General features: G+C 62.8%; 55 protein-coding genes (2 of these 55 cut by a window edge). 41 read left to right on the forward strand and 14 right to left on the reverse strand.

What is annotated here, in order from left to right:
• Both BLR77_RS10700 and glsB read right to left on the reverse strand, forming a co-directional pair.
• On the reverse strand, nucleotides 1-59 hold the 5' end (the start) of the coding sequence (locus BLR77_RS10700) for a RidA family protein (protein ID WP_074677564.1). Its footprint begins 337 nt before the window's first position; the window shows 59 of its 396 coding nt (coding positions 1-59); its start codon is at nucleotides 57-59; its stop codon lies beyond the left edge, outside the window.
• 63 nt (nucleotides 60-122) lie between these two features.
• Complete coding sequence (gene glsB / locus BLR77_RS10705; protein ID WP_074677566.1) at nucleotides 123-1,031, reverse strand: glutaminase B; 909 nt, start codon at nucleotides 1,029-1,031, stop codon at nucleotides 123-125.
• 142 nt (nucleotides 1,032-1,173) lie between these two features.
• Between glsB and BLR77_RS10710 the strand changes: the two genes are divergently transcribed.
• Nucleotides 1,174-2,103 (forward strand): AEC family transporter, encoded by a 930-nt coding sequence (locus tag BLR77_RS10710; RefSeq protein WP_074677568.1) that lies wholly within the window; start codon nucleotides 1,174-1,176, stop codon nucleotides 2,101-2,103.
• Here the strand turns inward: BLR77_RS10710 and BLR77_RS10715 are convergent.
• Nucleotides 2,093-2,734: a hypothetical protein gene (locus BLR77_RS10715; RefSeq protein WP_074677570.1), complete on the reverse strand. Its 642-nt coding sequence runs from the start codon at nucleotides 2,732-2,734 to the stop codon at nucleotides 2,093-2,095. The genes BLR77_RS10710 and BLR77_RS10715 overlap by 11 nt on opposite strands.
• A 405-nt stretch (nucleotides 2,735-3,139) precedes the next feature.
• On the opposite strand from BLR77_RS10715, the gene coxB reads away from it, so the two are divergent.
• From coxB to BLR77_RS10735, 4 genes are read left to right on the forward strand one after another with little or no spacing between them, the layout of a single operon-like run.
• Complete coding sequence (gene coxB / locus BLR77_RS10720; protein ID WP_074677572.1) at nucleotides 3,140-4,264, forward strand: cytochrome c oxidase subunit II; 1,125 nt, start codon at nucleotides 3,140-3,142, stop codon at nucleotides 4,262-4,264.
• Nucleotides 4,265-4,268: 4 nt separating this feature from the next.
• Nucleotides 4,269-5,852, forward strand: a complete 1,584-nt coding sequence (ctaD, locus tag BLR77_RS10725) for a cytochrome c oxidase subunit I (protein ID WP_072423682.1) — start codon at nucleotides 4,269-4,271, stop codon at nucleotides 5,850-5,852.
• A gap of 10 nt (nucleotides 5,853-5,862) precedes the next feature.
• Nucleotides 5,863-6,411: a cytochrome c oxidase assembly protein gene (locus BLR77_RS10730; protein WP_074677574.1), complete on the forward strand. Its 549-nt coding sequence runs from the start codon at nucleotides 5,863-5,865 to the stop codon at nucleotides 6,409-6,411.
• Nucleotides 6,412-6,422: 11 nt separating this feature from the next.
• Nucleotides 6,423-7,319 carry a cytochrome c oxidase subunit 3 gene (locus BLR77_RS10735; RefSeq protein WP_074677576.1) on the forward strand — a complete coding sequence of 299 codons (897 nt, stop codon included), beginning with the start codon at nucleotides 6,423-6,425 and terminating at the stop codon, nucleotides 7,317-7,319.
• A 6-nt stretch (nucleotides 7,320-7,325) separates the two neighbouring features.
• Here the strand turns inward: BLR77_RS10735 and BLR77_RS10740 are convergent, their stop codons facing one another.
• Nucleotides 7,326-7,529 (reverse strand): twin transmembrane helix small protein, encoded by a 204-nt coding sequence (locus tag BLR77_RS10740; protein ID WP_072423680.1) that lies wholly within the window; start codon nucleotides 7,527-7,529, stop codon nucleotides 7,326-7,328.
• A gap of 71 nt (nucleotides 7,530-7,600) precedes the next feature.
• Between BLR77_RS10740 and BLR77_RS10745 the strand changes: the two genes are divergently transcribed.
• From BLR77_RS10745 to BLR77_RS10765, 5 genes are all read left to right on the forward strand, one after another.
• Complete coding sequence (locus BLR77_RS10745) at nucleotides 7,601-8,332, forward strand: SURF1 family protein (protein WP_074677578.1); 732 nt, start codon at nucleotides 7,601-7,603, stop codon at nucleotides 8,330-8,332.
• Complete coding sequence (locus tag BLR77_RS10750) at nucleotides 8,307-8,885, forward strand: hypothetical protein (protein WP_074677580.1); 579 nt, start codon at nucleotides 8,307-8,309, stop codon at nucleotides 8,883-8,885. Before BLR77_RS10745 ends, BLR77_RS10750 begins: the two co-directional genes overlap by 26 nt.
• Nucleotides 8,886-8,940: 55 nt before the next feature.
• Nucleotides 8,941-9,996 carry a COX15/CtaA family protein gene (locus tag BLR77_RS10755; RefSeq protein WP_074677582.1) on the forward strand — a complete coding sequence of 352 codons (1,056 nt, stop codon included), beginning with the start codon at nucleotides 8,941-8,943 and terminating at the stop codon, nucleotides 9,994-9,996.
• A 23-nt stretch (nucleotides 9,997-10,019) separates the two neighbouring features.
• Nucleotides 10,020-10,919 (forward strand): heme o synthase, encoded by a 900-nt coding sequence (gene cyoE / locus BLR77_RS10760; protein ID WP_074677584.1) that lies wholly within the window; start codon nucleotides 10,020-10,022, stop codon nucleotides 10,917-10,919.
• A 191-nt stretch (nucleotides 10,920-11,110) separates the two neighbouring features.
• Nucleotides 11,111-11,743 (forward strand): SCO family protein, encoded by a 633-nt coding sequence (locus BLR77_RS10765; RefSeq protein WP_074677586.1) that lies wholly within the window; start codon nucleotides 11,111-11,113, stop codon nucleotides 11,741-11,743.
• A gap of 241 nt (nucleotides 11,744-11,984) precedes the next feature.
• On the opposite strand, the gene BLR77_RS10770 is transcribed toward BLR77_RS10765, so the two are convergent.
• Both BLR77_RS10770 and BLR77_RS10775 read right to left on the reverse strand, forming a co-directional pair.
• Nucleotides 11,985-12,935 carry a homoserine kinase gene (locus tag BLR77_RS10770; RefSeq protein ID WP_074677588.1) on the reverse strand — a complete coding sequence of 317 codons (951 nt, stop codon included), beginning with the start codon at nucleotides 12,933-12,935 and terminating at the stop codon, nucleotides 11,985-11,987.
• Between the two features lie 17 nt (nucleotides 12,936-12,952).
• Nucleotides 12,953-13,237 carry a DUF2782 domain-containing protein gene (locus tag BLR77_RS10775; RefSeq protein WP_074677590.1) on the reverse strand — a complete coding sequence of 95 codons (285 nt, stop codon included), beginning with the start codon at nucleotides 13,235-13,237 and terminating at the stop codon, nucleotides 12,953-12,955.
• A 75-nt stretch (nucleotides 13,238-13,312) separates the two neighbouring features.
• Between BLR77_RS10775 and polA the strand changes: the two genes are divergently transcribed.
• A complete protein-coding gene (gene polA, locus BLR77_RS10780; protein WP_074677592.1) occupies nucleotides 13,313-16,108 on the forward strand; it encodes a DNA polymerase I in 2,796 nt (931 codons plus the stop codon).
• Between the two features lie 429 nt (nucleotides 16,109-16,537).
• Here polA and yihA read toward each other — a convergent pair whose 3' ends face one another.
• The gene (gene yihA, locus BLR77_RS10785; RefSeq protein WP_074677594.1) at nucleotides 16,538-17,188 is read right to left on the reverse strand and encodes a ribosome biogenesis GTP-binding protein YihA/YsxC; all 651 of its coding nucleotides are present in this window, start codon (nucleotides 17,186-17,188) and stop codon (nucleotides 16,538-16,540) included.
• Between the two features lie 382 nt (nucleotides 17,189-17,570).
• Between yihA and BLR77_RS10790 the strand changes: the two genes are divergently transcribed.
• The 5 genes from BLR77_RS10790 (at nucleotide 17,571) to BLR77_RS10810 (ending at nucleotide 22,111) form a co-directional block, all read left to right on the forward strand.
• Entirely contained in the window at nucleotides 17,571-17,861 is a 291-nt protein-coding gene (locus BLR77_RS10790) for a c-type cytochrome (protein ID WP_074677596.1), read from the forward strand.
• Nucleotides 17,862-17,911: 50 nt separating this feature from the next.
• Nucleotides 17,912-18,517, forward strand: coding sequence for a c-type cytochrome (locus tag BLR77_RS10795; RefSeq protein WP_074677598.1), 606 nt, complete (start codon nucleotides 17,912-17,914; stop codon nucleotides 18,515-18,517).
• Nucleotides 18,518-18,680: 163 nt separating this feature from the next.
• Nucleotides 18,681-19,307 carry a thiol:disulfide interchange protein DsbA/DsbL gene (locus tag BLR77_RS10800; RefSeq protein ID WP_074677600.1) on the forward strand — a complete coding sequence of 209 codons (627 nt, stop codon included), beginning with the start codon at nucleotides 18,681-18,683 and terminating at the stop codon, nucleotides 19,305-19,307.
• Nucleotides 19,308-19,328: 21 nt separating this feature from the next.
• On the forward strand, nucleotides 19,329-20,201 hold the full coding sequence (locus tag BLR77_RS10805; RefSeq protein ID WP_074677602.1) for an endonuclease/exonuclease/phosphatase family protein: 873 nt from the start codon (nucleotides 19,329-19,331) through the stop codon (nucleotides 20,199-20,201).
• A gap of 5 nt (nucleotides 20,202-20,206) precedes the next feature.
• Nucleotides 20,207-22,111, forward strand: a complete 1,905-nt coding sequence (locus tag BLR77_RS10810; RefSeq protein WP_074677604.1) for a GGDEF domain-containing protein — start codon at nucleotides 20,207-20,209, stop codon at nucleotides 22,109-22,111.
• A 62-nt stretch (nucleotides 22,112-22,173) separates the two neighbouring features.
• On the opposite strand, the gene BLR77_RS10815 is transcribed toward BLR77_RS10810, so the two are convergent.
• Nucleotides 22,174-23,697 (reverse strand): nucleobase:cation symporter-2 family protein, encoded by a 1,524-nt coding sequence (locus BLR77_RS10815; protein WP_074677606.1) that lies wholly within the window; start codon nucleotides 23,695-23,697, stop codon nucleotides 22,174-22,176.
• A 230-nt stretch (nucleotides 23,698-23,927) separates the two neighbouring features.
• Between BLR77_RS10815 and BLR77_RS10820 the strand changes: the two genes are divergently transcribed.
• Both BLR77_RS10820 and BLR77_RS10825 read left to right on the forward strand, forming a co-directional pair.
• Nucleotides 23,928-24,518 carry a MarC family protein gene (locus BLR77_RS10820; protein WP_017676425.1) on the forward strand — a complete coding sequence of 197 codons (591 nt, stop codon included), beginning with the start codon at nucleotides 23,928-23,930 and terminating at the stop codon, nucleotides 24,516-24,518.
• Nucleotides 24,515-25,297, forward strand: a complete 783-nt coding sequence (locus tag BLR77_RS10825) for an N-acetylmuramoyl-L-alanine amidase (RefSeq protein ID WP_074677608.1) — start codon at nucleotides 24,515-24,517, stop codon at nucleotides 25,295-25,297. Before BLR77_RS10820 ends, BLR77_RS10825 begins: the two co-directional genes overlap by 4 nt.
• A 3-nt stretch (nucleotides 25,298-25,300) precedes the next feature.
• Here the strand turns inward: BLR77_RS10825 and BLR77_RS10830 are convergent, their stop codons facing one another.
• The 3 genes from BLR77_RS10830 to BLR77_RS10840 all read right to left on the reverse strand — a co-directional run bounded on the left by BLR77_RS10830 (nucleotide 25,301) and on the right by BLR77_RS10840 (nucleotide 26,959).
• Nucleotides 25,301-25,705, reverse strand: coding sequence for a DUF1330 domain-containing protein (locus BLR77_RS10830; RefSeq protein ID WP_074677610.1), 405 nt, complete (start codon nucleotides 25,703-25,705; stop codon nucleotides 25,301-25,303).
• A 145-nt stretch (nucleotides 25,706-25,850) separates the two neighbouring features.
• Nucleotides 25,851-26,516 (reverse strand): DUF3313 domain-containing protein, encoded by a 666-nt coding sequence (locus BLR77_RS10835; protein ID WP_074677612.1) that lies wholly within the window; start codon nucleotides 26,514-26,516, stop codon nucleotides 25,851-25,853.
• Between the two features lie 50 nt (nucleotides 26,517-26,566).
• A complete protein-coding gene (locus BLR77_RS10840) occupies nucleotides 26,567-26,959 on the reverse strand; it encodes a response regulator (protein ID WP_074677614.1) in 393 nt (130 codons plus the stop codon).
• 131 nt (nucleotides 26,960-27,090) lie between these two features.
• Here BLR77_RS10840 and BLR77_RS10845 point away from each other — a divergent pair, with 131 nt between their 5' ends.
• The 6 genes from BLR77_RS10845 (at nucleotide 27,091) to BLR77_RS10870 (ending at nucleotide 33,875) form a co-directional block, all read left to right on the forward strand.
• Nucleotides 27,091-30,585 (forward strand): response regulator, encoded by a 3,495-nt coding sequence (locus BLR77_RS10845; protein WP_074677616.1) that lies wholly within the window; start codon nucleotides 27,091-27,093, stop codon nucleotides 30,583-30,585.
• Nucleotides 30,585-31,394, forward strand: coding sequence for a CheR family methyltransferase (locus BLR77_RS10850; RefSeq protein WP_074677618.1), 810 nt, complete (start codon nucleotides 30,585-30,587; stop codon nucleotides 31,392-31,394). The genes BLR77_RS10845 and BLR77_RS10850 overlap by 1 nt, the downstream gene beginning before the upstream one ends.
• Entirely contained in the window at nucleotides 31,391-32,002 is a 612-nt protein-coding gene (locus BLR77_RS10855) for a chemotaxis protein CheB (RefSeq protein ID WP_074677620.1), read from the forward strand. The genes BLR77_RS10850 and BLR77_RS10855 overlap by 4 nt, the downstream gene beginning before the upstream one ends.
• Nucleotides 31,996-33,183: a hybrid sensor histidine kinase/response regulator gene (locus BLR77_RS10860; RefSeq protein ID WP_074677622.1), complete on the forward strand. Its 1,188-nt coding sequence runs from the start codon at nucleotides 31,996-31,998 to the stop codon at nucleotides 33,181-33,183. The genes BLR77_RS10855 and BLR77_RS10860 overlap by 7 nt, the downstream gene beginning before the upstream one ends.
• Nucleotides 33,184-33,359: 176 nt before the next feature.
• The gene (locus BLR77_RS10865; protein WP_074677623.1) at nucleotides 33,360-33,671 is read left to right on the forward strand and encodes a hypothetical protein; all 312 of its coding nucleotides are present in this window, start codon (nucleotides 33,360-33,362) and stop codon (nucleotides 33,669-33,671) included.
• Between the two features lie 18 nt (nucleotides 33,672-33,689).
• Nucleotides 33,690-33,875, forward strand: a complete 186-nt coding sequence (locus BLR77_RS10870; protein WP_074677625.1) for a PA3371 family protein — start codon at nucleotides 33,690-33,692, stop codon at nucleotides 33,873-33,875.
• Nucleotides 33,876-33,985: 110 nt separating this feature from the next.
• Here BLR77_RS10870 and BLR77_RS10875 read toward each other — a convergent pair whose 3' ends face one another.
• Entirely contained in the window at nucleotides 33,986-35,782 is a 1,797-nt protein-coding gene (locus tag BLR77_RS10875; RefSeq protein ID WP_074677627.1) for an ATP-binding protein, read from the reverse strand.
• Between the two features lie 13 nt (nucleotides 35,783-35,795).
• Nucleotides 35,796-37,148 (reverse strand): sigma-54-dependent response regulator transcription factor AlgB, encoded by a 1,353-nt coding sequence (gene algB / locus BLR77_RS10880; protein ID WP_074677629.1) that lies wholly within the window; start codon nucleotides 37,146-37,148, stop codon nucleotides 35,796-35,798.
• A gap of 209 nt (nucleotides 37,149-37,357) precedes the next feature.
• Between algB and BLR77_RS10885 the strand changes: the two genes are divergently transcribed.
• The 17 genes from BLR77_RS10885 (at nucleotide 37,358) to BLR77_RS10965 (ending at nucleotide 55,452) form a co-directional block, all read left to right on the forward strand.
• Complete coding sequence (locus BLR77_RS10885; RefSeq protein WP_074677631.1) at nucleotides 37,358-38,188, forward strand: BON domain-containing protein; 831 nt, start codon at nucleotides 37,358-37,360, stop codon at nucleotides 38,186-38,188.
• Nucleotides 38,189-38,255: 67 nt separating this feature from the next.
• A complete protein-coding gene (locus tag BLR77_RS10890; protein ID WP_074677633.1) occupies nucleotides 38,256-38,690 on the forward strand; it encodes a ferritin-like domain-containing protein in 435 nt (144 codons plus the stop codon).
• Between the two features lie 928 nt (nucleotides 38,691-39,618).
• The gene (locus BLR77_RS10895; protein WP_074677635.1) at nucleotides 39,619-40,587 is read left to right on the forward strand and encodes a PstS family phosphate ABC transporter substrate-binding protein; all 969 of its coding nucleotides are present in this window, start codon (nucleotides 39,619-39,621) and stop codon (nucleotides 40,585-40,587) included.
• Between the two features lie 165 nt (nucleotides 40,588-40,752).
• On the forward strand, nucleotides 40,753-43,038 hold the full coding sequence (locus tag BLR77_RS10900) for an ABC transporter permease subunit (protein WP_074677637.1): 2,286 nt from the start codon (nucleotides 40,753-40,755) through the stop codon (nucleotides 43,036-43,038).
• 252 nt (nucleotides 43,039-43,290) lie between these two features.
• Entirely contained in the window at nucleotides 43,291-44,961 is a 1,671-nt protein-coding gene (gene pstA / locus BLR77_RS10905; RefSeq protein ID WP_074677639.1) for a phosphate ABC transporter permease PstA, read from the forward strand.
• A gap of 66 nt (nucleotides 44,962-45,027) precedes the next feature.
• A complete protein-coding gene (gene pstB / locus BLR77_RS10910) occupies nucleotides 45,028-45,861 on the forward strand; it encodes a phosphate ABC transporter ATP-binding protein PstB (protein WP_074677640.1) in 834 nt (277 codons plus the stop codon).
• 83 nt (nucleotides 45,862-45,944) lie between these two features.
• On the forward strand, nucleotides 45,945-46,673 hold the full coding sequence (gene phoU, locus BLR77_RS10915; protein WP_074677642.1) for a phosphate signaling complex protein PhoU: 729 nt from the start codon (nucleotides 45,945-45,947) through the stop codon (nucleotides 46,671-46,673).
• Between the two features lie 136 nt (nucleotides 46,674-46,809).
• The gene (locus BLR77_RS10920; RefSeq protein ID WP_074677644.1) at nucleotides 46,810-47,718 is read left to right on the forward strand and encodes a response regulator; all 909 of its coding nucleotides are present in this window, start codon (nucleotides 46,810-46,812) and stop codon (nucleotides 47,716-47,718) included.
• Between the two features lie 321 nt (nucleotides 47,719-48,039).
• Complete coding sequence (locus tag BLR77_RS10925) at nucleotides 48,040-48,936, forward strand: peptidoglycan DD-metalloendopeptidase family protein (RefSeq protein WP_074677646.1); 897 nt, start codon at nucleotides 48,040-48,042, stop codon at nucleotides 48,934-48,936.
• A gap of 396 nt (nucleotides 48,937-49,332) precedes the next feature.
• Nucleotides 49,333-50,628, forward strand: a complete 1,296-nt coding sequence (gene fliD / locus BLR77_RS10930; protein ID WP_074677648.1) for a flagellar filament capping protein FliD — start codon at nucleotides 49,333-49,335, stop codon at nucleotides 50,626-50,628.
• The gene (fliS, locus tag BLR77_RS10935; RefSeq protein WP_074677650.1) at nucleotides 50,628-51,026 is read left to right on the forward strand and encodes a flagellar export chaperone FliS; all 399 of its coding nucleotides are present in this window, start codon (nucleotides 50,628-50,630) and stop codon (nucleotides 51,024-51,026) included. Before fliD ends, fliS begins: the two co-directional genes overlap by 1 nt.
• Nucleotides 51,010-51,327, forward strand: coding sequence for a hypothetical protein (locus tag BLR77_RS10940; protein ID WP_074677652.1), 318 nt, complete (start codon nucleotides 51,010-51,012; stop codon nucleotides 51,325-51,327). The genes fliS and BLR77_RS10940 overlap by 17 nt, the downstream gene beginning before the upstream one ends.
• A gap of 3 nt (nucleotides 51,328-51,330) precedes the next feature.
• A complete protein-coding gene (locus BLR77_RS10945) occupies nucleotides 51,331-52,395 on the forward strand; it encodes a flagellar hook-length control protein FliK (RefSeq protein WP_074677654.1) in 1,065 nt (354 codons plus the stop codon).
• Nucleotides 52,396-52,423: 28 nt separating this feature from the next.
• Nucleotides 52,424-52,894: a flagellar basal body-associated FliL family protein gene (locus tag BLR77_RS10950; protein WP_074677656.1), complete on the forward strand. Its 471-nt coding sequence runs from the start codon at nucleotides 52,424-52,426 to the stop codon at nucleotides 52,892-52,894.
• 11 nt (nucleotides 52,895-52,905) lie between these two features.
• Entirely contained in the window at nucleotides 52,906-53,640 is a 735-nt protein-coding gene (locus tag BLR77_RS10955; protein WP_074677658.1) for a FliA/WhiG family RNA polymerase sigma factor, read from the forward strand.
• Between the two features lies 1 nt (nucleotide 53,641).
• The gene (gene motA, locus BLR77_RS10960) at nucleotides 53,642-54,514 is read left to right on the forward strand and encodes a flagellar motor stator protein MotA (RefSeq protein WP_074677660.1); all 873 of its coding nucleotides are present in this window, start codon (nucleotides 53,642-53,644) and stop codon (nucleotides 54,512-54,514) included.
• Nucleotides 54,511-55,452 (forward strand): flagellar motor protein MotB, encoded by a 942-nt coding sequence (locus BLR77_RS10965; protein ID WP_074677662.1) that lies wholly within the window; start codon nucleotides 54,511-54,513, stop codon nucleotides 55,450-55,452. Before motA ends, BLR77_RS10965 begins: the two co-directional genes overlap by 4 nt.
• Before the next feature lie 18 nt (nucleotides 55,453-55,470).
• On the opposite strand, the gene BLR77_RS10970 is transcribed toward BLR77_RS10965, so the two are convergent.
• Nucleotides 55,471-55,892, reverse strand: the 3' portion of a protein-coding gene (locus BLR77_RS10970) for a hypothetical protein (RefSeq protein ID WP_074677664.1). It continues 46 nt past the right edge of the window; 422 of the gene's 468 nt are visible here — the last part of the coding sequence; its start codon lies off the right edge, out of view; it ends in the stop codon at nucleotides 55,471-55,473.

The following is a 55,892-nucleotide window of genomic DNA, read 5'->3' on the forward strand; positions in this document are numbered from 1 at the left end:
GAGAAGGGCGCGACCGGTGCGGGTGCGGCGGCGAACATGTGGTATTCAGGCAACGACATAAGCACTCCAGAGCAGATCAATGGGCACCCGCGCAGCGTTGCGCCGGCTCCCGTGAACATACCTCAGAATACCGACCAGCCGATGCGCTCGCTGAGCAGCTCCAGCGCCTTGATCCCGGCCAGGGAGTTACCCGCTGCATTGAGCTCCGGTGACCATACGCACACACTGAACTGCCCCGGAACGACCGCGACGATACCGCCACCAACGCCGCTCTTGCCCGGCAGGCCGACGCGATAGGCGAAGTTGCCGGCTTCGTCGTACAGCCCGCTGGTGGCCATGATGGCGTTGATCTGCTTGGTCTGCCGGGGCGACAGCACCTGCTCGCCGCTGTGCTGGCAGAAGCCCTGATTGGCCAGGAAACCGAAGGCACGCGCCAGGTCGACGCAGCTCATGCGCAGCGCGCAGCAGCTGAAGTAGCTGCGCAGCACGGCCTCGACTTCATTGTGGAAATTGCCGAACGACTGCATCAGGTACGCCGCCGCCGCGTTACGCGCGCGGTGCTGGTATTCCGATTCGGCGACATGGTTGTCCACCGTCACTTCGGGGTTGCCCGACAGGCGCCGGACGAAGTCGCGCATCGACAGCGCCGGTGCGGCGTAGCGCGACTGGTTGATATCGCAGATCACCAGCGCGCCGGCATTGATGAACGGATTGCGCGGCTTGCCACGCTCGAACTCGAGCTGCACCAGCGAGTTGAACGGCTGCCCGGACGGCTCGTGGCCGAGGCGCTGCCAGATGCTCTCGCCGCTGTGGCCGATGGCCTGGACCAGGCTGAACACCTTGGAAATGCTCTGGATGGAAAATGGCGTGCGCGCATCGCCAGCGACATGCACCTGGCCGTCGTTGCCATACACGGCGATGCCCAGTTGGTCGGGCACCACGCTGGCCAGCGCTGGGATGTAATCGGCCACCTTGCCCTGGCCGATCAGCGGGCGGACTTCATCGAGAATTTCATTCAACAGCGCTTGCATGTTCGGGCTCGCGAGTAGGCCGGGGAGCGTCCCGGCAGGTCAGAGCTAGACGCCTGCGGGCGTCGTGGAATCACAGGCAATGGCTTGCCCTGAGCGGCCAGCGCCCCTAGGCTCGGTCCTCCCCTGTCGCTGGCGTAGTTCGATGTCCACCGTTCTCAATGTGCTGCTGCCGATCTTCGGCCTGATCCTGGTTGGATTCATCTGTCGGCGAACCAATCGCCTGGGGCCGACTGCAGCATCGGAGATGAACCGCTTCGTGGTCTGGCTCGGCCTGCCGGCCTTGCTGTTCAGCCTCACGGCCAAGGCCGATTGGGCGCAGATCTGGCAGCCGGGTTTTTTGCTCGCGTTCACCGGCGGCATGCTCGCGGTTTTCCTGATCACGCTGGCGTATCGCTGGAAAACCACTGGCAGCCTGGTCGATGCCAGTATCGATGGGCTCAGCGCCGGTTACGCCAATACCGGCTACATCGGCATTCCGCTGTGCGTGCTGGTGCTGGGTGAGGACGGTATGGCGCCGGCGCTGATCGCCTCGCTGATGGTGGTCTGCGTGCTGTTCGGCCTGGCGGTGGTGTGCATCGAGGTGGGCCTGCAGAGCAAGAAGGGCGTGGGCGGCGCCATTGCTCAGGTGGTCACCGCGCTGCTGAAGAACCCGCTGGTGCTCGCGCCGCTGCTTGGGGCGGCGTGGGCGCTGGGCGGTGTGCAGATGCCCGCAGCGCTTGACGAGTTTCTGCGCCTGCTCGGCGCGGCCACCGTGCCTTGTGCGCTGGTCTCGCTGGGCTTGTTTCTGGCGCAGCGCCAGAGTGGGCCGAGCGAGGGTGCCTGGCCGCTGGTGGCGTTGAAGCTGGTGCTGCAGCCACTGGTGACCTGGTTCATCGCCTTCGTGTTGCTCGACCTGCCGCCGTTCTGGGCGCACGCCGCGTTGCTGCTCAGCGCGCTACCAACCGGCACCGGGCCGTTCATGCTCGCCGAGTACTACCAGCGCCAGGCGGCGCTGGTTTCGCGGGCGATCCTGTTCTCCACCCTCGGCTCGCTACTGACCTTGACCCTGATTCTGCTGCTGATCACGCCTTGAGCTGCAACTCCACGCCCAGTTGCTGCGACAGGCAGGGCCAGCGCCGCCAGGCCGATGCGGTGTCCGGCGCCGCCAGGCGTTCGCGGTAGGCCTGCACCGAGGGCTGGTCGAAGCTGGCGTCATCGAGCATGCCGGCCAGGGCGTGATGCACCGCCTCGTCGAGCTGGTTGGCGAAGGGTTCGCCGATCAACTGGTGGGCGATCAGGTTGGCGCGTGTGGTGTCCAGAGGGATCAGCGGCTGGCCAAGGTGGGCGATGTAGCGATCATTGACCTCTTCCACCAGGCGATGGGCCAGATAGGCCTCATCGAGCAGGCCTTCGAGCCCTTCGTGGCCCTCCATCAGCGCCGGTGGCTGCAGGAAGAAATGCTCGGCGATCTTCAGCACCGGTTTCACTGCGGCCTCGATTCCCGCTTCGCGCGCCACCTCGGCAGCGGCGTCGAGCACATCCGGCACCTCCTCGATATAGGCGATGACGAAGGCGGTCAGCGCACCAGGCGCATCTTCCTCTGGCAGGCGGATGGAAGGGTGCAGGCGATCCAGCTGAGCCTGCAGCAAGCGCGAGAGGGCCTGGCTGGCGCTTTCCTGCTGGCGAGCCTGAGCGATCAATTGACGAAGGGAGGCGGTGTTCATGACAGCTCCTACATTTCAGGACATGGGCGTGAACCTTAGCCGGCCGTTTGGTCTGGCTAAGACGCGATTGTCATAACTTTTTCATATTTATGCTAATTCGCTATAACAAACTGTATCAGAAAGGCTACACCCCGCGTCAGTCGGGGCGTTTAGGACAAGGCTTGCGCGCCTTCGGCCATTTTTGCGCGCACGTTGCGAGGTGAAACTCCCCGTCTATACTCGAGTTCGAAAGGCAGTACCTGATGGAACCGGACGGGCTCAGGCACGGAGAGGTTTCGGCAGCAGTCGCCAGCAGTCTGGGCGTGGTTCGTGGGCAGTGAGTCCGCAGCCGTACCCTATGGCAGTCGATCCCTTAGCCGCAGGCTCCGCCGGCGGGATAACAAGAACAATCAAGGGGAACCCGCAATGATGCGACATCCACGAGTCTGGATGGGCCTCCTGCTGTGGCTGGCATTAGGCTCGGCGCAAGCGCAGTGGACGGTCAACATGGCGCCCGGTGTAACGGACGTCAGCCGCTCCGTTTTCGATCTGCACATGACCATCTTCTGGATATGCGTTGTGATCGGTGTGATCGTGTTCGGCGCCATGTTCTGGTCGATGATCATGCACCGCCGCTCTACCGGCCAGAAACCCGCGCATTTTCACGAAAGCACCACCGTCGAAATTCTCTGGACCGTGGTGCCCTTGGCCATTCTGGTGGTGATGGCGATCCCGGCGACCAAGACGCTGATTGAGATCTACGACACCTCCGAGTCCGAGCTGGATATCCAGGTCACCGGCTACCAGTGGAAGTGGCACTACAAGTATCTGGGGCAGGACGTCGAGTTCTTCAGCAACCTGACGACGCCGCGTTCGCAGATCAACAACCGCGAAGCCAAGGGCGAACACTACCTGCTGGAAGTGGATGAGCCGCTGGTGGTGCCGGTGGGCACCAAGGTGCGCTTCCTGATCACCGCTGCCGATGTCATCCATTCCTGGTGGGTGCCGGCACTGGCGGTGAAGAAGGACGCCATCCCCGGTTTCATCAACGAATCCTGGACGCGCATCGAGGAGCCCGGCATCTATCGCGGTCAGTGCACCGAGCTGTGCGGCAAGGACCACGGTTTCATGCCGGTGGTGGTCGAGGCCAAGTCCAAGGAAGACTTCGATGTCTGGCTGGCCGAACGCAAGGAGGCTGCTGCCGCCGAGCGCGAGCTGACCAGCAAGGAATGGACCATGGAAGAGCTGATGACTCGCGGCGAGAAGGCCTATGTCACCGCCTGCGCGGCCTGCCACCAGCCTGGTGGCGAGGGCCTGCCGCCGATGTTCCCGGCCCTCAAGGGTTCGGCAATCGCCAAGGGGGACGCCGAGGCTCATATCGACATCGTCTACAACGGCAAGCCGGGCACCTCCATGGCGGCCTTCGGCAAGCAGCTGTCGCCGGTCGATCTGGCCGCCATCATCACCTACGAGCGCAATGCCTGGGGCAACAATGTCGGTGACATGGTCACGCCCAAGGACATCCTCGATTTCTCCAAGGCGCAGGAGTAAGGACATGAGTGCAGTGATCGACCACGGTCATACTGACCACCACCATGGCCCGGCCAAGGGCCTGATGCGCTGGGTACTGACCACCAACCACAAGGACATCGGCACGATGTACCTGTGGTTCAGCTTCTGCATGTTCCTGCTGGGCGGCTCGATGGCCATGGTCATCCGTGCCGAGCTGTTCCAGCCGGGCCTGCAGATCGTGCAGCCGGAATTCTTCAACCAGATGACCACCATGCACGGCCTGATCATGGTCTTCGGCGCGGTGATGCCGGCGTTCGTCGGCCTGGCCAACTGGATGATTCCGCTGATGATCGGCGCGCCGGACATGGCCCTGCCACGGATGAACAACTTCAGCTTCTGGCTGCTGCCGGCGGCCTTCGGTCTGCTGGTCTCGACGCTGTTCATGGAAGGTGGCGGGCCGAACTTCGGCTGGACCTTCTACGCCCCGCTGTCGACCACCTACGGGCCGGAGAGCACGACCTTCTTCATTTTCGCCGTGCATTTGATGGGCATCAGCTCGATCATGGGGGCGATCAACGTGGTCGCCACCATCCTCAATCTGCGCGCCCCCGGCATGACCCTGATGAAGATGCCGCTGTTCGTCTGGACCTGGCTGATCACCGCCTTCCTGCTGATTGCGGTGATGCCGGTACTGGCGGGCTGCGTGACCATGATGCTGATGGACATCCACTTCGGCACCAGCTTCTTCAACGCCGCTGGCGGTGGCGACCCGGTCTTGTTCCAGCATGTGTTCTGGTTCTTTGGCCACCCCGAGGTGTACATCATGATCCTGCCCGCCTTCGGCGCGGTCAGCTCGATCATCCCAGCCTTCGCGCGCAAGCCGCTGTTCGGCTACACCTCGATGGTCTACGCCACGGCGGCGATTGCCTTCCTCTCGTTCATCGTCTGGGCGCACCACATGTTCACCGTGGGCATTCCGCTGACCGGCGAGCTGTTCTTCATGTACGCCACCATGCTGATCGCCGTGCCCACCGGGGTGAAGGTATTCAACTGGGCCAGCACCATGTGGCAGGGCTCGATGACCTTCGAGGCGCCGATGCTGTTCTCGGTGGCCTTCGTCATCCTGTTCACCATCGGTGGTTTTTCCGGGCTGATGCTGGCCATCGCCCCGGCGGACTTCCAGTACCACGACACCTACTTCGTGGTGGCGCACTTCCACTACGTGCTGGTGCCCGGTGCGATCTTCGGCATCTTCGCCTCGGCTTACTACTGGCTGCCCAAGTGGACCGGCCACATGTATGACGAAACCCTGGCCAAGCTGCATTTCTGGATGAGCTTCATCGGCATGAACCTGGCGTTCTTCCCGATGCACTTCGTCGGCCTGGCCGGCATGCCGCGGCGTATCCCCGACTACAACATGATGTTCGCCAACTTCAACATGGTCTCCAGCATCGGCGCGTTCATGTTCGGGGCCACCCAGTTGCTGTTCCTGTTCATCGTCATCAAGTGCATCCGCGGCGGCAAGCCGGCCCCGGCCAAACCCTGGGACGGGGCCGAAGGCCTGGAGTGGACGGTGCCGTCACCGGCGCCCTACCACACCTTCAGTACGCCACCGGAAGTGAAATAGGAGGTTTGCCGTGAGCGAGGTCATCGCGACTCGTCGCCTGGTTACCCGTCTGCTGCTCGTGGTGGTGGTGATGTTCTGCTTCGGCATCTTCGTCCTGCCGCCGTTCTACGACGCCATGTGCCGGGTTTTCGGCATCAACGGCAAGACCGCCGGTGCCTACCAGGGCGAGCAACTGGTGGATGAGCAGCGCCAGGTGCGCGTGCAGTTCCTCGCCACCAACGCCGCCGGCATGGTCTGGGAGTTCGGCCCGCAGGCCGACGAGATACTGGTTCACCCGGGGGAGGCGCGCGACATGCTGTTCGTCGCCTACAACCCCAGTGACCAGCCGATGAGCGCGCAGGCGATTCCCAGCGTATCGCCTTCGAAGGCGGCGGCCTTCTTTCACAAGACCGAGTGTTTCTGCTTTACCCAGCAGGTGTTGCAACCGGGCGAGCGCATCGAAATGCCGGTGCGCTTCATTGTCGACAGAGACTTGCCCAAGGACGTGAAGCACCTGACGTTGGGCTACACCCTGTTCGATATCACCGCGCGCAAACCGCCAGTGGCACAGGCTCCATAAGGAGAACAACAATGTCGAGTCACGAAAGTCACGAGAACTATTACGTACCGGCGCAGAGCAAGTGGCCTATCGTCGCCACCATCGGCCTGCTGGTCAGCTTCTACGGTGTCGGCACCTGGTTCAACGATCTGTCGGCAGGCCGCGACGGTTCCAACGGGCCGCTGATCTTCTTCGTTGGCGGGCTGATTCTGGCCTGGATGCTGTTCGGCTGGTTCGGCAACGTCATCAAGGAAAGTCGCAGCGGCCTGTACAGCGCGCAGATGGACCGCTCCTTTCGCTGGGGCATGAGCTGGTTCATCTTCTCCGAGGTGATGTTCTTCGCCGCCTTCTTCGGCGCCCTGTTCTATATCCGCATGTGGGCCGGACCCTGGCTCGGCGGCGAGGGTGACAAGGGCGTGTCCAACATGCTCTGGGAAGGCTTCGAATACAGCTGGCCATTGCTGCAGAACCCTGACTCCAAGTTGTTCCCGCCGCCCAGCGCAGTGATCGACCCCTGGCATCTGCCGTTGGTCAACACCATCTTGCTGGTGACCTCCAGCTTCACCATCACCTTCGCGCACCATGCGTTGAAGAAGAACCACCGTGGCCCGCTCAAGGCCTGGCTGGCGGCGACCATCGTGCTCGCCCTGGCGTTCCTGTTCTTTCAGGTCGAGGAATATATCGAGGCCTATACCGAGCTGGGGCTGACCCTGGGGTCGGGCATCTATGGCGCGACCTTCTTCATGCTCACCGGCTTCCACGGCGCGCATGTGACCTTGGGCACCATCATCCTGATCGTGATGCTGGTGCGCATCATGCGTGGGCATTTCGACGCCGATCAGCACTTCGGCTTCGAGGCGGCCGCCTGGTACTGGCACTTCGTCGATGTGGTCTGGCTGGGCTTGTTCGTCTTCGTCTACGTACTGTAGCGGGGGCTACCACGTAACGTGGGACACCAGTTGCCCTGAGTAGAAGCCCCAGGCGACCAGGGCAACGGTAATGGCGGTCAGGCCGACACGGACAGTCAGCGCGCCGACCACGCGGGAACCATGGCCCTCGTCCTTGACCAGGAAGAACAGGCCGCTGAACAGGCTGGCGATGGTTGCCAGCAGCATGAGGATGATCGCGGCTTTGAGCATGCGAGACTCCGGGGGATTCGAGTGATGCATTGCAGTATAGCCAGCAACCCCAATCGTAACGGCAGGGTGCTATGAGCACCTTCCGTCCCGGTTGGCTGCCCAGCCTGCTGGTTGCCCTGCTGCTGCCGGGGCTGCTCTGGCTGGGCTTCTGGCAGCTGCAGCGCGGCGATGAAAAGCGTCAGCTGTTGGCCAGCTTCGAGGCGCGGCGCCAGGCGGAGCCGATCAGCCTCGAGCAGCTTGAGCCCATGCCGGACCCCGCCTATCGCCGCGTCCAGCTGCGTGGACACTTCGATAGCGAGCACAGCCTGCTGCTGGATAGCCGCATCCGTGATGGTCACGCCGGTGTCGAGTTGCTGCAGCCTTTTTACGATCAGGCCAGCGGTCTCTGGGTGTTGCTCAACCGTGGATGGCTGCCCTGGCCGGACCGGCGTACACCACCGAGCTTCGATAGCCCCGACGGCGTACTGCAGCTCACGGCCTGGATCTACGTGTCGCCTTCTGGCGGGCTGAATCTGCGATCCGGCGCAGCGACCGATGGCTGGCCGCGGCTGATCACTCAGGTCGAGGCCGAACGCCTGTGGCAGCAACTTGGCCGCGGCGGACTGCCCTTCGAGGCGCGTCTTGAGCCGGGCCCGGCCAGCTATCGCGTCGACTGGCCAATCGTGGCCATGAGCCCCAGCAAGCATCTGGGCTATGCGGTGCAGTGGTTCTCCTTGGCTGCCGCGCTGCTTGGCCTGTTCATCTATCTCGGAATTCACAATGCACGGGAGCGTCGTCATGAACCCAGCCATCGCCATGCCTGAGGCACCGCGCAAGGCGCGTGGTCGCCTGCAGTTGTTGTTGATCCTTGCCATTGCCATCGGCCCGATGTTCCTCGCCAGTGCCATGTACCAGTGGCGCTTCTGGGTGCCGGAGACGCGCAGCTACCACGGCGTGCTGATCGGGGATGGGCGCACTCTGAGCGATCTCGGTGTGCAGGGTGAGGTTGAGCCACTCTGGCAGATTCTGGTGACGGCGCCCGGGGCATGCGAAACCGACTGCCAGCAACTGGTTTACCTGGCGCGACAGATCCAGATTGGCCTCAACCGCGAGACTGCCCGCGCCAGTCACGGCCTGGCGCTGGCCGAACCATTACCGGCCGACTACGACGCCACGCTCAAGCGCGAGTACCCGCAGCTTGGACGCTATCAACTGGATCTGCAGGCCTACGACAAGGCCGCCGAAGCGGTGCCGGGGGCCCAGCTGTGGCTGGTCGATCCGCACGGCAATCTGGTGCTGCGCTATCCGGCCGGTAGCAAAGGCAAAGCCATTCTCGATGATCTGCGCTACCTGCTGAAAATTTCCCTGATCGGCTGACGCTGCGTCCTGTCCATATCGGCAGAGCGCCAAGTCCAGTGCCCAAGGAGTAGAGATGCACAAGCCCGGTTACCGTCTAGCGTTGTTCGCGACCCTCCTGACCGTGGTGGTGGTGCTGCTAGGTGCCTACACCCGACTGACCCATGCCGGCCTGGGCTGTCCCGATTGGCCGGGCTGTTACGGTTTTCTCGGCGTGCCGATGAGCGAACACAAGCAGGCCATCGCCGAGGCGCGTTTCCCTGATGCTCCGGTGGAGGTTGCCAAGGGCTGGTACGAGATGATCCATCGCTACTTCGCCGGTGCCCTGGGGTTGGTCATCCTCGTCATCGCTGCCGACGCCGTACGCCGTCGCGCGGAGCCAACCCAGCCGCTCAAGTTGCCGTTGGCGATTCTGGCGCTGGTGATCCTGCAGGGCGCTTTCGGCATGTGGACGGTCACCCTGCAGCTGTGGCCGCAGGTGGTCACCGCTCATTTGCTCGGCGGCTTCGCCACGCTCAGCCTGTTGACCTTGCTCACTCTACGTCTGTCTGGACGCTTCGCACCGCTGCAGTTACCTGGGCGCCTGCGTGCACTGGCAGCAGCCTGCCTGTTGCTGGTGATCGGGCAGATCACTCTCGGCGGCTGGGTCAGCTCCAACTACGCCGCTGTGGCCTGCGTCGACCTGCCCACCTGTCATGGTGAATGGTGGCCCGCGATGGATTTCGGCAAGGGCTTTCATCTTACCCAGCATATCGGCCCCAACTACCTGGGCGGGCAGCTCGACAGTGATGCGCGCACCGCCATTCACATGAGTCACCGCATCGGTGCGTTGCTGGTCACACTGGCGTTGCTGGTCCTGGCCTGGCGACTGCACGCGGCCAGGCTGACGCGTCTGGCCGGTTTACTGTTGTTGGCGCTGGCCCTGCAGATTGGCCTGGGCATCAGCAACGTGATCTTCCATCTGCCGCTGCTGGTGGCGGTGGCGCACAACGCAGGTGGCGCGGCTCTGCTGCTGGTGATGGTGCTGATCAACTATCGCCTGAGGGCCGTTTCTGCGGCGACTCGCGAAGCATCCGATCTGGCGGGCAGGCGCACGACTCTGGTTTCCAGCGGTCTGGTTCAAGGCCGGTAAATAACGAATCAAGGAGAAATGCCATGGCGACAATGCTGCGAGCTCACTCCGAACACGCCAGCTGGCGCGACTATCTGGAGCTGACCAAACCACGGGTGGTGATGCTGATGCTGATCACCTCGCTGGTCGGTATGTTCCTCGCTACCCGTGCCGGTGTGCCCTGGACCGTGCTGTTGTTCGGCAACCTCGGCATCGGCCTGTGTGCCGGCGCAGCGGCGGCGGTCAACCACGTGGTGGATCGACGTATCGACTCGATCATGGCGCGCACGCACAAACGTCCGGTTACCGCCGGGCGGGTCTCTCCAGCCGCTGCGCTTGTCTTCGCCCTGCTGCTGGCCATCGCCGGTATGAGCCTGTTGCTGGTGTTCACCAATGAGCTGGCCGCCTGGCTCACCCTCGCCTCCTTGCTTGGTTATGCGGTGATCTACACCGGCTTTCTCAAGCGCGCCACGCCGCAGAACATCGTCATCGGCGGCCTGGCCGGCGCGGCGCCACCGTTGCTGGGCTGGGTTGCCGTCACCGGCCACCTGAGTGCCGAGCCGCTGCTACTGGTGCTGATCATCTTCGCCTGGACGCCGCCGCACTTCTGGGCTCTGGCCATTCATCGCAAGGCCGAATACGCCAAGGCCGACATCCCCATGCTGCCGGTGACCCACGGTGAGCACTACACCAAGGTGCATATTCTGCTCTACACCCTGGTGATGTTCGCGGTGACCCTGCTGCCCTACGCCATTCACATGAGCGGGCCGCTTTACCTGGTCTGCGCCCTGCTGCTCGGCGGTCGCTTCCTGCACTGGGCCTGGGTGCTGTACCGTGACAGCAAACCGCACGCGGCGATCAACACCTTCAAGTACAGTATCTGGTACCTGTTCCTGCTGTTTATCGCGCTGCTGGCGGATCACTATCTGCTGTTGAATATCTAGCAGGCCGTTTAAAAACGTTGGCGAGGCAGCCAGCGCAAGGCAAAAAAAGCCGAAAAAGCGCAGTTTACGTGTTGTAAATGAGCATTTTGAGGCTGTTTTTAACGCAGCAATGGCAACGCAGGTAGTTTTTCAACACCTGCTAGCAAGCTGTGGCGTGGCAGACGGTTTGCAAAAGCTAGCTAAGGGATTTCATGACTCGTACCCATACAACGGTTTTCGTTCTTGTCGCCATCGTGGCCCTGGTGCTGGGCCTCACCGTCAACAAGGTACTCAACAGCAAGAGCCAGGGTGACCCGGCGGCACTGCTCGATGCCGGGATCGTGCTGCTGCCGCAGAACCGCAGCCTGCCGGCGCTGAGCCTGATCGACCAGGACGGCAAGGAGGTCGCGGTGGATCAGCTCAAGGGTGAATGGAGCCTGCTGTTCTTCGGCTACACCTTCTGCCCGGATATTTGCCCGGCGACCCTCGCCCAGCTGCGCCAACTGCAGACTCAGCTGCCCGAAGAAACCCGCGCACGCCTGAACGTGGTGATGGTCAGTGTCGACCCGCATCGCGATACGCCGGAGCAACTGAGCAAGTACCTGGGTTTCTTCAATGCGGGCTTCAAGGGCCTGACCGGCGAAGAGGAAACCCTGCAGAAATTCGCCAACTCGGTGAGCATTCCCTACATCCCGGCTGACACCAGCAAGGAAAACTACACCGTCGACCACAGTGGCAACCTGGTGATCATCGGCCCGGATGGCACCCAGCGCGGCTTCATCCGCGCGCCGATCAACAATGGCAAGCTGGCGGCGCAGCTGCCGGGGTTGGTTTCAGGCTCCTAAGGCGCGCCGGCTAGCTAGAGTTAGGCGCACCCTACGGATGTCGCGGCCACGCAGATCCGTAGGGTGGGTTAGCGGCGCAAAGCGCCGATTGCATATGCGCAAATACAGCCAGCGCGCCGCGTAACCCACCAGGCGATAGATGGTGTTGCGCCGACGGTGGGTTACGCCGCCGCAGGCACAGAGTGTGATTCAGCGATGTGTCACAGGCGGCTAACCCACCCTACGAAACGCTTCTATCGCACTACAGCGCGAACGGCAGCGGCAGGTTGACCTGCTGGCGCTGCGCCAGGCGCCGTTGGAATTCGGCCGGATCATGAATCAGCACCTCCTGTCCGGCGAATGACTCGGCGGCGATCAGGCGTGACAGCCAGAAACGCACGCAAGCCACGCGCAGCATCGCCGGCCACAGTTCCGCTTCGGTAGCCGTGAAGGGCCGCAGCGCTGCATAGGCGCCGAGCAGCGCACGGGCACAAGCGCCATCGAGGCTGCCGTCTTCGTGCGAGCACCAGTCGTTCAGGGTGATGGCCAGGTCGTAGAGCATCGGCCCCGAGCAGGCGTTGTAGAAATCGATCACCCCAGCCAGATGGTTGCCGTCGAACAGCACGTTGTCGCGGAACAGATCGGCATGCAGATTGGCCCGCGGCAGAGCGAGGATGCGCGGCTTCAGCGCGGCGATCTCGGCCAGCGCATCACGCAGCAGCGGCAATGCCTCGTCATCGAGCTTCAGCGCCTGGCTCGGACCTTCGGCGAGCATCCAGTCCAGGCCACGGTCGCTGCGCCGCTCGATGGGCGCATCACGCGTAGCCACGTGAATACGCGCCAGCAGGCTACCCACTTCCTGGCAGTGATGGGCGTTGGCTTCGCGTACATGCTTGCCGGACAGCCGGGGCTGCAGCAGCGCCGGTTTCTCCGCCAGGCTGCGCAGTGCCTCGCCGTCCCGCGTGCGCAGGGCGTAGGGCACCGGCAGGCCGGCATCGTGCAGCACATCGAGTAATTCGATGAAGAACGGCAGGTCGGCCATCGGCCCGCGTTCGACCAGGGTCAGAACGTACTCACCCTGCTCCAGGCTGACGAAGAAGTTGCTGTTTTCGCTGCCCGCAGCAATGCCCTGGAAATCACGCAACCGACCAAGCCCGTAGGGCGCCAGGAAGACTTCGAGCTCATGACGCTCCAGGGGGGTGAATACCGACATATCAGACCTTAATTGCCTTACCAGCTAAAGATTTCCCAGGACGGGATCAGCATGTCCGGATCGTCCGAACGTACGAAGTTGCCGTCGCTGCCATCGGCGCGAACGAGAAAGTAGGGTTTACCGTTCTTCGGAATCACCTTGATGGCGTAGAGGAAGCCATTGACCCGGTATTCCTGAATGGTGCGGTCGCCTTCCTGGCGGATGGTCACGTCCGGGTCGCCCGATACGGGGTCCTCGGCATGAGCGGCAAGTGGGACACAGGCCAGCAGGCCGACCAGCAACAGGCGATTCAATGTACCCATGGTAATCTTGCTCCTTCGTTTTTCACCGATGCAGCCATTCTACCGCTGCACCCGCCGAAAAGGTTGATCCCGCGCATGAGCCAAGCTCCCCTCGTTCTGGTCGACGGTTCCTCGTATCTGTACCGTGCCTTCCACGCCCTGCCGCCGCTGACCACTTCCAAGGGCATGCCCACCGGAGCGGTGAAGGGCGTGCTGAACATGCTCAAGAGCCTGCGCAAGCAGTATCCGAACAGCCCCTTCGCCGTGGTCTTCGACGCCAAGGGCGGCACCTTCCGCGACGAGCTGTTCGCCGAGTACAAGGCCAATCGCCCGTCCATGCCGGACGAGCTGCGTGTGCAGGTCGAGCCGCTGCACGCCAGCGTGCGCGCCCTCGGCCTGCCGCTGCTGTGCGTCGAAGGCGTTGAAGCCGACGACGTGATCGGCACCCTGGCCCGTCAGGCCGCCGGCGAGAAGCGCGACGTGGTGATCTCAACCGGTGACAAGGACATGGCGCAGCTGGTCTGCCCGCACGTTACGCTGGTCAACACCATGACCGGAAGCGTCTACGATGCCGATGGCGTGAAAGAGAAATTCGGTGTCGGCCCTGAGCTGATCATCGACTACCTGGCCCTGATGGGCGACAAGGTCGACAACATCCCCGGCGTGCCCGGTGTCGGTGAAAAGACAGCTCTCGGCCTGCTGGTCGGCATCGGCGGCGGTCTCGACATGCTCTATGCCAACCTCGACAAGGTACCCGAGCTGCCGATTCGCGGTGCCAAGGGGCTGCCGGCCAAGCTCGAAGAACACCGCGAGATGGCCTACCTGTCCTACCAACTGGCGACCATCAAGACCGACGTGCCGCTGAATATCGAGATCGAATCGCTGCATCCCGGCGAGCCGGATCAGGCCGCGCTGATGCAGCTCTACGGCGAACTGGAATTCAAGAACTGGCTGGACGATCTGCTGCGCCAGAACAAGTCGCTGGCGGCCAAGGCTGCTGCGCCGGCTGGCGATCTGTTCGCCGAACCGACTGGCGAAGCTGCCGAAGAGGCCGCCGAACCAACGCAGCCGAGCGCCGGTGATTACCAGCTGGTACTGGAACAGGCGCAGTTCGATGCCTGGCTGCAGAAGCTGGAGCAGGCCGAGCTGATCGCCTTCGACAGCGAGACCACCAGCATCGACGCCCAGCAGGCGCAACTGGTCGGCCTGTCCTTCGCGGTCAAGGCCGGCGAGGCCGCCTACGTGCCCCTGGCGCACAGCTACATGGGCGTGCCGCAGCAGCTTGATCGCGATGCGGTGCTCAAGGCGCTCAAGCCTATCCTCGAAGACCCGGCCAAGGCCAAGGTCGGCCAGCACGCCAAGTACGACATCAACGTCCTGGCCAACGCCAGCACGCCGATTGCCGTGCAGGGCGTGGCCTTCGACACCATGCTCGAATCCTACGTGCTGGACTCGACCGCCACCCGCCACGACATGGACAGCCTGGCGCTGAAGTACCTGAACCACAGCACCATCCGCTTCGAGGACATCGCCGGCAAGGGTGCCAAACAGCTGACCTTCGACCAGATCGCCCTGGAGCAGGCCGGCCCCTATGCCGCCGAGGATGCCGACGTGACCCTGCGTCTGCATCAGGAGCTGTGGGGCAGGCTCGAAGCGGTGCCATCGCTGGCCAAGGTGCTGCGCGAAATCGAGATCCCGCTGGTGCCGGTGCTGGCGCGCATCGAGCGCAACGGCGCGCTGGTCGACGCCAAGCTGCTTGGCGAGCAAAGTGTCGAGCTGGGCGAAAAATTGGTGGAGCTGGAGCGCAAGGCCTTCGAAATCGCTGGCGAGGAATTCAACCTGGCCTCGCCCAAGCAGCTTGGTGTGATCCTCTACGAAAAACTCGGCTACCCGGTGATCAGCAAGACCGCCAAGGGCCAGCCCTCCACCGCCGAGGCAGTATTGGCCGAACTGGCCGAGCAGGACTTCGAGCTGCCCAAGGTGCTGATGCAGTACCGCAGCCTTAGCAAGCTCAAGAGTACCTATACCGACAAACTGCCGGAGCAGATCAACCCGCGTACCGGGCGCATCCACACCAGCTATCACCAGGCGGTGGCCGCCACTGGCCGTCTGTCCTCGAGCGATCCGAATCTGCAGAACATCCCGATTCGCACTGCCGAAGGACGGCGCATCCGCCAGGCCTTCGTCGCGCCCAAGGGCTACAGGATGATGGCGGCGGACTACTCGCAGATCGAGCTGCGCATCATGGCTCACCTGGCCAAGGACAAAGGCTTGCTCGATGCCTTCCACCATGACCTGGACGTGCACAGGGCCACTGCTGCCGAGGTGTTTGGTGTGGCGTTGGAAGAGGTGACCAGCGATCAGCGGCGCAAGGCCAAGGCCATCAACTTCGGCCTGATCTATGGCATGAGTGCCTTCGGCCTGGCCAAGCAGATCGACGTCGAGCGCAAGGAGGCGCAGGCCTACATCGACCGCTACTTCGCCCGCTACCCCGGCGTGCTGACCTATATGGAAAGCACCCGCGCGCAGGCTGCCGAGCAGGGTTATGTGGAGACGGTCTACGGTCGCCGCCTGTACCTGCCGGAAATCCACGCGCAGAACCAGGCCATGCGCAAGGGTGCCGAGCGCGCGGCGATCAACGCGCCGATGCAGGGCACTGCGGCGGACATCATCAAGCGCGCCATGATCGCCGTGGACGGCTGGCTGCAGGACAGCGGCATCGACGCGCGCATCATCCTGCAGGTGCACGACGAACTGGTGCTGGAGGTGCGCGAGGAACTGATCGACGAGGTCAGCGCCAAACTCAAGAGCCTGATGAGTGGTGCCGCTGATCTGGACGTGCCGCTGTTGGTGGAAGTGGGCGTTGGCGCCAATTGGGACGAAGCGCACTGAGCCCCTTTGCCGCGGCGCAAAGCCGCGGCCGCTCTAGCCTTGGGATTTCAGGGAATCAAAAGACGTTTTCTTATTGCAAATGGTTTTTAAGAGAGCGATGAACTTTCCCCGAAGCCGCCCGGTCAGAGATTCTGAATGGCCGCAAAGCCCTTCAATGCTCCTTTGTTGTGTTAAGTGTTGGCAGACATCTGAACCCCGCCCTAGCGGTTCAGACCTTGAACCCCGAACTTCTCCCTCCCCATACGAAGCTCGGGGTTTTTTTTGCCCGTAGAAAAGTGCCGCTAGCGGCCATCTGATGACCCCCTCTCATTTATGGGAGAGGGCTTCTTTGATGCGCTTTCAAGTCAAAACGGGCGGCGGCCGCTCCGTAGGGTGCGCTGCGCGCACCGAATACTCCCTACGATCTCGGTGCGCACAGCGCACCCTACTTCAGGCCTCCTCAGCGCCTTCTTCATCGTCTTCCGGCAATAGACCCAGCCAGCCGGCCAATACCATCTGTGCTTCTTCCACACCCATGCGCTTGGGGGCCGAGAACAGCTGAATGCTGATGCCCTCGCCCCACTGCTTGTGAATTTCCTGGCGCACCTTGAGCAGCGCGGTCTTCGCCGCACCGAAGGCCAGCTTGTCGGCCTTGGTCAGCAGGATATGCAGCGGCATGCCACTGGCCACCGACCAGTCCAGCATCATGCAGTCGAACTCGGTCAGCGGATGACGGATATCCATCATCAACACCAGGCCGCTCAGGCTTTCGCGGCTCCCCAGATACGCTTCCAGATGTTTCTGCCAGTGTTGCTTGAGCGGGATCGGTACCTTGGCATAGCCGTAGCCAGGCAGGTCGACCAGGCGGCGCTCGTCGTCCAGGCGAAAGAAATTGAGCAACTGCGTGCGCCCGGGGGTCTTCGAAGTCCGCGCCAGACTGGCATGGGTCAGGGTGTTGAGCGCGCTCGACTTGCCCGCGTTGGAACGGCCGGCGAAGGCGACCTCCAGGCCGCTGTCCTCGGGGCACTGATCGACCTTGGCGGCACTGATGAGGAAGCTGGCCTGCTGGCACAGACCGATGATGGGATTTTTCGGGAGCATGGGGTATCCGGTGGTTACCTCAATCCGCAGAGAGGGTGTCTACAAATGGCTGCGCGCGGCCATGCTGCGTTGGAATCAACCTCAAAATGCTCATGTACTACTCGTACACTCCACTTTTTCGGCTGACTCCGCCTTGCCTGACCTTTGCTCGCTGCTTTGTAGACACCCTCTTGACCGTTCGAGGGATTGCGACATTTCCGCGCACCTGTCGCACGCCAGGTGGCGTGGCAAGCGGCGTCGTTTCCGTTTCAGCGTTGCCAGTATATAATGCCGCAGATTTTGTGTGCGCTTTGTCCCACCCGCAGGAACCCGATTGCCGGGAGCGATTACATCTCTGCTCGATAGAAAGCAGGACGTTCCCCACCCTGATGAGGTTGATTTGATGAAGAAAATGCTGCTTGCTGCTGCCGTTATGACGCTGTCTTTCAACGGCTATGCTGCACAGGATCCGCAAGCTGTGTATGACCGTTCCTGTGGCGTATGCCACAACGGCCAGATTCCCACGTCGCCCAAGAAAGGCGACAAGGCCGCATGGGAGCCACGTTTGGCCAAGGGCATGGACGCACTGGTGCAGAGTGTCACCAATGGTATGAATGCCATGCCGCCGCGCGGCCTGTGTATGGACTGCACGGCCGAGGATTACCAGGCGGTCATCGAACTGATGACCAAATGAGTAGGCCCGGCCAGATAACCTTTCTCTCTTAGCCGTAATTGGATTAGCTGATGAACAAAGTACTCGTGAGTCTGCTGTTGACCCTGGGCCTCACTGGCGTGGCTCAGGCTGCTGGCGATGCCGAAGCCGGTCAGGGCAAAGTCGCTGTCTGTGGTGCCTGCCATGGCGCCGATGGCAACAGCCCTGCGCCAAACTTCCCCAAGCTGGCCGGTCAGGGCGAGCGTTACTTGCTCAAGCAGCTGCACGACATCAAGTCCGGTGCGCGCCCGGTGGTCGAGATGACCGGCATGCTGGACAATCTCAGCGATCAGGACATGGCTGACATCTCCGCCTACTTCGCTAGCCAGAAGATGAGCGTTGGTGCTGCCGATCCCAAGCTGGTCGAGCGTGGTGAAGCACTGTTCCGCGGCGGCAAGCTGGAAGAAGGTATGCCGGCCTGCACCGGTTGCCACTCGCCTGACGGCGCTGGTCTGGCTGCTGCCGGCTTCCCGCACCTGGGTGGCCAACACGCCCAGTATGTGGCCAAGCAGCTGACCGACTTCCGCGAGGGTGACCGCACCAACGACGGCGACGCGATGATCATGCGTGCCATCGCTGCCAAGCTGAGCAACAAGGATATCGAAGCCGTATCCAGCTTCATCCAGGGTCTGCACTAAGAAGTTTTTCTAAGCGACCACTGTTGCAGTTGGTAAGACAAAGGGTGGCCACGGCCACCCTTTTTCATTTGCGCCGCGGCTACAATGACCGGAACCTGCCTCGTATCGCTCGGTCTTACTAGCGATTCGCCACGAGGCGATGCCTACTACCAAGGAGTACCCCATGCGTAACCTGATTCTCGGCGCGGCTCTGGCCATCAGCAGCCTGTTCGGTATCACCGCTCACGCCGAGCCGGTGGCTGGCCAGCAGTACGTTGAGCTGAAGAGCCCGGTGCCGGTTTCCAAGCCCGGCCAGATCGAGGTGGTGGAGCTGTTCTGGTACGGCTGCCCGCATTGCTATCAGTTCGAAGCGACCCTCAACCCCTGGGTCGAGAATCTGCCGGAAGACGTCAATTTCGTGCGCGTGCCGGCGCTGTTCGGTGGCATCTGGAACGTGCATGGTCAGGCGTTCATCACCCTGGAAAGCATGAAGGTCGAGCACAAGGTGCATGACGCCGTGTTCACCGCCATCCACCAGGAGAAGAAGAAGCTGGCCTCGGCTGAAGAGTTCGCCGACTTCGTCGCCACCCAGGGCGTTGATCGCGATGCCTTCCTCAAGACCTTCAATTCCTTCGCCGTCAAAGGCCAGATGGAAAAGGCCAAGAAACTGGCCATGGCTTACCAGGTCACTGGTGTACCGGTGATGATCGTGGGCGGCAAATACCGCTTCGACCTGGGCTCGGCCGGTGGTCCGCAGCAGACCCTCCAGGTCGCTGACCACCTGATCGCCAAGGAACGCGAGGCGCTCTAAGCGCGGCCGCAGGCGCGAAGCATGCTGCGCCGCTGGCGAAAGACACGTGCGGTTGGTCTGTGCGATCCACAGATCAACCCGCACTGCTCGACCGAGGCCGACTGGCCAGCCGACGGTCTCCTGCGCCTGCTCAGTTTCAACGTCCAGGTCGGCATCAATACCCAGCGTTACCACCACTACCTGACCCGTAGCTGGCAGCACCTGTTGCCCCATGCCGGGCGTGCCGGCAACCTGCAGCGCATCGGTGATCTGCTCGCCGACTTCGATCTGGTGGCGTTGCAGGAGGTCGATGGTGGCAGCCTGCGCTCAGGCTACATCAATCAGGTCGAGTACCTGGCCCAGCAGGGCGCCTTTCCCTACTGGTATCAACAGCTCAATCGCAATCTCGGGCGCTTCGCCCAGCACAGCAACGGCGTGCTCAGCCGTTTGCGTCCCACCCTGCTGGAGGATCATCCACTTCCCGGGCCGCCTGGCCGAGGTGCGATTTTCCTGCGTCTCGGTGAGGGCGAGCACGCTCTGGGCGTGGTGATGATGCATCTGGCGCTGGGCGCACGCACACGGACGCGGCAACTGGCTTACATTCGGGAACGCGTCAGTGAGTTTCGCCACCTGGTGCTGATGGGCGACATGAACACCCATGCTGTCGACCTGTTGGAGAACTCCCCGCTGCGCGACCTTGGCCTGATCGCGCCGCAGGTCGAGGCGACCTTCCCCAGCTGGCGGCCGCAGCGCTGCCTCGACCATATCCTGCTCAGTTCGGAGCTTGAATTGGGGCGCGTCGATGTGCTCAGTCAGCCGATTTCCGATCACCTTCCCGTGGCCGTGGAAATCCGCCTGCCGGAAGCACAGAATGCTGCGCAAATGCCTATGCTGAAGACGCCATCTCCCGAGTAAGCCGTATGAGCGATGACGCGCAACGCTGGAAAGACAAATACCTGAGCAGCCTGGAGCAGCAGGAAAAGCTCGACCGCCGTTGGGAGTTGCGCCTGGATTTGCTGCGCCGTGGTCTGGTGCGCAGCAGTCTGGCTGCCGAGGGCGCGGATAAGGCGGTCGATCAATGCATGCAGGAAATGCGCGAAATCCTCCGCCGCGAGGATATGGACGCGGCATTGGGTGGCCTAATTCCGCGTCTGGAAAAGGCCGTGCTGGATTCCGAGCAGCGCCGCCAGCAGCGTGCCGGCGAGGCTGCGGCTGCGTTGGCGGGCTTGATCGAGCAACTGCAGCGTCTGCAGCCGCCCCGTGAGGTGCGCAAGGCGCTCAAATCGCTGGGCAAGCAGTTGCAGGATGCCACCACTCATCAGTATCTGCTCCCGGCGCTGCTCAGCCAGTTGAGCAACCTGCAGGGGCAGGCGCTGACCGTTCTGCAGGCACCGGTGCAGGAACAACCGGGCCTGCTCCAGCGGCTGTTCGGCTCGCGCGGCGAGAGCAGCGAGAGCAGCGAAAGAAATGAGGAGGCGCCGGGCAGTGTCACCGAGGCCACTGGCGTTGCCGAGGCGCCCGCAGCAGAATCGGCGCCAACGCCAACGCCAACGCCAACGCCAACGCCAACGCCAACGCCAACGCCAACGCCAATGCCAACGGCCGTAGAGGTCACGAACGAGCCGCCTGCCAGTATTCCCGGGGTGGTCAGCGTGCCTGCGCATCGCCAGGTCCACGACGCCTCGCCGGTGCTCGACAGCCTGCCGCTGCCGCCGGGCCTGGTGCGGCAGGAGGAGGCCGGCGACAGCCCGTTCTCATTGCCCAGCAGCGAGCCCGGATACAGCGCGGTGGCGCCGCATATCGCCAGCAGCCTGCGAAATCTGCTCGACGAGCTCGAGCTGCCGGCGCGCCATCTGCCGCAAGGCGAAGCGCTGCGCATGCGACTGGAGGGCAATCTCAACTGGTACGAGCTGGTGCCGGTGCTGGATGACATGGCCGTGCTGGTGCTTGCCGTCACCGATAGCGGCCAGCGCGAGTTTGCCGGCTATCTCAAACAACTCAACGAGCGCCTGGCTGCCTTTATCGAAACCCTCAGCGAGGCGCACGAGGGCTACAGCGCTTCAGTGGAGAATGCGCGCAGTTTCAACCAGCAACTGCGTGATCAGGTCAGCGACCTGCAGCACAGCGTGCAGGAAGCTGCCGATCTGGAATCGCTCAAGCAGGCCCTGGAGCAGCGCCTGGAAGGCCTCTTGCAGAGTGTCAGCAGTCATCAGCGCCAGCGCGACAGTGGTGGCGATGACGTGGCCGAGCGGCTACAGGGTCTGGTCAAGCGTGTCGCCGAGATGGAGCAGGAGGCGCAGCAGTTTCGCGAGCATATCGAGGAACAGCGACAGAAGTCCCTGCTGGATCCTCTGACTGGGCTGCCCAACCGTGCCGCCTGGAGCGAGCGTCTCGACCTGGAAGTCGCCCGCTGTCAGCGCTACGGCGGTCAGTTGTTGTTGGCGGTGCTGGATGTCGATCACTTCAAGCGGATCAACGATGGCTACGGTCACCTGGCGGGTGATCGGGTGCTGAAGATCATCGCGGGTGAGCTCAACAAGCGTTTGCGCAAGACCGACTTCATCGCCCGTTTTGGTGGCGAGGAGTTCGTTCTGCTGATTCCTGCAACGCCGCTGGAGGGAGGTGTCCAGCTGCTGGAAACCCTGCGCGCGGCAATCGAGGCCTGCCCGTTCCACTTCAAGGGTGAGCCGGTCACCATCACCTTCTCCGCCGGTATCGCCGAGTTTCGCAATGGCGAGGCGACCGAGGTCACCTTCGAACGTGCCGACCAGGCGCTATATCGCGCCAAGGGCGCGGGGCGTAATCGAGTCGAACAGGCTGCCTGATCCCCTCTAAGTTGAGCCGCAGCGGCCGGCGCCGCGGCTCCCATACGAACCACTCACTCCTTCTAGGATGTTGCTTCGGCCGGCTCCCTGCTGGTTGCTCCAGCGGTTCGTGCCCGTGGTGCGTGATCGTCCTCGTCCTGCAATGGCACCTCATTGCCCTGGGCGTCGTACAACTTGCCGCCGATGAAGTGGTCGCCATCGTGCAGGGCGGCGATGTCGCGGTAGCGCAGGCTGCGCTCGGTACCGGCGACGAACACCGACTGCTGATCCGAGTTGCCGGTGGTGAAATGGTTGAACAGCAGATTGAGCAGGATCGCCATTATCGCCGCCGAGCTGATGCCGGAGTGGAAGATGGTTTCGAACCAGGCGGGGAAGTGGTGATAGAAGCTGGGCGTGGCGATGGGAATCATGCCGAAGCCGATGGAGGTGGCAACGATTACCAGGTTCATGTTGTTGCGGTAGTCGACCTTGGCCAGTGTGCGGATGCCGCTGGCGGCAACGGTGCCGAACAGCACGATGCCGGCACCGCCGAGTACCGAGGTCGGTACCGCGGCGATGACCCGGCCCATGATCGGCAGCAAGCCGAGGGTCACCAGAATCAGCCCGCCGGTGGCCACCACATAGCGGCTTTTCACGCCGGTCACGGCGACCAGGCCGACGTTCTGGGCAAAGGCACTCTGGGTGAATGAGCCGAACAGCGGGGCAACGACACTGGCGATCATGTCCGCGCGCAAACCATTGCCGAGGCGTTTGGAATCGACCTTGGTGTTGATGATGTCGCCGACGGCGAGGATATCGGCTGAGGTTTCCACCAGGATCACCATCACCACGATCAGCATCGAGATGATCGCCGCCAGCTCGAACACCGGCATGCCGAAATGCAGCGGCGCAGGGAAGGCCAGCACCGGCCCTTCGCTGACCTTGGAAAAGTCGGCCATGCCGAATGCCACTGCCACCAGGGTGCCGATCACCATGGCCAGCAGAATCGACAGGCGTGAGAGGGTGGCGCTGCCAACCTTGCTCAACAGCAGCACGGTGGCCAGGGTGAAGGCGGCCAGGCCGATGTTGGCCATGCTGCCGAAGTCCGCCGCTTCGCTGTTACCGCCCATCGCCCAGCGCGCGGCTACAGGCATCAGCGTCAGGCCGATGGTGGTGATGACGATGCCGGTTACCAGTGGCGGGAAGAACTTGGTGATCTTGGAGAAGATCGGTGTGATCAACAGACCGATCGCTCCTGCGCCTATCACCGCGCCGAACACTACCGGTAGCCCCCCTTCACCGCCGTTGGCGCCGACTATCGCCACGATGGTGGCGACGCTGGCGAATGACACGCCCTGTACCAGGGGTAACTGACAGCCGAAGAACGGCAGACCTATGGTCTGCAGCAGAGTGGCGGCGCCACCGACGAAAAGCGAGGCGGCGATCAGCAGGCCGATATCGGCAGACGACAGACCGGCCGCCTGACCGACGATCAGGGGGACGGCGACGATGCCGCCGTACATGGTCAGGACGTGTTGCAGGCCGTAAAGCAGATTGGAGCCGAGACCGAGGTTCTCGTCCTCGGGGCGCTGGGTAGTGGAGGTCATGGGAAAACTACTCGCTGTTGTTCTTGTGCGGTCAATGTAGACACTTTGTTGCTACATTGGCTACTGCTTTGTATACATTTTTTGCGAGTGTTGTTTCCTGAAACCGTTGCTGCGCTGCGGGTCATAAAATTTCCGCACGCGCTGAAAATGCTCGAATCTGACCGTGACGCCGACTCGCGAGGTGACCCCGCCAGGCCCTAGACTATGCGCACTAGCCACCGGAGACGCCCATGGACATCTTCAGCATCGCCGTGCTGATCTTTTTGGTCACCGACCCTTTCGGCAATATCGCCATCTACATCGCCGCGCTGAAGAACGTCGAACCGCGCAGACGGCTGTGGATCGCCGCGCGCGAACTGCTGTTCGCCCTTGGCCTGCTGCTGCTGTTCCTCACCTTTGGTGACAAATTCCTCACCAGCCTCGGGCTGTCACGCGAGGCAACCGCGATTGCCGGCGGTATCATCCTGTTCGTCATCGCCATGCGCTTGATCTTTCCCAGCCCGCAGGGCCTGCTCGGCGACGTGCCGGATGGCGAGCCGATGCTGGTGCCGCTGGCCACACCTGCGGTCGCCGGGCCTTCGGCTCTCGCGGTGCTGATGACCCTGCGCAATACCCACACCGGGCCGCTCTGGGAGCTTTACCTCGCAGTGATCCTGGCCTGGGCGGCGACGGCATTCATCCTGTTGCAGGCTTCGTTCCTGCAGCGTTTTCTCGGTAATCGCGGGTTGATGGCAGTGGAACGCTTGATGGGCATGCTGCTGATCATGCTCAGCGTCGACATGCTGCTGGACAACCTGCAAAGCGTATTCGGTCACGCATGAAGTCTCTTTGCCTTGCCCTCGTTGTTGTTCTGCTCGCCGGCTGCACAGGCGGTTTGCGTATCGACGACAGTCATACCGCGACCGGTCAGAACAGTCGCGTGCAGTACGTCGTGCTGCACTACACCTCCGCTGACCTGCAGCGCTCGCTCGACCTGCTGACGCAGACCGAGGTGAGCAGCCACTACCTGATCGGCGATGCGCCGCCGACTGTCTACCGCCTGGTGGACGAGAATCGCCGTGCCTGGCACGTTGGCGTCAGCGAATGGAAGGGGCGCACCTGGCTCAACAGCACCACGATCGGCATCGAGCTGGTCAACCAGGGTTACTACCAGACGCCGGCCGGCCGTTACTGGCAGCCTTTCGCGCCGCAGCAGATCGATACCCTGATCGTGCTGCTCAAGGACATCGTCGAACGTCACCAGTTACCACTGGGCTCGATCATCGCGCACAGCGATGTCGCGCCGCAGCGCAAGGTCGATCCGGGCCCACTGTTCCCCTGGAAGCGTCTGGCCGACGAGGGTCTGGTGCCCTGGCCGAACGAGGACGCCGTGGCACGCCAACAGGCGCTGTTCAGCACCAGCCTGCCCAGCGTGCAGTGGTTCCAGGAGCAGTTGGCGCAAAACGGCTACACGGTGCCGCAGCATGGCGAGCTGGATGAGGCGACGCGCAATGTCATTGCCGCCTTCCAGATGAAGTATCGCCCGGCCAACTACGACGGCCAGCCAGATGCCGAAACGGCAGCGCGGTTGCTGGTGCTGAATCTGCAGGCGGCAGGATAGAACTCAACTAGGCGTCGTGCCGATCAGCCGAGAGTCGGCCAATGCTGCGCTGCGATGAACGGTGGCGGCCTGGTATTCGGGGTCCGCGAGCATGCTCAGAAAGGCTGCTGACGAGGGATAGCGCACCAGCAGGAGCAGATCCCACCGCTCTTCCTTCGGTGCGATCAGCGCCAGATGGACGTCAGCCATCACCTGCACCTCGCCGCCCACCCCCTGGACCTTGCTCAGCGCGGTGCGGCTGTAGCGCGCATAGGCCTCGCGCCCGCTGCACGGCGCATGGCGGCTGTCTGCGTGGTACGCGGCTTGATTGTTGAAGCGCAGCAGGTTGAGCATCAGGATCGGTGTATCGCTGGGCATGCGCTCGGCGAACGCCAGCAGATCCTCGCGGTTAGGGTCGATGCTGGGCATGCACGTTCCTCGTCTGGTTTTTCCTGAGCCTCTCGCCTGAAGTGGAGTACGGCAAGCGCTATCGACCCGCCTGATAGGCGATCATCTGCCCAGCGTGCTGCTGCGCTGCGGCCGCTGCACCATCAGGCTGCCGAGGCTCGGCCGATCAGCGTGGGCCAGGTTGGAAATCACGCGCATCACGCGCCCAGACATCCAGTACCGGTTTGAGATCCTCCAGGGTCAGTTGCGTGCTGCTGTTCTCCAGCGTCAGGCCGTGGCCCTTGCGCACCACGCGCAGCACCGGCTCACTGGTTCGGGCATCGAGCGCTTCCAGCTCGATGAAGATGGCGCTGTCGCGATCACGGGTGCCTGCCGCTGTGGTCGCCGCAGCGAGTACCAGGGCAACGGGAATCACTTCATAGGCCTTGAGCCCTTCGGTGGAAACCGTCACGCCGGTGATCGCGCTGCGCAGTACCAGGCTGTCCATGGTCGGTTCGTTGACGACCGTCATGCGTCCCTGTAACTCACGGATCAGCGCCTGATGCAGATAATCACGGACGTTTTCCAACGTCTGCGTGCTGACCTGATCGCTGGGCGCTGGTGTGGGATAGAAGGTCGGCTTCTCTACATACACCGTGCTGTAGCGCTCGCTTTTGAACTGCGGCGAAATCCAGCGCAGCACCGGTGCGCCAGTGGCTGAGGTGGCTGGCTGGAGCTGGGAGTAGTCGGCGAGGTAGCCGGAGAACTGTGTGGGTTTGGTGATCTGGCTGGCGCAGCCGCTGAGCAGCAAACCAGCGAGTAAAGCCAGGCAAAGCGGATTGGCGTAACGCATCGGCGGACTCTCCTGTCCAGGGGGCTGCAATCAGCCTAGATGCCGCTTCGTCAGCCCGCCAGTTCGCTCAATCGTTGAGCTAGAAGCCTGAAGTCATAGGGCTTCACGATGCTCTCGGTGGCCGCCGCGTTGTCGCGGGCGCGTACCTCTTCGAGCAGTTCGCGTTCGTAATAGCCGCTGGCGAACAGCACCGGCAGGGCCGGGCGCAGCTGGCGCGCGGCTTTCACTAGTTCGCGTCCGTCCATCCCGGGCAGGCCGATGTCGCTCATCAGCAGATCGAAGTGCTGTTCGCTGCGCAGCCGTTCCAGTGCGCTGTGCCCGTCGCGCAGAGCAAGGACGCGATAGCCGAACTCCCCGAGCACTTCAGCGGTGAGTTCGCGCACGACATCGTCATCCTCGACCAGCAGGATGGTCTTGGCACTGGCGCAGTCGATTTCGGTCATGAGGCTCTCTGTTTCAGCGCGCAGAATGCGCGAATGTTTGGCAAACTTCGGAGTCGGTGCGCGGTCAGTGTGCCATACGCCTTCCCCGGACAGACAAGAACAAGCGAGACAATCATCGAATGGACGTCCCAATGTCGAATGAGTCCGCAATGGACGAAAAAGGGTTTCGCCGGATTCTCAACCGTAACGTCGGGCTGCCGCTCGGCCTGGGCCTGGTCGGTGCGCTGTTCTTTGCGCTGTTGATCGGCTACCTGCTCAATGTGGTGCGCTGGGTCGAGCATACCGACCAGGTCCTCAACCGGGCCAGCGAGGTGTACAAGCTGACCCTGGATCTGGAGACCGGCATGCGCGGTTTCCTGCTCAGTGGTGACGAGGACTACCTGGCGCCTTACGAGCAGGCGCGCGGCAAGTTTCGCCCGCTGACCGAACAGCTCATCGGCATGGTCGGGGATAACCCGCCGCAGGCGCAGCGACTCGAGCGTCTGCTGGCGCTGCAGGAGCAATGGGATCTGTTCGCCCAGGAAGTCATAGACAGCCGTCGCGACGGGGGTAACTACCTGGCCGAGGTTGGACGAGGACGCGGCAAGAACCTCACCGATGGCATGCGCCGTGAGCTCGATACCTTCATCAACAGCGAGCGTGAGTTGCGCCAGCAGCGCAATTCCGAAGCCGGCACTACCGCACTCTGGGGCGCTGGAATTTACCTGGTGGTCAGCATCCTGTTCAGTGCCCTGTTGGCACTGTTCGGTCGCCGTGAGCTGATGAACCTCTCGCAGACCTATTCCCAGGCCATGGCCAGGCAGGCCGACTTCGCCGAGGAACAGCGCCGACGCGTATGGTTGGGCGACGGCCAGAGCCAGCTATCGGAGCGCTTGCTCGGTCAACCACAGGTACAGGAGCTGGCTGATCGTTCTCTGGAGTTCCTCGCCGAGTACCTCGACTGCGTGGTGGCTGCGCTGTACCTGCGCGACGGCCACAGCGGTGATCTGCGGCGCGTTTCTGGTTACGGCTTCAGCGAAGACGCCAGCTTCAAGGAGCGCTTCTACCGCGGTGAAGGCCTGGTCGGGCAAGCTGCTCGCGGCCGCCGTCTGATCTGTCTGGACGATCTTCCGGCGGATTACATCAAGGTCGTCTCGAGCCTTGGCGAAGGGCAGCCCGTGAGCGTTGCCTTGCTGCCACTGCAGACCGAAGATCGCGTCAACGGTGTGGTCGAGTTGGCCTTCATGCGCGTGCTGGAACCGCGTGAGCGCGAGTTCCTCGAGGCCATCGCCAGCAATGTCGGGATGGCGCTTGAGGCCGCGCGCTATCGCCAGCGCCTGCAGGAGGTGCTTGGCCAGACCCAGCAACTCAACGAGGAGCTGCAGACTCAACAGGAAGAACTGCGCGCGGCCAACGAGGAGCTGGAGCAGCAGGCGCGCGTGCTCAAGGAGTCCCAGGCGCACCTGGAAACCCAGCAGGCCGAGCTGGAGCAGACCAACGAGAAGCTCTCCGAGCAGGCGCAGACGTTGTCCGACCAGCGCGACGAGCTGGACCAGCGCAATACCACCCTCGGCCGCATCCAGGCACAGCTGGAGGAGCGCGCCGAAGAGCTGCAGCGCGCCAGTCGCTACAAGTCCGAATTCCTCGCCAACATGAGCCATGAGCTGCGTACGCCGCTCAATAGCTCGCTGATCCTGGCCAAGCTGCTGGCAGAAAACGGCAACGGCAACCTCAACGACGAACAGGTCAAGTTCGCCGAATCGATCTACTCGGCCGGCAACGATCTGCTCAATCTGATCAACGACATTCTCGACATCGCCAAGGTCGAGGCCGGCAAGCTCGAGATACGCCCCGAGCGCGCGCCGCTGGCGAGCGTGCTCGAAAGCTTGCGTGATGTATTCGTACCGCTGGCGGGCGAGCGCGGTCTGAGTTTCGAGATCGAACAGCAGGGCGAGCTGCCGCAGGTCCTGTTCACTGACCGCCAGCGCGCCGAGCAGATCCTGCGCAACCTGCTGTCCAATGCCTTCAAGTTCACCGACCGCGGCGGCGTGACCCTCAGCGTGTCGCGGCAGGATGAGCAGTACCTGGCCTTTGCCGTGCGCGACACCGGCATTGGCATCGCTGCGGATCAGCAGCAGGCGATCTTCGAGGCTTTCCGCCAGGCCGACGGCACCACCAACCGCCGCTATGGCGGTACTGGCCTGGGGTTGTCCATCTCGCGTGACCTGGCCGGGCTGCTCGGTGGTTCCATCACGGTCAGCAGCGTGCCGGGCGAGGGCAGCATCTTCACCCTGCTGCTGCCCGAGCGCTTGGTCGAAGGTGCTGCTCCGAGCAAGCCGGTTGCCGAGCCTCGGATGGCGGTTGAGCAACCGTTGCCGGTTGCCGCCACGGCTGCTGCCCCGGCGATGCCGCGAGCACCGGCGCCTTTCGCCGATGACCGCGAGCACCTCGACGAGCGTGGTGGACGCCGCGTGCTGGTGGTGGAAGATGAAGTGCGCTTCGCCCGCATCCTCTTCGATCTGGCGCACGAGCTGGGCTACGCCTGCCTGGTCGCTACCTGCGCCGACGAAGGCCTGGAGCTGGCGCGGCAGTACCGCCCGGACGCTATCCTGCTCGACATGCGCCTGCCCGACGGCTCCGGTCTTGGTGTGCTGCAACGTCTGAAGGACGACCCACACACCCGTCACATCCCGGTTCATGTGGTCTCGGTGGAGGACCAGAGCGAGGCAGCGCTGCACCTGGGAGCGGTTGGCTATGCGCTCAAGCCCACCAGTCGCGATCAGCTCAAGGAGGTCTTCGGCAAGCTCGAGGCCAAGCTCAATCAGCAGGTCAAGCGTGTCTTGCTGGTCGAGGACGATCCGCTACAGCGCGACAGCGTAGCGCGCCTGATCAGTGACGAAGACATCGAGATCACCGCCGTCGCCTTGGCCGGCGAAGCGCTGGAGAAGCTGCGCGACACGGTGTTCGATTGCATGATCATCGACCTCAAGCTGCCCGACATGCTCGGCAACGAGCTGCTGCGGCGCATGGCCGAGGAGGACATCTGCTCCTTCCCGCCGGTGATCGTCTACACCGGGCGCAACCTGACCCGTGACGAGGAAGCCGAGCTGCTCAAGTACTCGCGCTCGATCATCATCAAGGGCGCGCGTTCGCCGGAACGCCTGCTGGACGAGGTCACCCTGTTCCTGCACAAGGTCGAGGCCGAGCTTTCCAGCGAGCATCAGCGCATGCTCAAGACCGCGCGCAGCCGCGACAAGCTGTTCGAGGGCCGGCGCCTGCTGCTGGTGGACGATGACGTGCGCAACATCTTCGCCCTCTCCAGCGCCCTGGAGCAGAAGGGCGCCACGGTCGAAGTCGCGCGCAACGGCTTCGAAGCGCTGGACAAGCTGCGCGAGCGCGAAGACATCGACCTGGTGTTGATGGACGTGATGATGCCGGAGATGGACGGCTACGAAGCCACCCGGCAAATTCGTCTGGAGGAGCGCTGGAAGAGCCTGCCGATCATTGCGGTCACGGCCAAGGCGATGAAGGATGATCAGGAGCGCTGCCGCGAAGTCGGCGCCAACGATTACCTGGCCAAACCCATCGATCTGGATCGCCTGTTCTCCCTGATCCGCGTGTGGATGCCCAAGCTGGAGCGTCTGTGATGCCTGACGAAATCGAGCTGCGCCTGCTGATCGAGGCGATCTACCTGCGCTACAGCTACGACTTTCGCGATTATTCGAAAGCCTCGCTCAAGCGCCGTGTACGCCAGGCGCAGGCTCAGCTGGATTGCCCGACCATCTCGGCCTTGCAGGAGCGCATCCTGCACGAGCCAAAGGCGTTCATGCAGCTACTGCAGTACCTCACCATCCCGGTCAGCGAGATGTTCCGCGACCCCGAATACTTTCTCGCCCTGCGCGAGCAGGTGGTGCCGTTGCTGCACACCTACCCCTCGCTGAAGGTCTGGGTCGCTGGCTGCAGCACCGGCGAGGAGGTGTATTCCCTGGCCATCCTGCTGCACGAGGAAGGCCTGCTGGAACGCACCATGATCTACGCCACCGATATCAATCCGCACTCGCTGGAGAGGGCCGAGCAGGGCATCTTCGCCCTCGACAACCTGCGCACCTACACCCAGAACTACCAGCTGTCCGGTGGCAAGCGCGCGTTCTCCGACTACTACTCGGCGGCCTATGACCGGGTGCTGTTCGACAAGTCGTTGCGGGCCAACGTGACCTTCGCCGATCACAGCCTGGCTACCGACAGCGTGTTCGCCGAAACCCACCTGGTGTCCTGTCGCAATGTGCTGATCTACTTCAACCGCGACCTGCAGGACCGTGCGCTCGGCCTGTTCCACGAATCCCTTTGCCACCGCGGTTTTCTCGGCCTGGGCAGCAAGGAGAGCCTGGATTTCTCCGCCTATGCCCGGCAGTTCGAGGCGGTGTCGCGGCCCGAGCGGATCTTTCGCAAGCGATGAGCACTCAACGGATCATTCTGCGGGGTCAAGTGCGTGCGCCGCTGCAGGCCCTGCTGATTGGCGCCTCGGCCGGTGGGGTGGAGGCCCTGTTGAATCTGCTCGAAGACCTGCCGCCGGATTACCGTCTGCCGGTGGTGTGCCTGCTGCACCAGCCGGATCGCAGCGACAGTCTGCTGGCCGATCTGCTGCAGCGACGCCTGCAACTGCCCGCCAAGGAAGCCGAGGACAAGGAATACCTGCGTGGCGGTGTGGTCTACGTGGCACCAGGCGGTTACCACCTGTCCATCGAAACCGATCGCAGCTTTTCCCTCAGCCGTGAGGAGCCCCGGCATTTCTCGCGGCCATCGATCGATATTCTTTTCGAGTCCGCTGCCGATGCCTATGGCGAGCAGCTGGCCGCCGCGCTGCTCACCGGCGCCAACGAGGACGGCGCGACCGGTCTGCTGGCGATCAAACAGGCCGGCGGCCTGACCCTGGTGCAGGAGCCGGCCGACGCGCAGGTGCCCACCATGCCGAATGCCGCGCTGGCGCTGCTGAAACCGGATTTTCTCCTGTCTATCAATGCCATGCGCCTGCTGCTGGCCGAACTGGATGCCCTGCCATGCTGAGGAAGATTGAAGCCAAGGTATTGATCGTCGACGACCTGCCGGAAAACCTGCTGGCGTTGCGTTCGTTGATTCAGAGCGAAGACCGCACCGTGTTCCAGGCCAGCAGCGCCGACGAGGCGCTGTCGCTGCTGCTCGAGCACGAGTTCGCTCTGGCCATTCTCGACGTCAAGATGCCGGGCATGAACGGCTTCGAGCTGGCCGAGCTGATGCGCGGTACGGAGAAGACCAAGCATATCCCGATCATCTTCGTCAGCGCCGTTGGCCGCGACATGGACTACGCCTTCCGTGGTTACGAGAGTGGCGCGGTGGACTTCCTGCACAAGCCGCTGTCGCCCTTCGAGGTGCGCAGCAAGGTGGCGATGTTCGTCGAGCTGTACCGCCACCGCAAGGCGTTGAGCATGCAGCTGGAGATGGTCGAGGCCGCGCGTCGTGAGCAGGAGGCGCTGCTCGGCGAGCTGCGCGAGACTCAGGGCGAGCTGCAGAAGGCAGTGCAGATGCGCGACGTGTTCATGTCCATCGCCTCGCACGAGCTGCGCACGCCACTCAACGGTCTGATCCTCGACGTCCAGTTGCGCAGACTGCGCCTGGAACAGGGGCGCATGGATGCCTTTACCCCGGATAAGCTGCAGGAGATGGTGGCCCGCGATGAGCGGCAGATCCGCAGCCTGAGCCGGCTGATCGATGACATGCTGGATGTTTCGCGCATTCGTACCGGCAAGCTTTCCGTGCGCCCTGAGCCGGGTGACCTCGGCGTGCTGGCTGGCAGCGTGGTGGAGAGCCTGGCCGCACAGTTCACCAACGCGGGGAGCCATGTCGAGCTGTACGTCGATGGCCCGGCGCCGGTGATGATGGACGAGTTCCGCATCGAGCAGGTGTTGGCCAACCTGCTGACCAACGCCCTGCGCTACGGCGGCGGCAAGCCGGTGTCGGTGCGGGTGAGGGTGGTGGACGATATGGTCCGCGCCGAGGTACGTGATCAGGGGCTGGGCATTTCCGAGGCCGATCAGCGGCGGGTATTCGAGCAGTTCGAGCGCGTCTGTGGCACCAGTGTCGCTCAGGGGCTCGGGCTCGGCTTGTTTATCAGCGAGCAGATCGTCGAGGCCCATGACGGCCGCATCGAGCTCAGCAGTCGCCTCGGCGAAGGCTCCTGTTTCAGCATTCTGCTGCCGCTACGCAGCTGATCGTGCAAATTGCACGTGTCGTAATTCATGCACCTTGCAAAGTGCATGGGACCTGACAGTGGTTTTAATTTTAAGTTATTGATTTATAAGGATATTTAAGCGATTCGGATGTTGGCATGAGCGCTGCAGAATCAGTCATGTAAGCCCCCTGACTGACCTGCTAATGGAGAAGCGTCATGAACATCGTCCGAGTGAGCCTGTTTTGCGTCGCTGCATTGCTGGTCAACGGGGCTTACGCCAAAGATTTCAGTGGTTCGGCTGGAGCCGTTGCCAAGACGGCCGAATTCACCCTCTCCAACTCGCCAGTGTGGGAATCCCGCGTCGCCGCGCAGCAGAAAGGTTCTAGCGAACTGCGCGAGCAGCCCGCCCGCGCTGTCGGTGCCGTCGGTGACGATACGCAGTGGCTGCGTATTTCCGACGAAGGCGACACCGATACTGCCAACCATGAGCCGCGCCCTGCCAACAGCACCCCGCGCTGGGTGTTCTGACCGACAAGGAGTCCCGTCATGTCCCGAAGTGCCATCTTGTTGTTGATCGTGACCCTGTCGAGCCTCGCGGCGCTGTGGCTGAGCCCTGGCTTGGAAGAGGTGGGCGCCCTGCTGCTCAAGGTAGCCAGCATTGTTTTCGGTTTGGGCTTTCTGGTCGCGCTGATGGCCGGTCGCCGTATCAAGTTCGACCCGGTGCTGCGCTGAAGCTGAAGCAACCTGTCGAACTGGCCGCCCGACGCAATAGAAAACGCCGCGAAGACGCGGCGTTTTCTATTGCTCGGAGTGAACAGCTGTTGAGCCGCTGCCACCGGACCTCATACCGGTAGGCTGAAGTAGAAGTTGGCGCCTTCGCCGGGGCGCGAGTGAACCCTGAGCTGGCCGCCGTGCAACTGCACGATCTCCCTTGCCAGCGCCAGGCCGAGGCCGACACCGCCCTTGCGCCTGCCGACCTGAACGAAGGGTTCGAAGATCCGCGCCTGCTGTTCGAAGGGAATCCCTTCACCCTCGTCCTGCACGCTGACGATCACCTGTTCGCCATGGCGACGCACCTGTAGCCGCACCTTGTCGCCTGGATTGCTGTAGCGCAGGGCGTTGTCGGTCAGGTTATCGAGAAGGCGCTCCAGCTGGGCGGCATCGAGGTGGAGCGGCAGCAGCGGTTCATGGACTTCGCAAACCACTGTCACCTCACGCTCGGCGGCTTTCTCGGCGAAGCGATGTGGCGTCTCCTGAACAATCGCCGCCAGGTCGCAGGGGCGGCGTTGAAGGGTCTGTATGCCGTTCTGGTAGCGCGAAAAGTTGAGCAGATCGTCGATCAGCTGCACCAGGCGATGCATCTCTTCGTCGACGGTTCGCATCAGTTCCTGCTCGCGTCCACCTGACGGCAGCGACAGGCGCTCGCGCAGCAGGCTGAAAGCCATGTGCATGCCGGTGATCGGCGTACGCAGCTCGTGGGACGCGCGCAGGATGAACTCGCTGCGTACCCGGTCGAAGGCGCGTTGTTTGGTGACGTCACGCAGTACCATGACGGCTCCCACGCTACCGCCCTCGCGCACCTGAACCGGGGTCAGGGCCCAGGCCAGCAGCCTGGTCTCGCCGTCGCGTTCGATCTGCAGATCGGCCGGCGGCTCGCGCAACAGCTCGCCTGCCAGCACCTGGCGTAGCGCCTCGTCCACCGCGTGATTGGGCAGCAGCGGACCTATTGGCTGGCCCAGGATATCGGTCTGCCAGGACAGTTGGCGCAGCGCCACCGGGTTGGCGTGCTCGATGCTGCCCTGGGTGTCGAGAATGACCAGGCCATCATCGATGCTGTCGAGTACCGCCTTCAGTCGGCCCTCACTGCTGAGCAGCTGGTTGAGGTTGCTCGAATGGTATTCGCGCAGAGCCTCGGTCATCAGGCCGAAGCGGCGGCTCAGCACGGCCAGTTCGAGCACCGGCGATACCGGCAGCACCACGTCGTACTTGCCTTGGCCGATCTGGTCGGCGGCTCGCGCCAGCATGTCGATGGGGGCACCGAAGCGGCGGGCGATGCCGTGGGCAGTGAGTACGCCGATCGCCAGTACCGCCAGGCCGATCAGCACCAGCAGCCCGGCGATCAGACGGGAGCGCTCGGCGGCCTTTTGTTCGGCTGCGATGACCCAGGCGACGACCTGGTCCTGCTGGTCCAGCAAATGGGTGCGCAGGCGATGGAAGGCGTCCATGAAGGGTTTGTGATTGGCCAGGTTGTAGGGTGTCTGATTGGCCGGCACCGCGCTGTTGGCGGCCTGCTCCATCTCCTTGTAAAGCGCCTCGGCCTGCTCCAGGCCATTGAGGTAACTGTTACCGAGGTTGGCTTTGAGGCTTTCGTCGAAGGTGGCGCGGAACGACTGGCGGACAGCCTCCAGGCGCTGTGCATCGGGCTCCTGGCCGATCAGGACGGTCAGTTCGTCGCCCAGGTTCTGGCGCAGCTTCTGACCTACGCGCACGGCATCGAAGCCACGCTGGATCAGATCGCTCTGGCTGCGCGCCATCTGTGTGACGCTGAACAGGCCGAGCAGCAGGCCCAGCAGGGCAACGGTGATCAGCGCGGAGATGCTAAGGAACAGTCGCGTGCGAAGCTTCATCGACAGCTTCATGGAAATCCCGTGTTCAGAGGTTGTACTGCTTGCGTTTGCGGTAGAGGGTCGAGGTATCGATACCCAGCGTCTTGGCTGCCATGTCGAGGGTGTTGCTGCTGGCCAGCACAGCGGCAATATGCGCCTTTTCCAGCTCTTCGAGGCTCATCGCTGCGCCGACACGCACGGTGTTGTTCGGCGCTTCGCCGTTGCCGCCCAGGCCGAGGTGGGCAATCTCCACCGTCTCGCTCTGGCAGATGATGCTGGCGCGTTCGATGACGTTACGCAGTTCGCGGATATTGCCCGGCCAGTGATAGGCCTGCAGGGCGGCGGCAGCCTCGGGGCTGAAGCCGCACGCCGGGCGCCCATAGTCGCTGACGAAGCGGGCGAGGAAGCGTTCGGCCAGGCCCATCACGTCTTCGTGACGTTCGCGCAGCGGCGGCAGTTTGAGGGTGATGACGTTGAGGCGGTACAGCAGATCTTCGCGGAAGCGGCCCTCGCGCACCATTTCGTCGAGGTCCAGGTTGGTGGCGGCGACGATGCGCACATCGGCGCGCCGGGTCACCGGGTCGCCGACGCGCTCGTACTCCTTGTCCTGAATGAAGCGCAGCAGCTTGGGTTGCAGGGCCAGTGGGAAGTCGCCGATCTCGTCGAGGAACAGGGTGCCACCGTCGGCCTGGCTGACGCGGCCCTGGGTGCTTTCGCTGGCGCCGGTGAAGGAGCCGCGGGCGTGACCGAACAGCTCGCTTTCCATCAGCTCGGCCGTCAGCGATGGACAGTTGATGGTCACGCAGGTGCGCTTGGCGCGGCGGCTCCAGCCGTGGATGGCGCGGGAAAGTTCGCCCTTGCCGGTGCCGGATTCGCCCAGAATGAGGATGTTGGCGTCGGTAGCGGCGACTTGCCGTGCGGTTTCCAGAATCGCCATCATCGCCGGGCTATGCGAGTCGAGGCCGTCCTTGGCCTTGCGCACCTCACCCTCCAGAGCCTCCAGGCGTGCGGCCAGCGTGCGCACTTCCAGCTGTTTGGCAGCGGCCAGGCGCAGTTGATCGGGGGTGCAGGGTTTGACCAGATAATCGGCGGCGCCGGCCTGGATGGCATCGACCGCGGTGTCCACGGCCGAATGTGCGGTGACGATCACCACGCGCATCCAGGGTGCCTGGATGCGCATCTGCGCCAGCAGGTCCAGGCCGTTGTCCTCGCCCAGGCGCAGGTCGAGAAAGCACAGATCGAACACCTGCCGCTGCAGCAGCGCCTCGGCTTGTGTCGCGCTGCTGGCGCCGGCGACGTCGTAGCCTTCGTCTTCCAGGCAGTAGCGGAAAGTACGCAGGATTGCCGCTTCGTCGTCCACCAGCAGAATGCGCCCGCTGGTTTGCTCTGCAACTGCCATGTATGTGCTCCGTCTGACTGGTCAATGCAGCTTAGTCAGGTAAAAACCGTGCAAGTTGCACGGCCTGACTGCGCCGATACTGCACCCTGCATGCAGGCAGGGTGCCTTTATGAACAATAAGATAATGTTTTTAAAGGGAATTTGATTTTTTACTGGCTGGCACGGGGCTTGCGATATTCCTTGTATCGTCTCACGAACAGGAGGAACTCATGCCCCCGTTCAAGCCTTTGTTGCTGGCTGCCGGCACCGCGCTGATGCTCGGTCTGACCCCGCTGGCCAGCCACGCCGCCGAAGGCCAGCTGTCAGCGCAGCTGGATGCGGCACGCCAGGAAGGTTCGATCTGGACCGCCTTCGCGCTCAACCGGCACCTCAATCCGTTCAAGCTCGATATCGACGTGGAGGATGGTTCGGCCACCCTCAGTGGCAAGGTCGAGAACGACGTCCAGAAGGAGCTGGCCGAGCAGGTGGCACTAAGCACAGATGGCATCGATTCGGTGGACAATCGCATCGAGGTCAGCAGCGATGCCGTCGAGGGTGATCCACCCAGCATCGTGCAACGCCTGGAGGACGCCAGCCTGGCCGCCACGGTGAAATCCAAGTTGCTGTGGAACAGCAACACCCGCGGCCTGGACATCCAGGTCAAGAGCGAAACCGGCAACATCACCCTCAGTGGCCATGCGCAGACGCCGGCGGCCAAGGAGTTGGCAGGCCAGCTGGCAGCCAATACCGATGGCGTGCGCGAGGTGTTCAACCACCTCAGCATCAGTACCGCCGACAGCAGTAGCAGCGAAGTCCAAACGACCCTCGACGAAGCGCGCGAGGACATCAGTGACAGCTGGATCACCAGCAAGGTCAAGGCCAGCTTCCTCTACAGCCGCAATCTGGATGCGCTGAACATTTCGGTGAACACCGACGACGGCCTGGTCCATCTGCGTGGCAGCGTGCTGAGCAGCGCCGAGAAACGTCTGGCAGTCGAGATCGCCCGCAACATCCGTGGTGTGCGTGGTGTCGACGCCGACGCCCTGCGTATCAGCAGTTGAATTTCAAGCAATCCCGGCCACTGGAATGGCCATCAACCCGCAAGTCCCATCGCCAAGGAGTGAATCCATGAGCAGCAAGACCGCACAACTCAATGAACTGATCGAAATCACCCGTGACGGCAAGCGCTTCTATGAGCATGCCCACGAAGAGGTCAAGGACATCCGCCTGCAGGCGCTGTTCCGCGACATGGTGCGGGCCAAGACCGAAGTGATCGACGCCTTGAGCGTCAAGGTCGCGGCCAATCAGAGCGAGCCGGCTTCCGGCGGCACCATGCTGGGCAAGCTGCGCCAGCTCTACGCCGACACCCGCGCGACCCTGGCCAAGGATGAAGACGCCACCTACGTCGCACAGCTGGAGGAAGCGGAAGACCGCATTCTGCATGCTTTCGAAGATGCACTGGAAAGTGCGGACAACGATGTCCGTGTGCTTCTGGCCGTGGAGATGCCCAAGGTGCGTGCTTGTCACGACCGTATGCGGGCGCTGAAGCAGAATATGCAGTAACGCCGGCAGCATCGTCCGAGCCCCTGCACGCAAGGCGTGTGGGGGTTTTTTATTGGGGCTGAGCGGACCGGGCTGGCTAGTTTGTGTGTTCTTTTGCGCTATTTATATTCGGGCCAAGATCATTGGCGTGTCGATCTTTCGTCTTGGTTTCGCCCCTTACGGGCGAGTCACTTTCTCTTGCTTGCCCAAGAGAAAGTAACCAAAGAGAAGGGCACCCCACCATCCGGCCCCGGCTGCGCCGGGGTTCCCTCGCTCCATCACCACTCCAGGGGCACGCCACGAAGGGCCATCCCTGGCCCATCGTGGCTCTCGCGACATCCATGTCGCTCAACCCCTTCCGTGGCGATTCCACTCGGCCTCCTGAAGGGGATTTGGGCGTCGCCTGTAGCATCGCAGTTGAAGAGCAAATGCAAAGGCCAGACGCCGCCAATTCTAATTCCGCAAAGATTACGCAAGCTCGCGACCCGGTCCCCTCAAGAGGCCGAGTGGAGGTGTTGCGTAGGGGGGCGAGCCGCATGGATGCGGCGAGATACCGATGGCGGCCCCGCTTAATGGGTCAGGGATGGCCCATGTAAGCCGGCCCCCGGAGCAGCACCGGAGCGAGGAAACGCAGCGAAGCGGAGTAACAGCCGCAGGCTGGCCCGAAGGGTGAGCGCAGCGAATCAAGGTGTGGCGCCCGTAAGGGGCGCAACCCAAACGCTCAGCGCACGCGGTAATGAATAGTGCTAAGCCAGTAAGTGATACGTACAAAAACTTGTCAGTCCGGCATCACCCGCACTTCCCCCAAACCATGCGAAGCGCCTTTTCGCTGCTGCGACCGAAACTCGTCGACGTTCATTTAACTGTCACATTCGTTTCATACAGTGTTCACGTGGCCTGCAGATACTTGGGCCCGTTCCATCCAACACTATCCTGCTAGGAGCAAGGCATGAAACTGAAGCGTTTGATGGCGGCCCTGACTTTCGCCGCCGCTGGCGTTAGCGCCGTATCTGCTGTAGCCGCCGTCGACCCGGCTCTGCCGAACTACGAAAAGACTTCCGGTGTGTCGGGCAACCTGTCCAGCGTCGGTTCCGACTCGCTGGCCAACCTGATGACCCTGTGGGCAGAAGAGTTCAAGAAGAACTACCCCAACGTCAACATCCAGATCCAGGCTGCCGGTTCCTCCACCGCGCCGCCCGCCATGACTGAAGGCACCGCCAACATGGGCCCGATGAGCCGTCCGATGAAGGACAGCGAAATCCAGGCCTTCGAAGAGAAGTACGGCTACAAGCCGACCGCTGTACCGGTTGCCATCGACGCCCTGGCTGTGTTCGTACACAAGGACAACCCGATCAAGTCGCTGTCCATCGAGCAGGTTGATGCGATCTTCTCCAGCACCCGCCTGTGCGGTGGCGACAAGGACATCAAAACCTGGGGCGACGTTGGTCTGACTGGCGAGTGGGCCAGCAAGCCGCTGCAGCTGTTCGGCCGTAACTCGGTTTCCGGCACCTACGGTTACTTCAAGGAAGAAGCCCTGTGCAAAGGTGACTTCAAATCCAACGTCAACGAGCAGCCGGGTTCGGCTTCCGTGGTGCAGTCGATCTCCAGCACCCTGAACGCCATCGGTTACTCGGGTATCGGCTACAAGACCTCCAGCGTCCGTGCCGTACCGCTGTCGAAGAAAGGCGGCGAAGCCTTCGAAGCTTCGGAAGAGAACGCCCTGGCTGGCAAGTTCCCGCTGGCTCGCTTCTTCTACGTCTACGTCAACAAGGCGCCGAACCAGCCGCTGAGCCCGCTGGATGCCGAGTTCATCAAGCTGATGCTGTCCAAGCAGGGTCAGGAAGTGGTGATGAAAGACGGTTACATCCCGCTGCCGTCCAAGGTCGCCGAGAAGACCATGAAGGAACTGGGTCTGTAATCCTGGCGTCGCGCTAAGCGCTGCAATGTCTGTTGCCCGCCCTCTTCGGAGTGGCGGGCTTCGTCATGTCAGCTGACTGTAACTTTTCTGTCATACAACCTCGCTAGATTGGCAAGCCTGGGCAGCCGCATGCGCTGCAATCAAGCCCGCGCAGAGACTTCTCGCATGAACGACTTGGCAAACGAATCCGTGAACCGATCACAGAATCCCCTCGGGATCGACTTCAATACTCCCGCCCTGCAACGCAAGCGCCGCATGCGTGCGCTGAAGGACCGACTGGCGCGCTGGTATGTCTCCATTGGCGGCCTGGCGGTGCTCGGTGCCATTACTCTGATTTTTTTCTATCTGGCCCACGTCGTACTGCCGATGTTCCAGGGCGCCGAGATGACGGCGCGCAAGGCCCAGCAACCGGCCTGGTTGGCCGAGGCGCAGGCGCCGCTGATGCTGGCAATGGAAGAGCAGAATCAGGTGGCCATGCGCCTGGACCGGGCAGGTGGCGTACAGTTCTTCAACCTGAAGAACGGCGAAGCGATGAGCCGCGTGCAACTGCCGCTGGCCGAAGGCGTCAGCGTCGCCTCTGTCAGCCAGGATCAACCGGGCAGTCGCCGCGTCGCCCTTGGCCTGTCCAACGGCCAGGTGCTGGTGCTGCAACACAACTACAAGGTGACCTACCCGGACAACGTTCGTACCATCGCGCCGCAGATCGACTTCCCCTACGGTGAAGCGCCGATCGAGCTGGACCCACAGGGGCGTCCGCTGGAACATGTGGCGTTGAACCTCAACAGCGGCACCCTGATGCTGGCCGGCTCTACCGGCAGCGAGCTGCACCTGGTCGCGCTGAGCCGCGAAGAGAACCTGTTCACCGGCGAGGTCAGCCTCGGCGAGGATCGCATCAACCTGCCGCAGATCGCCGACCCCATCCAGGAGCTGATCCTCGATCCGCGCCAGCTGTGGTTGTACGTGATCAATGGCGAGTCGACTGCCGACGTTTTCGATCTGCGCAAGCGCAGCCTCAACGGCCGCTATGAGCTGCTCAAAGACGCCTCCAACCGCATCACCAGCGCTACCAGCCTGCTGGGCGGCATCTCCATCATGCTGGGCGACGCCAAGGGCGGCATCCAGCAGTGGTTCATGGTGCGCGATGGTGATGGCAAGTCCACTTTCCAGCCGGTACGCAGCTTCCAGCTGGGTAACAGCGCCGTCACCCAGATTATTCCCGAGGAGCGCCGCAAGGGCTTCATGGCGCTGGACGCCGATGGCCAGTTGGGCATCTTCCACAGCACCGCGCACCGTACCCTGCTCAAGCAGCCAGTAGCCGAGGGCAGCGCCATCGCCGCCCTGTCGCCACGCGCCAGTCGCGTGCTGGTGGAGTCGGACGGCAAGCTGCAACGCTTCGTGGTCGACAACCCGCACCCGGAAGTGTCCTGGAGCGCGCTGTGGGGCAAGGTCTGGTATGAAAGCTACCCGGAGCCGGACTACGTCTGGCAGTCGACTTCGGCCAACACCGATTTCGAATCCAAGCTGAGCCTCTCGCCGCTGGCCTTCGGCACCCTCAAGGCGGCCTTCTACGCCATGCTGCTGGCCGCTCCGCTGGCCGTGGCTGCGGCGATCTACACCGCCTACTTCATGGCGCCGCGCATGCGTACCAAGGTCAAGCCGGTGATCGAGCTGATGGAGGCGCTGCCGACGGTGATTCTCGGCTTCTTCGCCGGTCTGTTCCTCGCACCGTTCCTGGAGAACCACTTACCCGGCATCTTCAGCCTGTTGTTGCTGACACCCATCGGCATTCTGCTAACCGGCTTTCTGTGGACCAAGCTGCCCGAGAGCATTCGCCATCGCGTGCCGGAAGGCTGGGAGGCAGCACTGCTGATCCCGGTGGTGATCGCCGTGGGCTGGATTTCCTTCAGCATGAGCGGTCATGTCGAGAACTGGCTGTTCGACGGCAACATGCGGATGTGGCTGACCAATGACCTGGGCATTCCCTTCGACCAGCGCAACGCTCTGGTGGTAGGCCTGGCCATGGGCTTCGCGGTGATCCCGAACATCTACTCGATTGCCGAAGACGCAGTGTTCAGCGTGCCCAAGAGTCTCACCTTCGGTTCCCTGGCTCTGGGCGCCACGCCCTGGCAGACCCTGACCCGCGTGGTGATCCTCACTGCCAGCCCCGGCATCTTCTCGGCACTGATGATCGGCATGGGCCGCGCGGTGGGTGAGACCATGATCGTGCTGATGGCTACCGGCAACACGCCGATCATGGACATCAACATCTTCGAAGGCATGCGCACCCTGGCGGCCAACGTCGCTGTGGAAATGCCGGAGTCGGAGGTCGGTGGTACCCACTACCGCGTGCTGTTCCTCGCCGCGCTGGTGCTGCTGATGTTCACCTTCGTGATGAACACCCTGGCCGAGCTGATTCGTCAGCGACTGCGAGTCAAGTACTCGAGCCTGTAAAACATGCCTGCGCAGCAGGCCAACTGATGACCCTCTCCCATTCATGGGAGACGACTGCAAGGATGCAGGAGTTAGAGCGACGCAGGATGCCCAGGCCGAGGGTGCCCCGAAGGGGCGGGAGAGGGCGTTTCGGCCGCGTGCCGTAACCCTCTCCCTCAACCCCTCTCCCGCAAGCGGGAGAGGGGAGAAAAGCAGCCTCTCTCCTTTCTGGGAGGGAGGCGCAATGCAAGATTTCATTCAAGGTGTGATGCCGTGAAACAGAACAACCTGAAGTCCTGGTACAAGAGTGGCGCCCCGGGCGTGTGGATGAGCGGTGGCGCGGTGGCCATCGCCATCATCATGACCCTTGGCCTGCTGATGGTCATCGCCACCCGCGGTCTGGGCCATTTCTGGCCGGCCAATGTCATCGAGGCTGATTACAGCATCCCTGGGCAAGCGCCCAAGGTGATGGCGGGTGAGATCACCCAGACCGAGGAAGTGCCCCGTGCGCGTCTGGCCGCCAGCGGTATGCCGGTGGCCGAAGAGGGCGGCGAATTCATGACCCGTCAACTGCTCAAGGTGGGCAACCGCGAGCTGTTCGGCGCCGATTTCAGCTGGGTGATCGGTGAATGGCTGAGCAACCCGCGTACTCCTGCCGAGCTTATGGTGGTGGAGCGCCGCGAGTGGGGCAACATGTATGGCTACCTGGTCAACGTCAAAGAGAACGGCCAGATAGTCGCCGAAGGCGAAGCGGCCTGGGCCGAACTGCAGAAGCGCATCGAGCGGGTCGATCAATTGCATGCCCAGCTCTCGCGCCTGGAGAAAAAGGACATTGGCCGGATCAACCACAGCATGGAGCGCATCCGTCTGGAGGGGCGCAAGCTGGAGTTGCAGGGCAAGCTGGATGCCGCTGCCCAGGCCGGCCTGGATCAGCGCCGTGCCGTACTGGATGCCGACTACAAAGTGCTGGAAGCGCAGATTGTCGAGCTCTATCAGCAGTTCAACCGCGACAGCATGACCGTGCGTGTCAGTGACGGCCGCGAGAGCGACATCGTTCTTGGCAAGGTGGTGCGGGCCTTCCGTCCCAATGCCATGGGCCCGCTGGACAAGGTCGGCTTCTATGGCCTCAAGCTGTGGGAGTTCGTCAGCGACGAACCGCGTGAAGCCAACACCGAAGGTGGCATTTTCCCGGCGATCTTCGGCACGGTGCTGATGGTCATGCTGATGGCGGTGATCGTCACCCCGTTCGGCGTGATCGCTGCGGTTTACCTGCGTGAATATGCCCACCAGGGCCCGTTGACCCGAATCATCCGCATCGCGGTGAACAACCTGGCCGGCGTACCCTCGATCGTATACGGCGTGTTCGGCCTGGGCTTCTTCGTCTACGTGCTGGGCGGCTCGATCGACAGCCTGTTCTTCCCCGAGTCCGCACCGGCGCCGACCTTCGGCACCCCGGGCCTGATGTGGGCTTCGCTGACCCTGGCGATCCTGACCCTGCCGGTGGTGATCGTCGCCACCGAGGAAGGCCTGGCGCGAATTCCGCGTGCAGTACGCGAAGGTTCGCTGGCGCTCGGCGCCACCAAAGCGGAGACGCTGTGGAAGGTGGTGATCCCGATGGCCAGTCCGGCGATGATGACCGGCCTGATTCTCGCCGTGGCGCGTGCCGCTGGTGAGGTAGCGCCGCTGATGCTGGTGGGTGTGGTCAAGCTGGCACCGAGTCTGCCGCTCAATGGCAACTACCCTTACCTGCACCTGGATCAGAAGATCATGCACCTGGGCTTCCACATCTACGACGTCGGCTTCCAGAGCCCCAACGTCGAAGCCGCGCGCCCGCTGGTATACGCCACTGCGCTGCTGCTGGTGATCGTTATCGCCCTGCTCAACCTGACCGCGGTCTATATCCGTAACCACCTGCGCGAGAAGTACAAGGCGCTGGATCACTAACGCAGCTACGAGTCGCGCACCGCTGGTGCGCAGCTTGCAGCTTGTAGCTACGAACGGAGTGAGTTTATGCAACACGAAATCCATACCCACGGTATCGATATGGCCGCCCTCGGCCGCGACAAGCAGAGCCTCAACCTGGCCAACGAGACCACGGCCATCGAAGTGCCGGGTCTGAACCTGTACTACGGCCAGAAACAGGCGCTGTTCGACGTCAAGATGGAAATCCCCAAGCAGCGCGTGACCGCCTTCATTGGTCCGTCCGGCTGCGGCAAGTCGACCCTGCTGCGTACCTTCAACCGCATGAACGATCTGGTCGACGGTTGCCGCGTGGAAGGTGAGATCAACATCGACGGTCGCGACATCTACCGCAAGGGCGAGGACGTCGCCGAGCTGCGTCGCCGCGTCGGCATGGTGTTCCAGAAGCCCAACCCCTTCCCCAAGAGCATCTACGAGAACGTGGTGTATGGCCTGCGTATCCAGGGCATCAACAGCAAGCGCGTGCTCGACGAGGCGGTGGAGTGGGCACTCAAGAGCGCGGCGCTGTGGGATGAGGTCAAGGACCGTCTGCACGACTCGGCGCTCGGTCTGTCCGGTGGTCAGCAGCAGCGTCTGGTGATCGCCCGTACCGTGGCGGTGCAGCCGGAAGTGCTGCTGCTCGACGAACCCTGCTCGGCGCTAGATCCGATCTCCACGCTGAAGGTCGAGGAGCTGATCTACGAGCTCAAGAGCAAGTACACCATCGTCATCGTCACCCACAACATGCAGCAGGCGGCGCGCGTCTCCGACTACACCGCGTTCATGTACATGGGCAAGCTGATCGAGTTCGGTGACACCGATACCCTGTTCACCAACCCGGCCAAGAAGCAGACCGAGGATTACATCACCGGTCGTTACGGCTAAGCGCAGCGGCAAGCAAGAGCAAACCTGACGACGATTAACTTGCAGCTTGAAGCTTGGAGCTTGAAGCTCGCGGAGCGACAAAGATGATCAACAAAGACAACCTTACCCAGCACATCTCCCAGCAGTTCAATGCCGAACTGGAAGAAGTGCGCAGCCACCTGCTGGCCATGGGCGGCCTGGTGGAAAAGCAGGTCAACGACGCTGTCACCGCGCTGATCGAGGCCGACTCCGGTCTGGCTCAGCAGGTGCGCGAGATCGACGACCAGATCAACCAGATGGAGCGCAACATCGACGAGGAATGCGTGCGCATCCTCGCCCGTCGCCAGCCGGCGGCCTCCGACCTGCGTCTGATCATCAGCATCTCCAAGTCGGTGATCGACCTCGAGCGCATCGGCGACGAGTCGACCAAGATTGCCAAGCGCGCCATCCAGCTGTGTGAAGAGGGTGAGTCGCCGCGTGGTTATGTCGAGGTTCGTCATATCGGCGATCAGGTGCGCAAGATGGTGCAGGAGGCGCTGGACGCCTTCGCCCGTTTCGATGCTGACCTGGCCCTGTCGGTGGCGCAGTACGACAAGACCGTCGACCGCGAATACAAGACCGCACTGCGCGAACTGGTCACCTACATGATGGAAGATCCGCGTTCGATCTCCCGCGTGCTCAACGTGATCTGGGCGCTGCGCTCGCTGGAACGCATCGGCGATCATGCGCGCAACATCGCCGAACTGGTGATCTACCTGGTGCGTGGCACCGATGTGCGTCACATCGGTCTGACCCGCATGCGTGAAGAGGTCGAGGGCAAGACCAACGACTGAATGCCTGCTTCGTGCTGACGGCCCGGGACTTCCCGGGCCGTTTCGTTTGCGCGATTTGTTGCGCGTCCGGCGTTTTCCGTTGGCCTTAGGCCACTGGCCATGACTATGCTTACTGCCATTCGTACAGGAGTGGCCGATGAGCAAAGTCAGTGTGCTGGTGGTGGATGACGCGACCTTTATCCGTGATCTGGTCAAGAAAGGGCTGCGCGATAATTTCCCCGGCGTACAGATCGAGGAAGCGATCAATGGCCGCAAGGCCCAGCAGATGTTGAGCCGTCAGGTGGTCGACCTGATCCTCTGCGACTGGGAAATGCCGGAGATGTCCGGCCTCGAACTGCTGGCCTGGTGCCGCGAGCAGGACAACCTGAAAACCACGCCCTTCATCATGGTGACCAGCCGTGGCGACAAGGAGAACGTGGTGCAGGCGATCCAGGCCGGTGTTTCCGACTTCATCGGCAAGCCATTCTCCAACGAGCAGTTGGTGACCAAGGTCAAAAAGGCCCTGCAACGCGCCGGCAAGCTGCAGGCGTTGATGTCCGGTGCGCCGCCGAAGATGCTCAGCACGGGTGGCTTCGCCAACGACTCATTGGCCGCACTCACCGGCGGCAAGGCCGAGGTCGTGAAGCCGAGTGCGCCAACGTCGGCGCCTGCTGCACCTGCCGCGCCGAGTGCCGCACCTGCCCCGGCCGCCGCAAGCAAGTCACCTGCTGGTCGGGGCCAGGGTCAGCTGCGTTTGCCAGCGGGTAGCATGGCCTGTGTGATCAAGGCACTGAGCCTCAAGGAGGCACTGCTGGTGGTCAAGCGTACCGAGCAGCTGCCGCAGGTGCTGGAGAGCGCGGTGCTCGATCTGGAACAGGGCGAAGCAGCGGAAACCGCGCGGCTCAACGGCTACCTGCATGCCGTGGTGGCATTCGAACCCAAACCCGACAGCGAATGGCTGCAACTGACCTTTCGCTTCGTCGACCGCGACCCGCAGAAGCTCGACTACCTGTCGCGGCTGATCGCCCGCGGCACCGCGCAGAAGCACTTCAGCCCCGGTGCGTAGTGTGACGAGGCGGATCAAATGTCGGCATGTGATTGGGCTCAGGGGTAGTGGGTGCGGTGCGCGCCTGAACGATCTACGCCGCTGGCGCTGATGCGCACAGCCTGGCCGCCCCGGTCACGCCCTGCGCCAAGGCGTCGTTAGCCTCTTGGGGGGCAGGACACCAGGTTCGCCAGCCCGTAGCCCGGATGGAGTGCGCGGCAGCGGCGCCGACCGGCGGTGGTGAGCCGGTTCACAGCCTGACGGTCGGTGTCTCGCGCGCCCCGTGCTGCGCTGCTAGTCTTGCTAACCCGGATGTCAAAAAGCCATAAGATCCGAGTCGTTATGCTAGGGCGTTTAATTATTCTCTGCAGTCTGCTGGCCTTCTGCGGCCAGGCCGCTGCGCTGACCATCTACAAGTACGTCGACAAGAACGGCGTAGTGACCTATAGCGACCAGGCTGCGCCTGGCGCGCAGGTGTTCGTGTTCAACGACCGCATGGTCGAGCGCCTGGACAACCAGGTGAAACTGGAAACCAAGAAGCACGAAGCCGGTGAAACCCTGCTGATTCGCAATGACCTGTACGCCCCGGTGGAAATCGAACTGAGGCTGGAGCAGGTACAGAACGCCGTCGGTGCGCCGGACAAGCCGATTCGCTGGGTGCTGCCACCGCGCAGTAATATCCGCCTGGCCACTCTCGCCCCGCAGGACGCCTCCAAACCGTTGCGCTACAAACCCCGGTTGCGCTACGCCCTCGGTGATCCGCGTCTGCAGCCGAGCATCCATCGTTATCCTCTGCCCTGGCGCGGCGGTCCGTTCCGCCAGACCCAGGGCGCCAATGGCACCTACAGCCATTTCACGCCCAAGGGCCGCTATGCGGTGGACATCGCCATGCCCGAGGGCACGCCCATCGTCGCCGCGCGCGGTGGTGTGGTGGTGAAGACCGAGAACCAGCAGAGCGGCCGCGGCAACAATCCGGCCGGCAACTTCGTGCGCATCCTGCATGACGACGGCACCATGGGCGTCTACCTGCACCTGATGAAGGGCTCGGTCAGCGTGCGTGAAGGCCAGCGGGTGGAAACCGGCAGCCTGTTGGCGCGCTCCGGCAACACCGGCAACAGCACCGGCCCGCACCTGCATTTCGTGGTGCAGCGCAACGTCGGTCTGGCCGTCGAATCCATTCCCTTCAACTTCCGTCAGCCGGTCAACAGCCTGCCGAACTTCGCCGTCGGCGGCGAATAGCTCGGCAAGGCCTCCCGTCCCAACACTGTCGCGCGCCCGCGCACTCCCGGTGTTTTCCTTGTTGCAGCAGTGCTGCCGGTGCGCATGGCGCACCCTACGGGGCATGCGCGCACCGCGACGGGGGCTGAACACCGCGGTCACCGCGTCACTGCTGATGCTGTGGTTTGCCAGCTCCACGCGGCGTTTTCCTTAAGTCATCCCCCTGTGCTGTCGCCTTTGTAATCGGTACGTCCGCCGTCTGCGCGACGCAGGCGGAAGCTGGCCTTCCGCACGTCGTTCAGCCGTGTGCAAGCGGAAAGGATCTTTCACCTGGCGGAACGCCTAAAGCCCTCTAGATCAAGGGTTTCAGCTGTTGGCACCGCTATTGCTATCTCACAGGAAAACGGGTGTCCGACTATGGCTATCGATTCAGATTACGTTCAAAGCATGGCGACCCAGCTGGCCCAATATGAAGTTCAGGGCCAGTTGGCCAAGGCCAACCGCAACCAGGCTGCATACAAGGCGCAGCTCAATGCCCTGACCAGCCTGGATACTGCGCTGAAGACCTTCAAGACGGCTGCCAGCGGCCTCAAGCTGGCCGGCAGCAGCATGCTGGTCAACAGTGCGAGCTTCAGTCAGGAGGGCTATGCCAGCGCCACGGTGGGCACCAAGGCCGTGGCCGGCAGTTATGACTTTTTCGTCCAGCAATTGGCCAGCAAGAGCCAGGTTGCTCTGCAAGGGCTGCAGGACGGCAACCTCGGTAGCGGCAGCCTGACCATCGGCCAGGGCGGTGACGCGTTCAATGTCGACCTCGGCTCCGTCGCCACGCTCGACGAACTGGCCGCAGCCATCAACGGCGCGAGCGACAACAATGGCGTCAAGGCGACGCTGGTGCGCAGCAATGGCCAGGTCAACCTAGTGCTGACCAGCGAGAAGACGGGGGCCGACCAGGCCATCAGTCTGAACGCCACTGGCAACGCCGCATTCGAGGGGGCGGTGGCGGGTCGTCAGGAGCTGTCGGTCGCCAAGGATGCCATCGTGCGCCTGGGCGGCGAGAGCGGTATCGAACTGACCAGCACCAGTAACACCTTCGACAACGTCATCGATGGCGTCAGCCTGACCTTCACCAAGGCGCACAAGAGCGGTGACGCGCCGCTGACCATGGAGGTCGGCCAGGACCAGAAAGCCACCAAGGAGAAGGCACAGGCCTTCGTCAGCGCCTTCAACGCCCTGATGACCAGCTTCGACTCACTCACCGCCAGCGGTGGCGAGAGTGGCGGTCGTGGCGCTCTGGCCGGTGATGCCAGCGTGCGCGCCATCGAGGGCATGCTCAACCAGTTGGTGCGCACCTCGTTCGGCGGCGTGAGCCTTACCGAGTTCGGTATCGCCGCCGACCGCAACGGCAAGCTGAGCATCGACAACGCCCGCTTCGAGAAGGCCATCGCGGCCAACCCGGAAGGCTTCGAGAAGCTGTTCACCGACAAGGGCAACCTGCTCGATACCCTGGACAAGAACCTGGCGGTCTACACCAGCAGCGCCGGCGGCCTGCTGACCAACCGCAAGGACACACTCAATACCCAGCTGCGCCGTGTCGATCAGCAGTTCGACACCATCCAGAAGCAGTACGACTCCTACTACGCCCGCTATCTCCGTCAGTACACCGGTCTCATGCAGACCATGGCGGCGATGGAACAGACCTACGGAATGTTCTGATGAGTGCCTACAACCTCAACGAAAGTTACGACAGCTATCGCACCGTGGATCTCGAGGCGCGCGCCGCTGCGGCCTCTCCCTACGAACTGGTGCTGGTGCTGTTCGACGGTCTGCTCGATGAGCTGGCGCGTGCCCGTGGCCATATCGAAGGCAAGCGTTACCAGCAGAAGGGCCAGTCCCTGGAAAAATGCCTGAACATCCTTGGCGGCCTCAACGGTGCCCTCGATTACGAGAACGGCGGCGAGCTGGTGCAGGGCCTGGCGCGGCTCTACGACTACTGCATCTATCGCCTCTCCGATGTCAGCGTCAGCCTGTCGCTGGAAGGCTTGGACGAAGTGGTCGGCCTGCTCGGTGTGCTGCGCGACGGCTGGGAAGGCGTGAATGCAACACGCAAGTGAACTGCGCGCGCTGCAGCAACTGCACGCGCAGTTGGCGCAGGCGTTGGAGCAGGCTGACTGGACGCGGATCGGCGAGATCGATGCGGTGATCCGTTCCTGCCTGCAGCTGCTGGCCGGGATGCCCAGCTTGAGCGACGAGGTGCGTGAGGCCAAAGGGCAATTGCAGCAGTTGCACGGACAGGCGCGTATCGCCTGCGCCGAGGAGTGCGAACGGGTGCGTCGGCTACTGCTGACGCACCTGGAATACGCCGAAGGGCGCAGCGCTTACATGCGCGTCGATCTGTATCAAGGTGGGAGATAAAAGGTGCTGCAACTGATCAATGCCAATGCTCAGGTCAACCTGAGTGACTCAGCCGGGCAAAACCTGCCGGCCGGGTTTGCCCAGGCTCGGAGCGCTGGCGGTGAGACTCCGCCGTTCGATCTGCAGATGGCCGTGCAGGCGTTCACCGCCGCCGAGCGACAGACGCCACTGGATGAAGACGCCACTGCGGTGAAGTTCACCCTCAGTGAAGCGGATGCCGAGCAGTGGCTGGCCAGCGTACTGGACCAGCAGACGGTGCGTATCGAGGCGCGTGAAGCACCTGAGCAGTTGCCGCACCCGGACGGCCCGGAGCCGCTCGAGCAGCCCGTGGCGTTGCCGGCCGAGTTCCTCAGCCAGGCGCAGCTGCAACCGCGTGAGCAGTTGCCAGCCCAGCCGTCGCACAGCGCCAGCGCTGCCGCGCTCAGCCAGCAAGCGTTGTCGTCCCGGGTAGCTGCGCCCATGCCGCAGATGGCAGCCGAGATCGCGATACAGACGGCAGCGCCGGCGATGGCGAGTGAAGTAATCGAGACGAACGATCTCGAACGCCTGGCCAGTGTCAGCACGGACGCAGATAAAGCGATTCCCGGCACCGCCACTTCCTCCGCCGCGACTGCTACGCCACTGACTGCCGAGCGGCCGCTCAAGCTGCATGCGCCGCAGACGCAGTGGGGCGAACAGATGTTGGCCAGCCTGCGCGAGCATGTGGAGCTGCAGATCAACCAGCGCATACAGAACGCCACCATCCGCCTCGACCCGCCGGAGCTGGGCAGCCTGGAAATTTTCCTCAGCCATGAATCGGGCCGCCTCAGTGTGCAGCTCTCGGCTGCCAACGCCGATGTCGCCCGCCTGTTGCAGCAGACCAGCGAGCGTCTGCGCCAGGAGCTGGTCGGGCAGAGCTTCGTGCAGGTCAACGTGCAGGTCTCCGCCGATGCTCAGGGCGGTCGTCAGCAAGGCCAGCCCCGCCAGGTCTGGCAGGGCGAAGAGCCGGTGCAGGCCGCCAGCCTCACCACGCCGACCCGCGAACGCGGCAACCCGGATTCCACCAGCGACGTGCTGGTCACCGTTTAACCCTTTGCAAGTGGATCGAGAACCAACCATGACCATGCCGCGCATCATCCTGCTGCTGCTTATCTTCAACACCCTGGTGGTGATCGGCGGCACCGTCTTCAACTACGCCACGCTGCGCTCGATGCAATCGGGCCAGCCAGTACTCGGCCTGTCTGCCGGTGGCGCTGCGGCGGAAGAGGCGACCAGCGAGTACCGTTTCTTTCCCATCGAGAAGGTCATCGTCAGCCTGAAGGGGGAGAACCGCGAGCATTACTTCGTGCTCGACCTGGTGCTGCAGGCCGACCTCGAAACCGATCCGAAGAAGCTCGAGCAGATCGACCCGATGGTGCGCAATTCGGTGGTCGCCCACCTCTCTGCCATGACCTTCGAGAAGCTGCGCGGCATGCCCATTCCAGAGTTGCAGAGCACGCTGGAAAGCGCGCTGTTCGATGACTTCGCCAGCAAGAAGCTGGCGATGCCGTTCGCCAACGTGCTGGTCAGCAAACTGATCGTCCAGTAGGTACCGTCGCCATGAACGCCAACTGCGCCATTGACTACCGCTACGCCGCCGAACAGGGCGGGGCTGCGCTGTTCGCCCCAGGGGCCGAGCAGAAGTGGCTGTTGCAGTACCTGCCGCTGGTCAAGCGCATCGTCAGTCAGCTGGCGTTGCAGGCCAACCAGGTGCTTGACCGCGAAGACATGGAACAGATCGGCCTGATGGGCTTGCTCGAATGCCTGCGCCGCTACGGCACGCCGGACGAGCAGTTCGGTCGTTTCGCCGCGCTGCGCATACGTGGCGCGATTCTCGATGAGTTGCGCCGCCAGGACTGGCGCCCGCGCCAGGTGCGTCAGCAGACCCACAGGATTCGCGACGCCATTCGCCAGTTGGCGCGGCAACTGGGTCGTGTGCCGCAGGAGGAGGAGATCCTCCAGGCGACCGGGATCAGTAGCAAGGACTACCAGGAGTTTCTCCAGGCCGATGCCTGCGAAGCGATCGAAAGCCTCGATGAGTTGCTGCAGAACGGTCACGAGGGCTTTGCCTGTGGCAGCAGTGCGGTCGAGGACCGCGTGCTCAAGGAGCGCCTGCTGACTCAGGCTCTGAGCCAGCTCAGCGAGCGCGAACGACTGGTGCTGACCCTTTACTACCAACATGAGCTGAGCCTCAAGGAAATCGCCCTGGTGCTGGAGCTGAGCGACGCGCGCGTCTGCCAGCTGAGCAAGCAGGCGATCGCCAAGGCCAGTCGCTACCTGAACGAGAGAGGCTAGGGTGCAGAAGTTATTAGGTGCATTGATCATCGTCGCCTGCGTGCTCGGTGGCTACGTCATGGCCCATGGCGAGCTGGCCATGCTCTGGCAGCCGGCCGAGGTGATCATCATCATCGGCGCGGGGTTTGGCGCCTTGGTGGTGGCCAATCCCAAGGACGTGCTGATCGAGATGCTGCATCAGATCAAAGGCGTGTTCGTCTACAAGAAGCGCGGCGAGGAATTCCAGCGCCAGTTGCTGATGATGCTCTATGAGCTGCTGGAGATGGTCGATGTCGGCGGCCTCAAGGTGCTCGACGCGCATATCGAGGAGCCCGAGCAGAGCGAACTGTTCGCCAAGTACCCGCTGATCCGTCAGGAGAAGAACCTGATGGCCTTCATCGCCGACAACTTCCGGCTGATGGCCATGGGCAAGATCAGCGCCCATGAACTCGAAGGCTTCCTCGAGCAGGAGCTGGAGGCGATGGAGCATGTACTGATGCAGCCGTCGCGCTCGCTGCACAAGATCGGCGAGGCCATGCCGGGCTTCGGCATTCTCGCGGCGATCCTCGGCATCGTTATCACCATGGGCAATATCGGCGGTTCGGTGGCCGAAATCGGCGCCCACGTCGCCGCCGCGCTGGTAGGCACCTTCCTCGGCATCTTCATGTGCTACTGCGTGATGGATCCACTGTCCAGCGCCATGGGCCAGTGCATCAAGACCGAGATGTCGGCACTCGAATGCGTGCGCACCACCCTGGTCGCCCACGTTGCCGGCAAGCCCACGCTGCTGGCGGTGGACGCCGGGCGCAAGCTGATCGAGCAGGACGTCAAGCCGGCGTTCAAGCAGCTGGAGATCTGGGTCAACCGTTACGAAGATGAAAGGGATGCGGCATGAAACCGCGTGCCGGTGAAGGCCATGAAATCATCATCAAACGTCGTAGCAAGAAGGGTGGCCACGACGGGCATGGCGGTGCCTGGAAGGTAGCCTTCGCCGATTTCACCATGGCCATGATGGCGCTGTTCATGGTGCTGTGGATCATCCAGCCGCAGACTCAGGACGCCAGTCGTGCCAATGCCGACATGCTGAACAACCCATTGGTCGATGGCGGTGCCGGCATCTTCGACGGCACCAGCACCACGCCGCTGGACCTCGATGGTGTGCCGGTGCAGGTCAGCCCGCGTCAGGACCGGGAAAACCAGGCGCGCACTCCCCAGGAGGATCCGGGGGCTGAACTCGGCGATGGCCAGCCTGGGCCCGCCCGTCGACCGCACTATGCCGAGTCGCAGCAGATGCAGGATCTGGCCAGGCTGATGGAGGCGCTGGCGCTGCAACTGGATGCCGAGGCCAATATCGAAGTGCAGGTGGTGCCGCAGGGGTTGCGCATCCTGATCAAGGACGATGCCCAGCGCTTCATGTTCAGCCGCGGCAGTGCACGGCTGGACCCGCATTTCGCCAGACTGCTCGAGCGTCTGGCCGCGATTCTGGCCAAGGTCGACAATCACCTGATCATCAGCGGCCACACCGATGCCACGCCCTATCGTGGCGTCGTTGGTGGCTACAACAACTGGAACCTGTCCGGCGATCGCGCACTGCGTGCCCGCAACGTGATGGTCGAGGCCGGCCTGCCGCCCGGCACCGTGTTGCAGGTCACCGCTCAAGCGGATGGCATGCCCCTGTTGCCGAAGGATCCGGAGAACGGTGCCAATCGACGTATCGAGCTGCTGTTGCTGACCAGTCAGGCCGAAGGCCTGTACCGCGAGTTGTTCGGCGAGGCCCAGGTGCGCGTGGAGTACCGCGCTGAGGGTGCGCAGCTCAGCGCGCCGGAGTCCTGAGCCGTGACCCGCCTCGCTCTACAGATTGCGTGCCGGGCAGTAGATCTGCCGAGTCTCCAGCGCATAGAGACAGCCGTCGAAGCTGGTCAGGCGAATGGTCGAACCCTTGTGTCGGCCATAGAGCAGGTTGAACACCAGTTCGTCGTCGATTTCGCTGGCCAGCCCGGTGACCTGGCCGTCTTCGACGCGCAGCCGATAGTTGCCGAGGAAGCCGTACTCCACCACGCCCGAGGTCTCCAGGATGCTGTCGCCCTGCCGGGTCATGGCATAGAAACGACCATGGTTGACCTGCAGGCTGTGGCTGATCTCCAGGACCTGACCGTTGCTCAGATGCACCTGGCCGGTGGACTGGTAACGACCGTCGAGTTCGGCGCTGGAGATGAAGTTCAGCCACAGCACGAGCATGCTCAGCAGCATCGCCAAGGCCGTGGCGAGCATGG

The sequence above is a fragment of the Ectopseudomonas alcaliphila genome (genome assembly GCF_900101755.1).
GTDB classification, from domain to species: domain Bacteria; phylum Pseudomonadota; class Gammaproteobacteria; order Pseudomonadales; family Pseudomonadaceae; genus Aquipseudomonas; species Aquipseudomonas alcaliphila.

Coding starts and splice junctions, on each gene's coding strand:
- algB (WP_074677629.1), bottom strand. CDS start 37,148: ATGGCAGTTGCAGAGCAAACCAGCGGGCGCATTCTGCTGGTGGACGAC.
- BLR77_RS10855 (WP_074677620.1), top strand. CDS start 31,391: ATGAGCACTCAACGGATCATTCTGCGGGGTCAAGTGCGTGCGCCGCTG.
- BLR77_RS10775 (WP_074677590.1), bottom strand. CDS start 13,237: ATGGGTACATTGAATCGCCTGTTGCTGGTCGGCCTGCTGGCCTGTGTC.
- BLR77_RS10835 (WP_074677612.1), bottom strand. CDS start 26,516: ATGCGTTACGCCAATCCGCTTTGCCTGGCTTTACTCGCTGGTTTGCTG.
- cyoE (WP_074677584.1), top strand. CDS start 10,020: ATGGCGACAATGCTGCGAGCTCACTCCGAACACGCCAGCTGGCGCGAC.
- fliS (WP_074677650.1), top strand. CDS start 50,628: ATGAGTGCCTACAACCTCAACGAAAGTTACGACAGCTATCGCACCGTG.
- BLR77_RS10955 (WP_074677658.1), top strand. CDS start 52,906: ATGAACGCCAACTGCGCCATTGACTACCGCTACGCCGCCGAACAGGGC.
- BLR77_RS10735 (WP_074677576.1), top strand. CDS start 6,423: ATGTCGAGTCACGAAAGTCACGAGAACTATTACGTACCGGCGCAGAGC.
- BLR77_RS10950 (WP_074677656.1), top strand. CDS start 52,424: ATGACCATGCCGCGCATCATCCTGCTGCTGCTTATCTTCAACACCCTG.
- BLR77_RS10850 (WP_074677618.1), top strand. CDS start 30,585: ATGCCTGACGAAATCGAGCTGCGCCTGCTGATCGAGGCGATCTACCTG.
- phoU (WP_074677642.1), top strand. CDS start 45,945: ATGATCAACAAAGACAACCTTACCCAGCACATCTCCCAGCAGTTCAAT.
- BLR77_RS10800 (WP_074677600.1), top strand. CDS start 18,681: ATGCGTAACCTGATTCTCGGCGCGGCTCTGGCCATCAGCAGCCTGTTC.
- BLR77_RS10925 (WP_074677646.1), top strand. CDS start 48,040: ATGCTAGGGCGTTTAATTATTCTCTGCAGTCTGCTGGCCTTCTGCGGC.
- BLR77_RS10740 (WP_072423680.1), bottom strand. CDS start 7,529: ATGCTCAAAGCCGCGATCATCCTCATGCTGCTGGCAACCATCGCCAGC.
- BLR77_RS10865 (WP_074677623.1), top strand. CDS start 33,360: ATGAACATCGTCCGAGTGAGCCTGTTTTGCGTCGCTGCATTGCTGGTC.
- BLR77_RS10965 (WP_074677662.1), top strand. CDS start 54,511: ATGAAACCGCGTGCCGGTGAAGGCCATGAAATCATCATCAAACGTCGT.
- BLR77_RS10860 (WP_074677622.1), top strand. CDS start 31,996: ATGCTGAGGAAGATTGAAGCCAAGGTATTGATCGTCGACGACCTGCCG.
- BLR77_RS10895 (WP_074677635.1), top strand. CDS start 39,619: ATGAAACTGAAGCGTTTGATGGCGGCCCTGACTTTCGCCGCCGCTGGC.
- BLR77_RS10765 (WP_074677586.1), top strand. CDS start 11,111: ATGACTCGTACCCATACAACGGTTTTCGTTCTTGTCGCCATCGTGGCC.
- BLR77_RS10875 (WP_074677627.1), bottom strand. CDS start 35,782: ATGAAGCTGTCGATGAAGCTTCGCACGCGACTGTTCCTTAGCATCTCC.
- BLR77_RS10940 (WP_074677652.1), top strand. CDS start 51,010: ATGCAACACGCAAGTGAACTGCGCGCGCTGCAGCAACTGCACGCGCAG.
- BLR77_RS10810 (WP_074677604.1), top strand. CDS start 20,207: ATGAGCGATGACGCGCAACGCTGGAAAGACAAATACCTGAGCAGCCTG.
- BLR77_RS10845 (WP_074677616.1), top strand. CDS start 27,091: ATGTCGAATGAGTCCGCAATGGACGAAAAAGGGTTTCGCCGGATTCTC.
- BLR77_RS10770 (WP_074677588.1), bottom strand. CDS start 12,935: ATGTCGGTATTCACCCCCCTGGAGCGTCATGAGCTCGAAGTCTTCCTG.
- polA (WP_074677592.1), top strand. CDS start 13,313: ATGAGCCAAGCTCCCCTCGTTCTGGTCGACGGTTCCTCGTATCTGTAC.
- coxB (WP_074677572.1), top strand. CDS start 3,140: ATGATGCGACATCCACGAGTCTGGATGGGCCTCCTGCTGTGGCTGGCA.
- BLR77_RS10745 (WP_074677578.1), top strand. CDS start 7,601: ATGAGCACCTTCCGTCCCGGTTGGCTGCCCAGCCTGCTGGTTGCCCTG.
- BLR77_RS10755 (WP_074677582.1), top strand. CDS start 8,941: ATGCACAAGCCCGGTTACCGTCTAGCGTTGTTCGCGACCCTCCTGACC.
- fliD (WP_074677648.1), top strand. CDS start 49,333: ATGGCTATCGATTCAGATTACGTTCAAAGCATGGCGACCCAGCTGGCC.
- pstB (WP_074677640.1), top strand. CDS start 45,028: ATGCAACACGAAATCCATACCCACGGTATCGATATGGCCGCCCTCGGC.
- yihA (WP_074677594.1), bottom strand. CDS start 17,188: ATGCTCCCGAAAAATCCCATCATCGGTCTGTGCCAGCAGGCCAGCTTC.
- BLR77_RS10840 (WP_074677614.1), bottom strand. CDS start 26,959: ATGACCGAAATCGACTGCGCCAGTGCCAAGACCATCCTGCTGGTCGAG.
- BLR77_RS10920 (WP_074677644.1), top strand. CDS start 46,810: ATGAGCAAAGTCAGTGTGCTGGTGGTGGATGACGCGACCTTTATCCGT.
- BLR77_RS10830 (WP_074677610.1), bottom strand. CDS start 25,705: ATGCCCAGCATCGACCCTAACCGCGAGGATCTGCTGGCGTTCGCCGAG.
- ctaD (WP_072423682.1), top strand. CDS start 4,269: ATGAGTGCAGTGATCGACCACGGTCATACTGACCACCACCATGGCCCG.
- BLR77_RS10815 (WP_074677606.1), bottom strand. CDS start 23,697: ATGACCTCCACTACCCAGCGCCCCGAGGACGAGAACCTCGGTCTCGGC.
- BLR77_RS10805 (WP_074677602.1), top strand. CDS start 19,329: ATGCTGCGCCGCTGGCGAAAGACACGTGCGGTTGGTCTGTGCGATCCA.
- BLR77_RS10820 (WP_017676425.1), top strand. CDS start 23,928: ATGGACATCTTCAGCATCGCCGTGCTGATCTTTTTGGTCACCGACCCT.
- BLR77_RS10900 (WP_074677637.1), top strand. CDS start 40,753: ATGAACGACTTGGCAAACGAATCCGTGAACCGATCACAGAATCCCCTC.
- BLR77_RS10790 (WP_074677596.1), top strand. CDS start 17,571: ATGAAGAAAATGCTGCTTGCTGCTGCCGTTATGACGCTGTCTTTCAAC.
- BLR77_RS10715 (WP_074677570.1), bottom strand. CDS start 2,734: ATGAACACCGCCTCCCTTCGTCAATTGATCGCTCAGGCTCGCCAGCAG.
- BLR77_RS10885 (WP_074677631.1), top strand. CDS start 37,358: ATGCCCCCGTTCAAGCCTTTGTTGCTGGCTGCCGGCACCGCGCTGATG.
- BLR77_RS10825 (WP_074677608.1), top strand. CDS start 24,515: ATGAAGTCTCTTTGCCTTGCCCTCGTTGTTGTTCTGCTCGCCGGCTGC.
- glsB (WP_074677566.1), bottom strand. CDS start 1,031: ATGCAAGCGCTGTTGAATGAAATTCTCGATGAAGTCCGCCCGCTGATC.
- BLR77_RS10890 (WP_074677633.1), top strand. CDS start 38,256: ATGAGCAGCAAGACCGCACAACTCAATGAACTGATCGAAATCACCCGT.
- BLR77_RS10710 (WP_074677568.1), top strand. CDS start 1,174: ATGTCCACCGTTCTCAATGTGCTGCTGCCGATCTTCGGCCTGATCCTG.
- BLR77_RS10795 (WP_074677598.1), top strand. CDS start 17,912: ATGAACAAAGTACTCGTGAGTCTGCTGTTGACCCTGGGCCTCACTGGC.
- BLR77_RS10870 (WP_074677625.1), top strand. CDS start 33,690: ATGTCCCGAAGTGCCATCTTGTTGTTGATCGTGACCCTGTCGAGCCTC.
- BLR77_RS10750 (WP_074677580.1), top strand. CDS start 8,307: ATGAACCCAGCCATCGCCATGCCTGAGGCACCGCGCAAGGCGCGTGGT.